Origin of the sequence: Cellulomonas sp. SG140 (genome assembly GCF_025770785.1) — a bacterium.
GTDB lineage: Bacteria > Actinomycetota > Actinomycetes > Actinomycetales > Cellulomonadaceae > Cellulomonas.
Genome location: NZ_JANZLA010000004.1, coordinates 57,413 through 113,596, shown reverse-complemented (window position 1 = coordinate 113,596; position 56,184 = coordinate 57,413). Strand labels below are relative to the sequence as shown.

At 72.4% G+C, this 56,184-nt stretch carries 54 protein-coding genes (2 of these 54 only partly in view); 21 read left to right on the top strand and 33 right to left on the bottom strand.

Translation table 11 applies throughout. The annotated features are described in order from the left end of the window. The 4 genes from N0B34_RS09250 to N0B34_RS09235 form a co-directional block, all read right to left on the bottom strand. On the bottom strand, window positions 1-119 hold the beginning of the coding sequence (locus N0B34_RS09250) for a hypothetical protein (protein ID WP_263731083.1). Its footprint begins 517 nt before the window's first position; 119 of the gene's 636 nt are visible here — the first part of the coding sequence; its start codon is at window positions 117-119; the stop codon falls past the left edge of the window. Beyond that, window positions 116-1,192 carry a lactate/malate family dehydrogenase gene (locus tag N0B34_RS09245; protein ID WP_263731082.1) on the bottom strand — a complete coding sequence of 359 codons (1,077 nt, stop codon included), beginning with the start codon at window positions 1,190-1,192 and terminating at the stop codon, window positions 116-118. Before N0B34_RS09245 ends, N0B34_RS09250 begins: the two co-directional genes overlap by 4 nt. Window positions 1,193-1,282: 90 nt before the next feature. Next, window positions 1,283-2,464, bottom strand: a complete 1,182-nt coding sequence (locus N0B34_RS09240; RefSeq protein ID WP_263731081.1) for a pyridoxal phosphate-dependent aminotransferase — start codon at window positions 2,462-2,464, stop codon at window positions 1,283-1,285. Next, window positions 2,461-2,985 carry a low molecular weight protein-tyrosine-phosphatase gene (locus N0B34_RS09235; RefSeq protein WP_263731299.1) on the bottom strand — a complete coding sequence of 175 codons (525 nt, stop codon included), beginning with the start codon at window positions 2,983-2,985 and terminating at the stop codon, window positions 2,461-2,463. Before N0B34_RS09235 ends, N0B34_RS09240 begins: the two co-directional genes overlap by 4 nt. A gap of 163 nt (window positions 2,986-3,148) precedes the next feature. Between N0B34_RS09235 and N0B34_RS09230 the strand changes: the two genes are divergently transcribed. Further along, window positions 3,149-4,021 carry an NAD(P)H-binding protein gene (locus N0B34_RS09230; RefSeq protein ID WP_263731080.1) on the top strand — a complete coding sequence of 291 codons (873 nt, stop codon included), beginning with the start codon at window positions 3,149-3,151 and terminating at the stop codon, window positions 4,019-4,021. A 73-nt stretch (window positions 4,022-4,094) separates the two neighbouring features. On the opposite strand, the gene map is transcribed toward N0B34_RS09230, so the two are convergent. From map to aceA, 4 genes are all read right to left on the bottom strand, one after another. Continuing rightward, a complete protein-coding gene (gene map / locus N0B34_RS09225) occupies window positions 4,095-4,859 on the bottom strand; it encodes a type I methionyl aminopeptidase (protein WP_263731079.1) in 765 nt (254 codons plus the stop codon). Window positions 4,860-4,970: 111 nt separating this feature from the next. Continuing rightward, window positions 4,971-6,242, bottom strand: a complete 1,272-nt coding sequence (locus N0B34_RS09220; protein ID WP_412175718.1) for a DUF222 domain-containing protein — start codon at window positions 6,240-6,242, stop codon at window positions 4,971-4,973. 1,013 nt (window positions 6,243-7,255) lie between these two features. Continuing rightward, window positions 7,256-8,902, bottom strand: a complete 1,647-nt coding sequence (gene aceB, locus N0B34_RS09215; protein ID WP_263731298.1) for a malate synthase A — start codon at window positions 8,900-8,902, stop codon at window positions 7,256-7,258. A 146-nt stretch (window positions 8,903-9,048) separates the two neighbouring features. Next, window positions 9,049-10,368 (bottom strand): isocitrate lyase, encoded by a 1,320-nt coding sequence (gene aceA / locus N0B34_RS09210; RefSeq protein ID WP_263731077.1) that lies wholly within the window; start codon window positions 10,366-10,368, stop codon window positions 9,049-9,051. Between the two features lie 154 nt (window positions 10,369-10,522). On the opposite strand from aceA, the gene N0B34_RS09205 reads away from it, so the two are divergent. Together N0B34_RS09205 and N0B34_RS09200 are read left to right on the top strand one after the other, a co-directional pair. Further along, window positions 10,523-12,055, top strand: a complete 1,533-nt coding sequence (locus N0B34_RS09205; protein ID WP_263731076.1) for a helix-turn-helix domain-containing protein — start codon at window positions 10,523-10,525, stop codon at window positions 12,053-12,055. Between the two features lie 300 nt (window positions 12,056-12,355). Beyond that, window positions 12,356-13,072 (top strand): YwiC-like family protein, encoded by a 717-nt coding sequence (locus tag N0B34_RS09200; protein ID WP_263731075.1) that lies wholly within the window; start codon window positions 12,356-12,358, stop codon window positions 13,070-13,072. A 15-nt stretch (window positions 13,073-13,087) separates the two neighbouring features. On the opposite strand, the gene N0B34_RS09195 is transcribed toward N0B34_RS09200, so the two are convergent. Then, on the bottom strand, window positions 13,088-14,071 hold the full coding sequence (locus N0B34_RS09195) for an RNA polymerase subunit sigma-70 (RefSeq protein WP_263731074.1): 984 nt from the start codon (window positions 14,069-14,071) through the stop codon (window positions 13,088-13,090). 149 nt (window positions 14,072-14,220) lie between these two features. Here N0B34_RS09195 and N0B34_RS09190 point away from each other — a divergent pair, with 149 nt between their 5' ends. After that, complete coding sequence (locus tag N0B34_RS09190) at window positions 14,221-14,784, top strand: dihydrofolate reductase family protein (protein ID WP_263731073.1); 564 nt, start codon at window positions 14,221-14,223, stop codon at window positions 14,782-14,784. A 62-nt stretch (window positions 14,785-14,846) separates the two neighbouring features. On the opposite strand, the gene N0B34_RS09185 is transcribed toward N0B34_RS09190, so the two are convergent. The 5 genes from N0B34_RS09185 to N0B34_RS09165 all read right to left on the bottom strand — a co-directional run bounded on the left by N0B34_RS09185 (window position 14,847) and on the right by N0B34_RS09165 (window position 21,506). Then, window positions 14,847-16,541, bottom strand: coding sequence for an alpha-glucosidase (locus N0B34_RS09185; protein WP_263731072.1), 1,695 nt, complete (start codon window positions 16,539-16,541; stop codon window positions 14,847-14,849). After that, window positions 16,538-18,229 carry a glycoside hydrolase family 66 protein gene (locus N0B34_RS09180; RefSeq protein ID WP_263731071.1) on the bottom strand — a complete coding sequence of 564 codons (1,692 nt, stop codon included), beginning with the start codon at window positions 18,227-18,229 and terminating at the stop codon, window positions 16,538-16,540. Before N0B34_RS09180 ends, N0B34_RS09185 begins: the two co-directional genes overlap by 4 nt. Window positions 18,230-18,328: 99 nt before the next feature. Continuing rightward, window positions 18,329-19,174 (bottom strand): carbohydrate ABC transporter permease, encoded by an 846-nt coding sequence (locus N0B34_RS09175; protein WP_263731070.1) that lies wholly within the window; start codon window positions 19,172-19,174, stop codon window positions 18,329-18,331. Beyond that, the gene (locus tag N0B34_RS09170) at window positions 19,171-20,139 is read right to left on the bottom strand and encodes a carbohydrate ABC transporter permease (RefSeq protein ID WP_263731069.1); all 969 of its coding nucleotides are present in this window, start codon (window positions 20,137-20,139) and stop codon (window positions 19,171-19,173) included. The genes N0B34_RS09175 and N0B34_RS09170 overlap by 4 nt, the downstream gene beginning before the upstream one ends. Window positions 20,140-20,195: 56 nt before the next feature. Beyond that, window positions 20,196-21,506, bottom strand: coding sequence for an extracellular solute-binding protein (locus tag N0B34_RS09165; protein WP_263731068.1), 1,311 nt, complete (start codon window positions 21,504-21,506; stop codon window positions 20,196-20,198). 259 nt (window positions 21,507-21,765) lie between these two features. Between N0B34_RS09165 and N0B34_RS09160 the strand changes: the two genes are divergently transcribed. Both N0B34_RS09160 and N0B34_RS09155 read left to right on the top strand, forming a co-directional pair. Further along, the gene (locus N0B34_RS09160; protein WP_263731067.1) at window positions 21,766-22,929 is read left to right on the top strand and encodes an ROK family transcriptional regulator; all 1,164 of its coding nucleotides are present in this window, start codon (window positions 21,766-21,768) and stop codon (window positions 22,927-22,929) included. A gap of 48 nt (window positions 22,930-22,977) precedes the next feature. After that, the gene (locus tag N0B34_RS09155) at window positions 22,978-24,573 is read left to right on the top strand and encodes an alpha-amylase family glycosyl hydrolase (protein WP_263731066.1); all 1,596 of its coding nucleotides are present in this window, start codon (window positions 22,978-22,980) and stop codon (window positions 24,571-24,573) included. Window positions 24,574-24,579: 6 nt separating this feature from the next. Here the strand turns inward: N0B34_RS09155 and N0B34_RS09150 are convergent, their stop codons facing one another. Further along, complete coding sequence (locus N0B34_RS09150) at window positions 24,580-25,347, bottom strand: SDR family oxidoreductase (RefSeq protein ID WP_263731065.1); 768 nt, start codon at window positions 25,345-25,347, stop codon at window positions 24,580-24,582. A gap of 101 nt (window positions 25,348-25,448) precedes the next feature. On the opposite strand from N0B34_RS09150, the gene N0B34_RS09145 reads away from it, so the two are divergent. The 9 genes from N0B34_RS09145 (at window position 25,449) to N0B34_RS09105 (ending at window position 33,469) form a co-directional block, all read left to right on the top strand. Beyond that, window positions 25,449-26,309: a helix-turn-helix transcriptional regulator gene (locus N0B34_RS09145; protein ID WP_263731064.1), complete on the top strand. Its 861-nt coding sequence runs from the start codon at window positions 25,449-25,451 to the stop codon at window positions 26,307-26,309. Between the two features lie 78 nt (window positions 26,310-26,387). Further along, the gene (gene fabI, locus N0B34_RS09140; protein WP_263731063.1) at window positions 26,388-27,155 is read left to right on the top strand and encodes an enoyl-ACP reductase FabI; all 768 of its coding nucleotides are present in this window, start codon (window positions 26,388-26,390) and stop codon (window positions 27,153-27,155) included. Window positions 27,156-27,347: 192 nt separating this feature from the next. Beyond that, on the top strand, window positions 27,348-28,871 hold the full coding sequence (locus N0B34_RS09135; RefSeq protein WP_318529977.1) for a nitronate monooxygenase: 1,524 nt from the start codon (window positions 27,348-27,350) through the stop codon (window positions 28,869-28,871). A 129-nt stretch (window positions 28,872-29,000) separates the two neighbouring features. Beyond that, window positions 29,001-29,633, top strand: a complete 633-nt coding sequence (locus N0B34_RS09130; RefSeq protein WP_263731062.1) for an alpha/beta hydrolase — start codon at window positions 29,001-29,003, stop codon at window positions 29,631-29,633. Window positions 29,634-29,686: 53 nt separating this feature from the next. Further along, window positions 29,687-31,117 (top strand): dihydrolipoyl dehydrogenase family protein, encoded by a 1,431-nt coding sequence (locus tag N0B34_RS09125; RefSeq protein WP_263731061.1) that lies wholly within the window; start codon window positions 29,687-29,689, stop codon window positions 31,115-31,117. A 157-nt stretch (window positions 31,118-31,274) separates the two neighbouring features. Then, a complete protein-coding gene (locus tag N0B34_RS09120; protein ID WP_263731060.1) occupies window positions 31,275-31,604 on the top strand; it encodes a PadR family transcriptional regulator in 330 nt (109 codons plus the stop codon). Next, entirely contained in the window at window positions 31,597-31,959 is a 363-nt protein-coding gene (locus tag N0B34_RS09115) for a DUF1048 domain-containing protein (protein ID WP_263731059.1), read from the top strand. The genes N0B34_RS09120 and N0B34_RS09115 overlap by 8 nt, the downstream gene beginning before the upstream one ends. After that, window positions 31,956-32,717 carry an ABC transporter ATP-binding protein gene (locus N0B34_RS09110; protein WP_263731058.1) on the top strand — a complete coding sequence of 254 codons (762 nt, stop codon included), beginning with the start codon at window positions 31,956-31,958 and terminating at the stop codon, window positions 32,715-32,717. Before N0B34_RS09115 ends, N0B34_RS09110 begins: the two co-directional genes overlap by 4 nt. Continuing rightward, on the top strand, window positions 32,717-33,469 hold the full coding sequence (locus tag N0B34_RS09105) for an ABC transporter permease (RefSeq protein WP_263731057.1): 753 nt from the start codon (window positions 32,717-32,719) through the stop codon (window positions 33,467-33,469). Before N0B34_RS09110 ends, N0B34_RS09105 begins: the two co-directional genes overlap by 1 nt. A gap of 10 nt (window positions 33,470-33,479) precedes the next feature. Here N0B34_RS09105 and N0B34_RS09100 read toward each other — a convergent pair whose 3' ends face one another. After that, window positions 33,480-34,040, bottom strand: a complete 561-nt coding sequence (locus N0B34_RS09100) for a TetR family transcriptional regulator (RefSeq protein ID WP_263731056.1) — start codon at window positions 34,038-34,040, stop codon at window positions 33,480-33,482. 99 nt (window positions 34,041-34,139) lie between these two features. Here N0B34_RS09100 and N0B34_RS09095 point away from each other — a divergent pair, with 99 nt between their 5' ends. From N0B34_RS09095 to N0B34_RS09085, 3 genes are read left to right on the top strand one after another with little or no spacing between them, the layout of a single operon-like run. Then, complete coding sequence (locus tag N0B34_RS09095; RefSeq protein WP_263731055.1) at window positions 34,140-34,859, top strand: SDR family oxidoreductase; 720 nt, start codon at window positions 34,140-34,142, stop codon at window positions 34,857-34,859. A gap of 59 nt (window positions 34,860-34,918) precedes the next feature. Continuing rightward, window positions 34,919-35,260, top strand: coding sequence for an ArsR/SmtB family transcription factor (locus N0B34_RS09090; protein WP_263731054.1), 342 nt, complete (start codon window positions 34,919-34,921; stop codon window positions 35,258-35,260). Next, on the top strand, window positions 35,242-35,631 hold the full coding sequence (locus N0B34_RS09085; RefSeq protein ID WP_263731053.1) for a VOC family protein: 390 nt from the start codon (window positions 35,242-35,244) through the stop codon (window positions 35,629-35,631). The genes N0B34_RS09090 and N0B34_RS09085 overlap by 19 nt, the downstream gene beginning before the upstream one ends. Here N0B34_RS09085 and N0B34_RS09080 read toward each other — a convergent pair. From N0B34_RS09080 to N0B34_RS09025, 12 genes are all read right to left on the bottom strand, one after another. Continuing rightward, window positions 35,615-37,498, bottom strand: a complete 1,884-nt coding sequence (locus tag N0B34_RS09080) for a DUF2075 domain-containing protein (RefSeq protein WP_263731052.1) — start codon at window positions 37,496-37,498, stop codon at window positions 35,615-35,617. The genes N0B34_RS09085 and N0B34_RS09080 overlap by 17 nt on opposite strands. Before the next feature lie 150 nt (window positions 37,499-37,648). Next, window positions 37,649-38,155, bottom strand: coding sequence for a GNAT family N-acetyltransferase (locus N0B34_RS09075; RefSeq protein ID WP_263731051.1), 507 nt, complete (start codon window positions 38,153-38,155; stop codon window positions 37,649-37,651). Beyond that, on the bottom strand, window positions 38,152-38,478 hold the full coding sequence (locus N0B34_RS09070; RefSeq protein ID WP_263731050.1) for a DUF1778 domain-containing protein: 327 nt from the start codon (window positions 38,476-38,478) through the stop codon (window positions 38,152-38,154). Before N0B34_RS09070 ends, N0B34_RS09075 begins: the two co-directional genes overlap by 4 nt. 102 nt (window positions 38,479-38,580) lie before the next feature. Then, window positions 38,581-39,126, bottom strand: coding sequence for a putative immunity protein (locus N0B34_RS09065; RefSeq protein ID WP_263731049.1), 546 nt, complete (start codon window positions 39,124-39,126; stop codon window positions 38,581-38,583). Window positions 39,127-39,262: 136 nt separating this feature from the next. Beyond that, window positions 39,263-40,225, bottom strand: a complete 963-nt coding sequence (locus N0B34_RS09060) for a dihydrodipicolinate synthase family protein (protein ID WP_263731048.1) — start codon at window positions 40,223-40,225, stop codon at window positions 39,263-39,265. A 46-nt stretch (window positions 40,226-40,271) separates the two neighbouring features. Next, window positions 40,272-40,997: an SDR family oxidoreductase gene (locus N0B34_RS09055; RefSeq protein ID WP_263731047.1), complete on the bottom strand. Its 726-nt coding sequence runs from the start codon at window positions 40,995-40,997 to the stop codon at window positions 40,272-40,274. A 36-nt stretch (window positions 40,998-41,033) separates the two neighbouring features. Further along, window positions 41,034-42,185 (bottom strand): mandelate racemase/muconate lactonizing enzyme family protein, encoded by a 1,152-nt coding sequence (locus N0B34_RS09050; RefSeq protein WP_263731046.1) that lies wholly within the window; start codon window positions 42,183-42,185, stop codon window positions 41,034-41,036. A 27-nt stretch (window positions 42,186-42,212) separates the two neighbouring features. Continuing rightward, on the bottom strand, window positions 42,213-43,139 hold the full coding sequence (locus tag N0B34_RS09045; RefSeq protein WP_263731296.1) for a carbohydrate ABC transporter permease: 927 nt from the start codon (window positions 43,137-43,139) through the stop codon (window positions 42,213-42,215). Further along, window positions 43,139-44,071, bottom strand: a complete 933-nt coding sequence (locus N0B34_RS09040; RefSeq protein ID WP_263731045.1) for a carbohydrate ABC transporter permease — start codon at window positions 44,069-44,071, stop codon at window positions 43,139-43,141. Before N0B34_RS09040 ends, N0B34_RS09045 begins: the two co-directional genes overlap by 1 nt. Window positions 44,072-44,078: 7 nt before the next feature. After that, a complete protein-coding gene (locus tag N0B34_RS09035) occupies window positions 44,079-45,356 on the bottom strand; it encodes an ABC transporter substrate-binding protein (protein WP_263731044.1) in 1,278 nt (425 codons plus the stop codon). A 33-nt stretch (window positions 45,357-45,389) separates the two neighbouring features. After that, complete coding sequence (locus N0B34_RS09030) at window positions 45,390-46,106, bottom strand: FadR/GntR family transcriptional regulator (RefSeq protein ID WP_263731043.1); 717 nt, start codon at window positions 46,104-46,106, stop codon at window positions 45,390-45,392. A 160-nt stretch (window positions 46,107-46,266) separates the two neighbouring features. Further along, window positions 46,267-46,839: a TetR/AcrR family transcriptional regulator gene (locus N0B34_RS09025; protein WP_263731042.1), complete on the bottom strand. Its 573-nt coding sequence runs from the start codon at window positions 46,837-46,839 to the stop codon at window positions 46,267-46,269. 102 nt (window positions 46,840-46,941) lie between these two features. On the opposite strand from N0B34_RS09025, the gene N0B34_RS09020 reads away from it, so the two are divergent. Then, on the top strand, window positions 46,942-47,820 hold the full coding sequence (locus N0B34_RS09020) for an SDR family oxidoreductase (protein WP_263731041.1): 879 nt from the start codon (window positions 46,942-46,944) through the stop codon (window positions 47,818-47,820). A gap of 34 nt (window positions 47,821-47,854) precedes the next feature. On the opposite strand, the gene N0B34_RS09015 is transcribed toward N0B34_RS09020, so the two are convergent. The 5 genes from N0B34_RS09015 to N0B34_RS08995 all read right to left on the bottom strand — a co-directional run bounded on the left by N0B34_RS09015 (window position 47,855) and on the right by N0B34_RS08995 (window position 54,475). After that, complete coding sequence (locus N0B34_RS09015; protein ID WP_263731040.1) at window positions 47,855-48,619, bottom strand: hypothetical protein; 765 nt, start codon at window positions 48,617-48,619, stop codon at window positions 47,855-47,857. 183 nt (window positions 48,620-48,802) lie between these two features. After that, a complete protein-coding gene (locus N0B34_RS09010; protein WP_263731039.1) occupies window positions 48,803-51,037 on the bottom strand; it encodes a glycoside hydrolase family 2 protein in 2,235 nt (744 codons plus the stop codon). 56 nt (window positions 51,038-51,093) lie between these two features. After that, a complete protein-coding gene (locus N0B34_RS09005) occupies window positions 51,094-52,008 on the bottom strand; it encodes a carbohydrate ABC transporter permease (RefSeq protein ID WP_263731038.1) in 915 nt (304 codons plus the stop codon). A gap of 1 nt (window position 52,009) precedes the next feature. Further along, window positions 52,010-52,936: a carbohydrate ABC transporter permease gene (locus N0B34_RS09000; RefSeq protein WP_263731037.1), complete on the bottom strand. Its 927-nt coding sequence runs from the start codon at window positions 52,934-52,936 to the stop codon at window positions 52,010-52,012. 111 nt (window positions 52,937-53,047) lie between these two features. Beyond that, window positions 53,048-54,475: an ABC transporter substrate-binding protein gene (locus N0B34_RS08995; RefSeq protein ID WP_263731036.1), complete on the bottom strand. Its 1,428-nt coding sequence runs from the start codon at window positions 54,473-54,475 to the stop codon at window positions 53,048-53,050. A gap of 189 nt (window positions 54,476-54,664) precedes the next feature. Between N0B34_RS08995 and N0B34_RS08990 the strand changes: the two genes are divergently transcribed. Beyond that, window positions 54,665-55,690, top strand: a complete 1,026-nt coding sequence (locus tag N0B34_RS08990; protein WP_263731035.1) for a LacI family DNA-binding transcriptional regulator — start codon at window positions 54,665-54,667, stop codon at window positions 55,688-55,690. Window positions 55,691-55,855: 165 nt separating this feature from the next. Continuing rightward, on the top strand, window positions 55,856-56,184 hold the 5' portion of the coding sequence (locus tag N0B34_RS08985) for an ABC transporter substrate-binding protein (protein ID WP_263731034.1). 226 nt of this gene lie beyond the right edge of the window; the window shows 329 of its 555 coding nt (coding positions 1-329); it begins with the start codon at window positions 55,856-55,858; its stop codon lies off the right edge, out of view.

Below are 56,184 nucleotides of genomic sequence, written 5' to 3'. Positions count from 1 at the left end.
GGCGGGTGCGGCGCGTGATGGTGCGCGCCGTGCGGGTGCTGCGGCCCGTGGCCGTGGGGCTGGGCGCTGCTCGTGCCGGCGTTGCTCGTGCCGGCGTTGCTCATGCCGGGGTTGCTCATGCCGGCACCGCCGTGTCCGACCAGGGCGCGAGCGTGGCGGCGATGCTGCGCGCGACGTCGGCCAGGCGGCGGTCCTCGTCGGGCGCGAGCTCGTCGAGCAGCACCCGGGACCAGCCCTCCTGGCCGAGCACCACCGGCACCCCCAGCACCCCGTGCACCGGCGCGCCGCCGACGCTGACCTCCCCGTCCAGCGCCACCTGGCCGGCGACCACGATGTCGCGGCCGTCGAGGATCGTGTCGAGCAGGTCGATGGTGGCGTTCGCCGTGCCGGTGGCCGTCTTGGCGCCGCTCTGGTGGGTCATCCACGGCCGGGCCACCACGCGCAGGTCCGGCGGCCACGTGTCGATCAGCCGGAACGCCTCCGCGGTGTCGAGTGCGGCGAGCTGGGCCTTCGCGGCGGCGATCTCGTCGCCGAACCCGTCGAGCGTCCGCGGTCCGCGGACCGCCGCGACGGCCCGCTCGCGCTCGGGCACGTCCCGGCCGCTGATCCGCACGGTCGACCACAGCGGCACCACGCCGTCGCCGTGCTCACCCGCGACGAAGCCGCCCACGCGGTGCCGGCGCACGCCGAGGGACACCGCCACCTCCCGGCGGAACCGGAGGGTGTCCAGCCACGCGCCCATGCCGATCACCCGGTGCCGGCCCAGGCGGTTGGCCATCACGGCGACGCCCAGCTCCACCGGGTTGGAGACGACCACCACCACCTCCGAGCCCGAGCCGTGGGCGGCGAGTGCGTCGGCGTAGGCGGCGAACACCGCGTGGTTGTCGGCGGCCAGCTCGGCACGGGTCAGCGGCATGCCGTCGCTGGCCGGCGGGGAGGTGCGGCCCGCGGCGACCACCACCACGTCCGCCACCACGTCGTTCGGGTCCAGGGCGACGTCGATGATCGGCGCGTGCTCGTCGTACGCGTCGATCAGGTCCGCACGCAGGCCGTGGGCCGCGCGCTCGGAGGCGCCACCCGCCCGACCCACCAGCTGCAGCCGGGAGGACGTGGGGAGCAGCGCGCGCTCGACGAGCTGGGTGCACACCTGCCGCCCGACGTCGCCTGTCGCACCGAGCACCGCCACGTCCATGCGGCGGAGCCTATGCCGGGGGCGTCACGTCCACGTTTCGAGATGCCTCCCCGGCCACGGGGCGAGGTGAGCCGGGTGCCGGCTGACGCGTCAGGCGGGGATCGGCAAGGTGGCCTGCCAGGCGACGATGCGGTGCACGGCCGCCTCGACCACCTCGGCGGCCGCCGCGAAGGACAGCCGCACCCAGCGATGCCCCTCCGCCGGGTCGAAGTCGGTGCCGGGCGTCAGCGCCACACCGGCCTCCTCGAGCAGCCGCGCGCAGTACGTGACCGAGTCGAGCCCGAACCGCGACACGTCGCCGTACAGGTAGAACGCGCCGTCGGCCGGGGCGACCGGGGACCAGCCGAGGTCCGGCAGCGCAGCCATCAGCAGGTCGCGGCTGCGCGCGTAGTCCGCCACGGAGGCGACCGCGGCGGCCATCCCCTCCGGCGACAGGGCGACGAGCGCGGCGTGCTGGGCGACCGCCGGTGGGCAGAGGGCGACGTTGCCGGCCAGCGCGCTGACGGGCTCGACGAGGTCGTCGGGGAGCACCAGCCAGCCGAGTCGCCACCCGGTCATCCCCCAGAACTTGGAGAACGAGCTGACGACGACGGCACCGGCTTCGCGGAACGCCGCGGCGGTGGCCGTCGGCGGTGCGGAGGCGTAGGTGAGGCCGTGGTAGATCTCGTCGGACACCAGCCGGACACCGTGGTCGGCGCACCAGCGCGCCAGCGCGGTCAGCTCGTCGGGCTCGACCATCGTGCCGGTGGGGTTGGCCGGGCTGGCCAGCACCAGCCCGTCGAGCCGCCCCTCGGACGCCAGCGCGTCCAGCTGCGCGACCGTCGGCTGGTACCGCTGCTCCGGCCCGCACGGCAGGTCCACCACCTCGATGCCGAGCGTCCGGAGGATCGTCGCGTAGGCCGGGTAACCGGGCCGGGCCAGTGCCACCCGGTCGCCGACGTCGAACGCCGCGAGGAACGCCAGCACGAACGCGCCCGACGAGCCGGTGGTCACCGCGACGTGGGCCGGGTCGACGCTCACGCCGTACCGGTCCGCGTACAGCCGCGCCAGCGCCGCCCGCAGCGCCGGGATGCCTGTGGCCTCCGTGTACCCCAGGTCGCCGGCGGCCAGCAGCTCGGCAGCGCGGTGGCGCACCACCTCGGCGGCACCCGTCCCCGGCTCACCGGCGCACAGCACCAGGACGTCCTCGCCGCGCGCGCGGCGCTCGTTGGCGGCCGCCAGGATCTCCATCACGGCGAACGGCGGCACCGCCGACCGGGCGGCGACCTTCATCGAGACGCCCCCTGCCGGCCGCGCGCCTCCAGGGCAGCCCGGACGTGCGCCACCACCCCGTCGGCGCCGGCCTCGATCTGCGCGAGGCACGCCTCGAAGTCGTCCGGACCGCCGTACCAGGGGTCGTCGATGTCCAGCAGGTGCTCCCGGCGCAGGTCGTCCACCGCGGGTGCCTCCGGGTCGAACCGCCGGTACATCACGACGCGGTCGGCCAGCACGGCGTCCTGTCCCGCCAGCCGACGCAGCGCGTGCGCGTGCGCGGAAGTCATCGGCAGCACCAGGTCGCGCGCCGTCAGGTCCTCCGTGCGCACCCGGCGAGCGCGGTGGCGGTCCCCGGTCGGGTAGCCGTGGGCCCGGAGCACCGCCCGGGCCCGGCGGTCCACCGGGTTGCCGTGCTCCTCGTCGCTGATGCCGGACGAGTCGACCAGCACCTCGTCCGCCAGGCCCGCCTCGGCCAGCCGCTGCCGCAGCACGATCTCGGCCATCGGCGACCGGCAGATGTTGCCGGTGCACACGGTCATCACGCGGTACGGGTTGTCGCGGCTCACTGCTCCATCCTGGCGCGTCCGGTGTGAAGCGCCGTCCGGGTGCGTCGTGCGTGGGCCAGTGGCGCGCCCCTCGGACCGCCGGGTGAACCGGTCCCGGGCCCTGTCGTCACCGCCAGACGGATCATACGTTCGTCGTATGGGCATCGTGGCGGTCACGGGTGCGACGGGGCAGGTGGGAGGCCGGGTCTCGGCCCGGCTGTCGGCGAAGGGCATGCGGCACCGGGTGCTCGCACGGCACCCCGGACGGCTGCTCGCCTCCGACCTGGTCGAGGTCGCGGCTTTCGAGGGGTACGACGACGAGGCCGGGCTGCGAGCGGCGTTCGCGGGCGTCGACGACGTCGTCCTCGTCTCCGCCCACGAGCATCCCGACCGCGTCGGCCTGCACCGCACCGTGGTCGAGGCCGCCGCAGCAGCGGGGGTGCAACGCGTCGTCTACGTGTCGTTCCTCGGGGCGGCGCCCGACGCGACGTTCACCTACGCGCGGGACCACTGGCACACCGAGCAGCTGCTCCGCGAGTCCGGTCTGGCGTGGGTGGCGTTGCGCGACTCGCTCTACCACGCAGGCTGGCCGCTGTTCGTGGGCGACGACGACACCCTGCGCGGGCCCGCCGCCGACGGGCGTGTCGCGTCCGTGTCGCACGACGACGTGGCCGACGTGGTGGTGGCGGCGATCCGGATCGGTGTCGGCTCCCGTGAGGGGTACGTCCGCGACGTGACCGGTCCCGAGTCGCTGACGCTGGACGAGATCTGCTCCCAGCTGTCGGCCGCCGTCGGCCGGACCATCAGCTACGTGCCGGAGACGGTCGACGAGGCCTACGCCTCACGGGCCCGCTACGGCGCCGCCGACTGGGAGGTCGACGGCTGGGTGTCGACCTACACGGCGATCGCCGCCGGCGAGCTGGACGTGGTGTCGACCACGGTCGAGGACCTCACCGGGCACCCGGCACAGTCGTTCGCCGACTGGCTCGCCGCCAACCCGGCCGCGCTCAGCCGCCTGCGGCGAGCCTGACTCAGTCCCCTGCGGCTGGGCCGGCTCGGTCGCGCTCGGCGGGTCCGGCTCCGTCGCGGACGACGGCCCCGGCTCAGTTGCGGGCGGTGAGCACGATCGTGCCGTTGGGCGTGAGGGCGACGGTGTGCTCGGCGTGCGCCGTGATCGAGTGGTCCGCCGACCGGATGGTCCAGCCGTCGGGGTCGATGACGTAGCCGTCGCCGCCCGCCATGAACCACGGCTCGATGGCGATGACCAGGCCTTCCTTCAGCTTCTGCCCCGTCCCACGACGGCCGAGGTTCGCCACGTGCGGGTCCTCGTGCATGGTCCGGCCGACGCCGTGACCGCCGAAGTCGGCGTTGATGCCGTACCCGCCGGCGCGGCCGACCGTGCCGATCGCCTCCGACACGTCACCCATCCGGGCACCGACCCGGGCGGCCGCGATGCCGGCGTCGAGGGCCGCCTCCGTGGTGGCGATCAGCCGCTGAGCCTCCGGCGTGGTGGTGCCGAGCTGGAACGTCAGCGCCGAGTCGGCCACCCAGCCCTGCAGCTCGCACGCGAAGTCGATGCTCACCACGGCACCGTCCTTCAGCACCTCGTCGGACGGGAGCCCGTGCAGCGCGGCGTCGTCCACGGAGATGCACAGCACGCCGGGGTATGGCATCGCGCCGAACGACGGGTGGTAGCCGAGGTACACCGATCGGGCTCCCGCCTTGGCGATCAGCTCGCGGGCGTGCGCATCGAGGTCGTTGGTGGTCATGCCGATCCGCGCGAACTCGCGCAGCGACGTCAGCACCTCCCCGACGAACCGGCCGACGGGCCGCATCTGCTCGATCTGTGCTGGCGTCTTCAGGCTCACAGCGACACCTTCGCACGGATCGCAACCCACCTCGGTGGCGCCGAGCTGGGCGCCGTCCCGCCGCAGGTCCGGGGACAGGTCAGGTTAAGGCGCGGGCACGGGCCCCGAAGCTCAGAAGGGCGGTGACCCGTCGTCGAACCGCGAGGGTCGTCGCGACGCGGCCGGGCGCGGGCATGCGGCTGTCACCAGTCGGCCGTCTGGGGTGCGGAACTCGTAGCGGGGCGGTGGCCGCACCCCGGCCGGTGCGCCCTCGGCATCTGGTGGAAGCCGACGCATGCGCAGGTCCGCACGGTGCACCTCGTGGTGGTGGAAGACGCAGAGCAGCACTCCGTTGTCCACCGACGTGCCGCCGCCGTCCCGGTCCCACCAGGCGATGTGGTGCACCTCGCCCCAGCGCGCAGGCTTGCCGCAACCGCCGAAGGCGCACACCTGGTCGCGGACGATGACGGCCCGCCGCACGGCGCCGGAGAAGAGCCGGACGGAGCGGCCGAGATCCACCGGGGTCGAATCGGCACCCAGGACCACCCGCGACACCTCGGCGTCGCACAGCAGCCGGGTCAGCTCCGAGAACGGCACCGGGACGCCGTCCTCGGTGCACGCAGGCGTGACGCCACCCAGCCGGGGCAGAGCAGTCGGCGTGACGCCAACGGCCACGCCAGCACCGTCCCCCACGCCGACGGCCACGCCAGCACCGTCCCCCACGCCGACGGCCACGCCAGCACCGTCCCCCGAGCCCACGATCGCTCCAGCACCGTCCCCCGCCTCCGGCGCCTCCGGACCAACGGCGTCGGCATCCGCACGCGTCGCACGCCGACCGAGCTCGGACCGCACCGCGGCGAACGTCGGAGCGTCGACGACCAGGCTGATGTGCGGGCGGACGGAGGCCACCGACCCCGACACCGGCAGGTCGAGCAGCGTGCTGGCCATGGCCGTCAGGGCATCTGCCCGTGCCTGCTCGGAGGTCCGCTCGTCGTCGGGCGCCTCGCCCATGCGGTCGAGCGCGCGTCGGACGATCTCGCCCGAGACCCGGTCGAGGCGGCCCTTCAGGTACGTGCCGTCCGGAGCGTCCGAGACGTGCAGGAAGCGTGCGGCGCGCTGGGCTTGGTGATCCCGCTCGAGCTGAGCGGGGTCGAGCGTCGCGAGCCAGGAGCTGAGGTCGCGTGAGAACCGTCGGACGTCCGTCGACTCGGCGAGGCGCACCACCGTCGCCTGACCCTCGGCCGAGGTCAACGCGTTCTCCACCGCCACCGACGACCGGTCGAGCACGCGCGCCACGACGTCGAGATGGGCCACCGGTAACGCGCCGGCGTCCACGGCCGCCGCCACTCGGGGCATCGCGGTCAGGGCCTCGGACTGGCGCACCTGCTCGTGGGCCGCACGCATACCGCACCCCGACCGCCTGTCGACGGCTGCCGCGACCGAACCGTCACCGACCGCAGCGACGGTGCCGGCGTCACGATCCGCAGCGAGCCACGCCGCCTTCGCCGCCGTGAGGGTGCCGGAAAGGCGGTCCAGCGCCGACCACACCGCCTGCCGGTCCGACGCGACCCAGCGGGCGCCGGTGCCGGCCAGTGCGCCGAGTGCGGAGAGCTCCTCGCGAACACGTGCGAGACGCGCGAGAGCGGTCGCCGGAGCGGCCGCTTGTCCGTCGGCGTCCGCGGACCGATCTCCGTGGGCTCCAGCTCGAGAACCCTGACGGCCCGCCAAGCGAGACGCCGCGCTCACCCCCGACCGCGCCGCAACGCCGCCGCGGCTCGGCGGAGGCGCCAGGGCGACCGTCTCGAACATGTGTTCGACTCTACTCAAGGCCACCGACATCGGGCGGCGTTCCTCCACAAGCGGGGCGCCGCCGCTGACCAGGTCGTTCGCTGCGCGGGTGGCCCGCGAGCCCCAGGCGCCTGGCTCCTCGGGCCGCCGCATCGGCATGCAACGCGAAGCCCGCTGCCGCCGGGCCCCTGGCGGGACGCCTCGACGCGCAGCCCACCGCGGCCCACCGCCGCCGCACGCGACCCGCCTCCGGGCAGGGAACAGCCCGTGGGCCGGTACCTCTTTCGAGGCCCTGCCGCGAGGGACGAGGTCGCGGCTCCCACGGGCTGCGGTGACTGCCGGTATTCGCTGCCGTCCCAGCCGGTCGACCCGACGGGGCAGCGGCGGACTCGACAGTCCGTCCGATGCGTCGGGCGGCTAGCGGACAGCCACCTCACTCGTCCGGAAAGACTTCATGTCTCGGACCACCTCCTTCCCGTGTCCGACGAAGGTACGTCGCGGTGCTGGGACCGCCAACAGATTTCGCCTCCGACGAACAGCCCGCCGACGAGCACCCCGCCCCGCGACCCCGGCCGGGCCGGGTCCACGCTGACCCGTCCCGGCCGGAGCCCACGTCCCGAGCCGCCCCCTCACTCCCGCTCGACGAGGAACTGCGTGTACGCCGGCACGGTGAGGAACGACGGGAACTCCTCGGCGAGCGCGACCTCCGCGAACAGGGCCACGGCGTCGTCGAACCGGTCGCCGTCCCACCGGTCCACCGATCCGAGCACGGACGACAGCACCCCGGCGACCAGCTCCCGCGTCACCGTCGACCCCTCCGCCGTCACCACCCCCCGGTGGATCCACTGCCACACCTGCGACCGGGAGATCTCGGCGGTGGCCGCGTCCTCCATCAGGTCGTCGATCGCCGCCGCGCCGACGCCCCGCAGCCACGACTCGAGGTACCGCAGCCCGACGGACACGTTCGCCCGCAGACCTGCATCCGTCACGGCACCGGGTTCCAAGCCCCCGGCCGACGGGATGTCGAGCAGGTGCGCCGCGGCCACGGCGACATCCCCCCGCATGACGTGCCGCTGGTCGTGCCGAGCCCCTGGCGTCCCGGCCGGACCGCCGAACGCCTGGTCGAACACCGCCATCGCCACCGGCACCAGGTCGGGGTGCGCCACCCAGGTGCCGTCGAACCCCTGCGCCGCCTCGCGCACCTTGTCGGCGCGCACCTGCGCCAGCGCCCGTTCGGTGACCTCCGGCCGACGGCGGTTGGGGATGAACGCGCTCATCCCGCCGATCGCCTGGGCGCCGCGCCGATGGCAGGTGGCCACCAGCAGGTCGGTGTACGCGGCCATGAACGGGACCGTCATGGTGACCCGCCCACGGTCCGGCAGCGTGAACCGCTTCCCCCGGTCCCGGAAGGTCTTGATGATCGAGAAGATGTAGTCCCACCGACCGGCGTTCAGCCCGGCGCAGTGGGCGCGCAGCTCGAACAGGATCTCCTCCATCTCGAACGCCGCGGTGATCGTCTCGATCAGCACCGTCGCGCGGATGGTTCCGACCCGCAGGCCCAGGTAGCTCTCGGTGAACCGGAACACCTCGTCCCACAGCCGCGCCTCGAGGTGGCTCTCCATCTTCGGCAGGTACAGGTACGGACCGCGGCCCGCGTCGATCAGCGCCTGCGCGTTGTGGAACAGGTAGAGCCCGGCGTCGACCAGGCTGGCCGACGCGGCGCACTCCTGCCCCGCCCGGTCGGTGAACCGCAGGTGCTGCTCGGTCAGGTGCCACCCGCGCGGCCGGAAGACGATGGTCGGCGTCTGCTCACCGACCCGGTACTCCTTGCCCTCCGGGCTGACGAAGTCGATGGAACCCCGGATCGCGTCGTACAGGTTCGCCTGGCCGCCGATCACGTTCGCCCAGGTGGGGCTCATGGCGTCCTCGTGGTCGGCCAGCCACACCTTCGCCCCGGAGTTCAGGGCGTTGACCGTCATCTTCCGGTCGGTGGGGCCGGTGATCTCCACCCGGCGGTCCTCCAGGCCGGGGCCGGGGCCCGCGACCCGCCACGAACGGTCCGACCGGATGTGGGCGGTGGACGGCAGGAACGACGGGTCGGCGCCGTCCCCGATCCGGTGCCGGCGGTGCCGACGGGCCTCGAGCAGGTCGTGCCGAGTGGCGGCGAAGTGCACGTGCAGGTCGGTGAGGAAGTCCAGCGCCTCGTCGGTGAGCACGCGGTCGCGGTCGGGTAGGTCCGGGCCGGTGACGGTCAGGGTCGCCGGGGCGGCGGGCAGGCCGGGCGACGGCGGGTTCTCGCTGGGCGAGCTGGGCGGACGGAACACGGTGGTGGTGGACACGGCGGTCTCCTACGAGGGGAAGGGAAGGGGGACGTCGGTTCGTCGGGGTACGACGAGGGCTGCGGGCAGCCGCGTGGACCGGGTCAGTGCGTGAACTGGGCGGTCTCGGTGGACCCGGCGAGCGCGAGGGTGGCGCTGGTCGGGTTGAGGGCGGATGCGACGAGGTCGAAGTAGCCGGTGCCGACCTCCCGCTGGTGGCGGGTGGCGGTGTACCCGTCGGCCTCGGCGGCGATCTCGGCCTGCTGCAGGCGGACGTAGGCGCTCATGCCGGTGCGGGCGTAGTCGTGCGCCAGCGTGAACATCGAGTGGTTCAGGGCGTGGAACCCGGCGAGGGTGATGAACTGGAACACGTACCCGTGGGCCGCCAGCTCCGTCTGGAACCGCGCGATCTGCTCGTCGTCCAGGTGCGCCCGCCAGTTGAACGACGGCGAGCAGTTGTAGGCCAGCAGCTTGCCGGGGAACTGCTCGTGCACGCGCTCGGCGAACTCGATCGCGAGGCCGACGTCGGGCGTCGACGTCTCCACCCACAGCAGGTCCGCGTGCGGCGCGTACGCGCAGGCGCGGGCGACGACGGGGTCGAGGCCGGACCGCACCCGGTAGAACCCCTCGGCGGTCCGCTCGCCGGTGAGGAACGGCTGGTCGCGCTCGTCGACGTCGGACGTGAGCAGGTCCGCGCCCAGGGCGTCGGTGCGGGCGACGACGATGGTCGGCACCCCCGCCACGTCGGCGGCGAGCCGCGCGGCGGACAGCGTCCGGACGTGCTGCGACGTCGGCACCAGCACCTTCCCGCCCAGGTGGCCGCACTTCTTCTCCGAGGAGAGCTGGTCCTCCCAGTGCACGCCCGCGGCGCCGGACGCGATCATCGCCAGCATCAGCTCGTAGGCGTTCAGCGGCCCGCCGAACCCCGCCTCGGCGTCGGCGACGATCGGCGCGAGCCAGTCGCGGGTCGGGCGGCCGTTCTCGGCGACGTCGATCTGGTCCGCGCGCAGCAGCGCGTTGTTGATGCGGCGCACGACGGCCGGCACGGAGCTGACCGGGTACAGGGACTGGTCCGGGTACGTCTGGCCCGCGTTGTTGGCGTCGGCCGCCACCTGCCAGCCGGAGAGGTAGATCGCCTCGAGCCCGGCCTTCACCTGCTGCACGGCCTGGTTGCCGGTGAGCGCGCCGAGCGCGGGGACGAGGGTCCGCTCGTGCAGCAGCTCCCACAGCCGCTCGGCACCGCGGCGGGCGAGCGTGTGCTCCTCGTGGACCGATCCGCGCAGGGCGACGACGTCCTCGGCCGTGTGGGTGCGGACGATGCCGGCCCACCGGGGGTCCAGCTCCCACTCGGTCGCCAGCTCGGCCGCCGTCTGGGAGTGGCCGCCGCTGCGCCGGCCGGTGTGCTCGCCGCTCTGCGTGCTCATCATCGCCTCCGTGAGTGTTCCGGGTTCTTCTCGGCCTCGTCGCCGTGAGACCCAGGTTGCGGCCGGGGAGCCCAGCGGGAACCCCTCAGGAGGGCAGAAGATCTACACTCCTTCTCCTCGACAGAACAACATCCCGGGTGCGACGGTGGACGGCATGACGTCGACGACGACGACACCGCCCCGCACCCCCTCCACCACGAAGGGCGCCACCGTCGCGCCCCCCGCCGCGCCCACCGCGACGCACCACGCCGGCGGCCTCGACACCCTGGTGCTCGGCCGCCGCATCCGGCACCTGCGCACGCTCCGCGGCATGACGCTGGACGACCTCGGCGCCGCCATCGGCCGGGCGGCATCCCAGGTGTCGATGCTGGAGAACGGCCACCGCGAGCCGAAGCTGTCGCTGCTGACCCAGGTGGCCGACGCGCTCGGCGTCCCGCTGACCGACCTGCTGCGCACCGACCCGCCGTCACGCCGGGCCGCCCTGGAGATCGAGCTCGAGCGCGCGCAGCGCGGGCCCCTGTTCACCTCCCTCGGCATGGGGCAGGTGAAGGTGGGCAAGTCGCTGCCGGGGGACGCCCTCGAGGCGCTGGTGTCCCTGGTCGGCACGGTGCAACGGCTGCTGACCGAGCACGCGGCGACCCCCGAGGAGGCACGGCGGGCCAATGCCGAGCTGCGCGCGCAGATGCGGTCCCAGGACAACTACTTCCCCGAGCTCGAGGAGCACGCCCGGACGCTGCTGCACGGCATCGACCACGCCGGCGGACCCCTCGGCCAGCGGGCGACGGCCGACATCGCCGCCCACCTCGGGTTCACGCTGCACTACGTCAGCGACCTGCCGCACTCCACCCGCAGCGTCACCGACCTGGCGAACCACCGCATCTACCTGCCCGCGGGCAACCCCGGCTCGTCGGACTCGCGCTCACCGCTGCTGCAGGCGCTCGCCTCGCACGTGCTGGGTCACGGCGAGCCGCGCGACTACGCCGACTTCCTGCGGCAGCGGGTGCAGGCGAACTACCTGGCCGCGGCGCTGCTGCTGCCGGAGGACAGCGCCGTGCCGTTCCTGCAGGAGGCCAAGGCCGAGCGGCAGCTGTCGGTGGAGGACCTGCGCGACCGGTTCGCCGTGCCGTACGAGACCGCGGCGCACCGGTTCACCAACCTGGCGACCCGGCACCTCGGCATCCCCGTGCACTTCATGAAGGTCCACGAAGGCGGCACGCTGCACAAGGCCTACGAGAACGACGGTGTGGTGTTCCCGTCCGACCCGTTGGGCGCCATCGAGGGGCAGCCGGTGTGCCGGCAGTGGACGGCGCGCGTCGTGTTCGGTCTGGCGGACCGGTTCAGCCCGTACTACCAGTACACGGACACGACGTCCGGCACGTTCTGGTGCACGTCGCGCGTGCAGCCCTCGTCGCAGGGCGCGTTCTCCGTGAGCGTCGGGACGCCGTTCGGGCACGTGCGCTGGTTCCGCGGCCGCGAGACGACGGAGCGCACCGCCTCCCGCTGCCCGGACCCGACGTGCTGCCGGCAGCCGCCGGAGCCGCTGGCCGACCGCTGGGCGGACCGCTCGTGGCCGTCCGCCCGGCCGCACGCGTCGCTGCTCGCCGCGCTGCCCGTGGGGGTGTTCCCCGGCGTGGACACCACCGAGGTGTACGAGTTCCTCGACCGCCACGCACCACAGACACCCTGACCTCGACCCGCCCGGTGGGGGGCGGGTGCGCGCCGGCGTGGGCACGTGCGGGCGCGTGCGGGTAGGTGCTGTCAGGTCCGGCTCGGCGGAGCAGGAGGTCCCAGGGTCCGGCTCGGCGCAGCGCGGGGCCCGAAGGTCCGGCTCGACCTCTCGTCGCGGGCTGGCACGCTGGCATCTGTGAGCTCGCCGACGTCGTCACCGCTGCCGTCGCACTCGCCGTCGCCGTCGCACTCGCCGATGCGATCGGCGTCGCGGGGGCCGGGCGCCAGCTCAGGTCGGCGGCGGCGCGGGCCCGGATGGGTGCCGCAGCAGCACGGGGCGTGGGCGATGCTCGTGGTGCCGCCCGTGGTGGGCGCGGTGATGTCCGGCGTGACGTGGCGGCACGCGCTGCTGCTGGTCGCTTGGCTGGTCGCCTATCTCGCGTACAACGCCGTGGGCTTGTGGTTGCGATCCGGACGCAAGGCTCGGTACCTCCCGCCGGTGCGCGCCTACGGCATCGCCGCGGTGCTGGTGGGCGGCGCCCTGCTCGTCGTGACACCGGGGCTGCTGGTGTGGGCGCCGGTGTACGCGGTGCTGCTCGGCGTGAGCCTGACGGCGTCCGTCCGCCGGGCCGACCGGTCGTGGTCCAACGACGCGGTGACGGTGGTGGCCGCGTGCCTGATGACCCTGGTCGCGGCCGGCCTCGGGTCGCGAGCGCCGGCGCAGGCCGCGCGGTCGGCGGTGGTGCTCGCGGCCGTCGTCCTGCTCGCGTACTTCTGGGGAACGGTCCTCTACGTCAAGACGATGATCCGCGAGCGCGGTCGGCGCGACGTGCTGGCCTGGTCGATCGGGTACCACGTGGCGATCGCGGCCGCCGGGTTCGTCGTGCACCCGCTCCTGGGTGGGGTCGGCGTGCTGCTCGCCGCGCGGGCAGCGGTCGTGCCCCGGCGCTGGCCACGGGCCACCCCCAAGGCCATCGGCATCGGCGAGATCGTCGCGACCACCGCGGTGGCCGTCGTGACCCTCGCCGTGCTCTGAGCTCGGGGCTGCCGGTCAGCGCGTCGGCAGCTCGGGGGCGAGCTCGAACGCCGCGAACACCTGCGCGTCCTGGAACACCGCGTTCCGCTCGATCCCCAGCGGCCCGACGGTGAGGACCTGCAGCGTGTGGAGCCGGTGCCCGCCGTCGGGGTCCGGGGCGTAGGCCGCCACGGCCGGCTGACCGTTCGCCCGCAGCGGCAGCATCCGCCACCCCGTGCCGCGCCTCGCGAACATGTGCGCGATGAAGCTGCCGTAGTCCTCGGCGCCGAGGAACCACAGCGGCACCGGCGGCATCTCGAGCACCACGTCGGCGGTGAGCAGCTGCACCAGCCCGTCGACGTCTGCCGCCTCGAAGGCCGCGACGTACCGCTCGACGAGGTCACGGACGGAGCCGTCGTCCGGGTCGCCGAGCTGGTCCTCCTCGGGGGCGGCCGTCGCGATCGTGGCCCGCGCCCGCTGCAACGCACTGTTCACCGAGGCGGTGGACGTGCCCAGCTGGGCCGCGACCTCGGCAGCACTGAACGCGAGGACGTCCCGCAGCACGAGCGCCGCACGCTGCCGCGGCGGCAGCAGCTGCAGTGCCGCGACCAGGGCGAGCCGCACGCTGCGGCGGGCCGCCGACCGTTCCGCCGGGTCCTGCGCCTCGGTGCGCACGTACCGGTCCGGCAGCGGCTGCAGCCACGGCACGTCGAGGTCCGGTCGGAGAACGGCGTCCGGATTGGCGCTCGGCGCACCGAGACCCGAGGGGAGCGGGCGGCGTGCGCGTCCGTCGAGCGCCGTGAGGCAGACGTTCGTCGCGATGGAGTACACCCAGGTCCGCACGGAGGCGCGCGCCGCGTCGTACCGCTCGGCGGCGCGCCAGGCGCGCAGCATCGTCTCCTGGACGGCGTCCTCCGCCTCGTGCACCGAGCCGAGCAGGCGGTAGCAGTGCACCACGAGCTCTCGTCGCAACGGCTCGACCGCCGCGACGAGGCCCTCGCCCGTCGTCACCTCCGCCACGCCCGACCCCCTTGTTCTCCGCCTCGCGAGCGCGGCCCGCCGCCCCGCACCAGAGCGTGCCCTCACCCACCGATGAGTCTGCGCCGGCCCGCCGGTATCACCCGGTGTCAGGACGAGAGCACGGCCCCCGGGGCCGGGAGGGAAGCGACATGCACCAGGTGATCATCATCGAGTTCAGCACGCTGGACGGCGTGGTGGAGGACCCGGACGGGTCCGGCGGCACCGCCGGCGGCGGCTGGGCGTTCCGGTTCGGACCAGAGGCCATCGCGGGTGACGTGTTCCGCCTCGGGCCGCTGCTCGAGACCGGCACGCTGCTGCTGGGCCGGCGGACGTGGGAGCTGTTCAGCCAGCTGTGGCCGACCCGGACGGACCCGTTCTCGCTCGCGATGAACAAGATCGAGAAGGTGGTGGTGTCCCGTGGGACGCCCGACCTCAGCGGTTGGGACCGGTCGACCCTGCTCGCCGGTGACCTGGTCGAGGAGGTGCCTCGCCTGCGCGACCGGTCGGACGTGCTGGTGCTCGGCAGCATCGACGTGGCGCGGACCTTGGTCGCGCACGACCTGGTGGACGAGTACCGGCTGCTCACCTTCCCGACGCTGGCCGGCACGGGCCGACGGCTGTTCGAGCCGGATCGGCGCCCGGCCCAGCTCACCCTCGGCTCGGTGGAGCAGCTCGGCGAGACCGTGCTCACCACGCACCGGCGCGAGCGCTGATCCGGGCGGTCCGGTGCCGGCGGCTGGGCGGTCGGCACCGGACCCGTGCCGCACCCGGACGGTCAGCGCCGGCGGAGCACCCGCGCTTCCCACGGGCGCAGCGGCGCGTCCACCGCAACGGTGTCGGGGTAGTTGCCGAGCAGCAGCTCGGCATCGGCCCAGCCGTCGAGGCCCGCCGGCAGCGGGAGGTCGGTGCCGGACCAGTTCGACAGCACCAGCAGCGGCGGGTAGCCGTCGAGGGTGCGCTCGAACACCCAGAGGTGCTCGTCGTCCGGCAGCAGCAGCCGGAACGCCCCGAGCGCCACCACCGGGTCCTTGTGCCGCAGCGCGATCAGCGCCCGGTAGTGCTCGAACACGGAGCCGTCGGCACCGATCTGCGCGGTGGCGTTGAGCCAGCGGTGGTTCGGGTTGACCGGCAGCCAGGGCGTGCCGGTGCTGAACCCGGCGTGCGGGCCGTCGTCCCACTGCATCGGCGTGCGGGCGTTGTCCCGGCCGCGGCTGAGCAGCCCCTCGAATGCCGTCGCAGCCGGTACCCCCGCCGCGAGCGCCTCGGCGTAGAAGTTGATCGACTCGATGTCGCGCAGCTGGTCGACGTGCTCCCACGGCGCGTTCGTCATCCCCAGCTCCTCGCCCTGGTAGACGAACGGCGTCCCGCGGTGCAGGTGCAGCACGGTGGCCAGCGCCGTCGCCGACTCGCGCCACCACCGCCCGTCGTCCCCGAACCGGGACACGGCACGCGGCTGGTCGTGGTTGGACCAGTACAGGCTGTTCCAGCCGACGTCGCCGAGCCCCTCCTGCCAGCCGGCCAGCGACTGCTTCAGCGCGGGCAGGGACAGCGGCACCGGGTCGAACTTGGTGCGCCCCTGGTCGAGGGACACGTGCTCGAACTGGAACACCATGCTGAGCTCACCACGGGACGGGTCGGTGAACAGGCGCGCCTGCTCCCAGGTCACGCCCGGCATCTCGCCGACGGTCAGCAGGTCGTCGCGGTCGGCGAGCACCTCGCGGTGCATCTCCGCGACGAACTCGTGGATGCGCGGCCCGGTGGCGTAGTGCGGGAAGCCGTCACCGTGGGCGGCGCCGGGCGCGACGACGCCGTCGGGCAGCGCCGGGTCCTTGGAGATCAGGTTGATGACGTCCATCCGGAAGCCGTCGACCCCCCGGTCCAGCCACCACCGCATCATCGCGTGAATCGCTGCCCTGACCTGCGGGTTCTCCCAGTTCAGGTCGGGCTGCTTGGCGGCGAACAGGTGCAGGTAGTACTCGCCCGTCGCCTCGTCCCACGTCCACGTGGGGCCGGAGAAGAACGAGCCCCAGTTGGTCGGCTCGGCACCGGGCGTGCCGCCGACGAACCCGGGCCGCGGCGGTCGCCACCAGTACCAGTCGCGCTTCGGGTTGGTGCGGGAGGACCGGGACTCGACGAACCACGCGTGCTCGTCGGAGGTGTGGTTCACGACGAGGTCCAGCACGATGCGGATGCCCCGCTCGTGGGCGCCGGCGATCAGCTCGTCGAGGTCCGCCAGCGTGCCGAACATGGGGTCGATCGCCTGGTAGTCGCTTATGTCGTACCCGTTGTCGGCGTGCGGCGACGCGTACACCGGGGACAGCCAGATCGCGTCGATCCCGAGGGTGGCGAGGTAGTCCAGGCGGGCGGTGATACCGCGCAGGTCGCCGACGCCGTCGCCGTCCGAGTCGGCGAAGCTGCGCGGGTACACCTGGTAGACGACGGCGGAGCGCCACCACGGCTCGGCGCTCACCGGGCACCGTCCAGGTCCACGACCACCAGCTGCCAGGTGCCCAGCGGGGGCAGCGTCGCGGCGGCGTGCTCGCCGTCCGGCACCACCGGGACCGGCGTGAGGTGGCCGGTGCCGTCGGGGTCGGCGACGAGCACGCTCGGCAGCGCGGATCCGGCACGGCGCACCCGCAGCACGCCCGCACCGGGGTCGCCCGGCGGCTGGTGCGGCGCGTCCCACTCGGTGTCACCCTGCCCGACGAGGTTCACCAGGTGGATCACCAGCCGCCCGTCGACGTCCACCACCCGCCGCCACACGGTCCCTGCGACTGCATCGCTGCTGGTCGGCGCATCGGGGTACGTCACATCGAGCGCCTCGTTGTAGGCGCCGACCCAGGCCCCGGTCACGTCGGCCGCCTGCGGTGCGAGCAGCAGCTCGTCGTGCTCGGCCAGGAAGTCGTACCAGCGGTGCAGCAGCGCGAGCGTCGACGCCTCGGCGGCGTGGTGGCGGACGTAGTACGGGTCGACCAGCACGTGGCCGGTCTCGCCGGCGAGCAGCTGCGTCGCGCCGTGCGAGAACAGGGTGGCCATGGTCAGGGCGGTCGCCTGGTCGGCCTCCGCGGCCGGCGCCGTGGAGTAGACGTGCTGGTAGGCGGCGATCACGACGGGCCGGCCGGCGCCCGCCGCACGGGCGCGGGTCACCACCTCGGCCAGGGACGACAGCGTGGTGTGCGGCGGCCAGACCTCGATGTACACCGCGTCCTGCGGGGCGTCGGCGGTGGCCCACGTCGGGAAGTCGTTGACGTTGTTGAACACCAGCCGCTGCTCCGGCAGCCCGGTGCGAACCGCCTCGAGGAACGATCGGAACGACCGGGCGAGGTCCACCGGCGTCCCGTCCACCAGCTGCGCGCGGCGCGGGAACCCGTACTGGTCCAGGTGGAACCCGGCGAGCCCCAGCTCCCGCACGGCGCCCTGCAGGTCCGCCACCAGGTGCTCCTGCCAGTCCCGGGCGGCGGGGTCCACCAGCCACAGGAAGTCGCCGAGCGTCCACGGCTCGCCGTCGGTGCGCAGCATCGCCCGGTGCGCCCAGGCCGCCCACTCGTCACGGCCCACCGCGTACACCGCGGCGTAGCCGAGCGCGTCGCTGCCGGCGTCCGCGAGCGCCGCGGCCAGGCGCCGGACGGTGGCCAGCGAGATCGTCTGGCCCAGCGCGTCTTGGTACTCCGGGCCCCCGCCGAGCAGGTCGGCGTGCCGGTAGGCCCAGTCGTAGAGCTGGACGGCGTCCAGGTGCAGCCGGCGGGCCAGGTCGACGACGCCGGCGACGTCCTTGTCCTGGCCGTACGAGGCGACGAACCCGTACCGCATCCGGGCCCGCGGTCGGTCGGTGACCAGGACGGCCGTGCGCAGTGCAGCGGCGTCCGACGCGACCGACGGTGCACCCGAGGCGTCCGGCGCGTCCGAGTCGACGGACGCCTCCGGCCGGTCCGGCGACGGCACGAGCCGGACGCCGTACCCGCCCGCCGGCAGCGTGCCGAGGTCGACGACGCCGGCCCCCGTGACCGGCGCGCTGCGCACCAGCTCGCCGAGGTGGTGCACCTGCAGCACGCCGCTGACGGCACCGCGCACCTCGACCAGCACGGGCTGGTCGGTGGCGTAACGCGCCTTGGTCGGCAGCAGGTCGCGGGCGGCGGGCGGGACGGATGACGTGGGCATGGTGCTCCTGCACCCCGGGGGTGCTCGGTAGTGGCGGGAAGGGTCGTGACGGACGGGGTCGGTGGGATGGCCCGCGGGGGACGTGGCGGGGCCGGCGGGTCAGCTCTTCAGGGCGCCGTTGGTCAGCCCGGCGACGAGCTGGCGCTGGAACGTCACGTACACGGCGATGACGGGGACGACGGCGATCACCGAGGCCGCGAACACCAGCCCCCACGAGGTGCCGTGCTGCCCCTGGAACAGCGCGATACCGATCGGCAGGGTCCGCTTGGACACGTCGTTGATCACGGTCAGCGCCCAGACGAACTCGTCCCAGCTGCCGAGGAACGTGAAGATCGCCACCGTGGCCAGCGCGGGCTTGGACAGCGGGATCGCCAGGTTCCAGTACCGCCGCCAGGCGCCGGCGCCGTCGATGACCATCGCCTCGTCGAGCTCCATCGGGATCTGCTCGAAGAAGGCGCGGAGCAGGAAGGTCGAGAAGGCGATCTGCGTGCCGACGTAGAACGGCACCAGGCCGGGCAGCGAGTCCAGCAGGCCCAGGTTCTTGGCCAGCAGGAACTGCGGGATGATCAGCAGCATCGTCGGGATGGTCAGCCCGACCACCACCGTGCCGAACAGCATCCCCTTGCCGGGGAACCGGAACCGGGCGAACCCGTAGGCCATCATCGAGGCGAGCAGCACGGTGCCGACCGTCGTCGCGACCGCCACCGACGCCGAGTTGAGGAAGTACCGGCCGAAGTTGTTGGCCCCCCACGCCTGGGCGTAGTTGTCCAGCGTCGGGCTCTTCGGGATCAGCCGCGGCGGGTACTCCAGCAGCAGGGTGTGCGCCTTGAGCGACGTGGACACCATGTAGCCGAACGGCAGGGCGAGCACGACGGCCGCACCGATCAGCAGCGCGTACCGCACACCGGCGACGGTGACCCGCCGCGAGCGCGGCCCGGCGATCACTTCGCACCCCCGTCGGCCGTGCGGCGCGCCCACCAGTACTGCAGGCCGGCGATCACCAGCACCAGGCCCGTCAGCAGGAACGAGATGGCCGACCCGTACCCGAAGTCGAGGTACCCGAACGCCTGCCGGTACATGTACGTCAGCGGCACCTGCGTCTGGTCCAGTGGGCCACCGTTGGTCATCAGCAGCACCGACGTGAACACGTTGAACCCGCCGATCACCAGCAGGATCACCACCGTCACCATGGTCGGCCGGATGAACGGCATCGACACGTGCTGGAACCGCCGCCAGGCACCGGCGCCGTCCAGCGCCGCCGCCTCGTGCAGCTCGCGCGGCACGCCGGTCAGCGCCGCCAGGAAGATCAGCATCGACCAGCCGACGCCCTTCCAGACGCCCAGCGCCCCGATGGCGACCATCGCCGTCCACCGCTGCCCGAGCCAGTTGACGGGGTGCCCCACCACGCCGAGCACGTCGACCAGGAACCAGTTGACGACGCCGTGGTCGGTGGCGAACAGGTACTGGAACAGCAGCGACACCACCACCCAGCTGGTGACCACCGGCAGGTAGAACAGCACCCGGAACAGGGTGCGACCAGGCAGGACGGTGTCGAGCAGCACCGCCAGCCCCAGGCCGATCAGGATCTGGGTCGGCACCGTGGTGAGCATGTAGACGCCGGCGTTGACGAACGAGCGGGCCAGCACCGGGTCGTGCAGCGCCCGGGTGTAGTTGGCCAGCCCGATCCAGGGGCTCTCGGCACCCGGCGTGATCTTGTAGTCGCGCAGGCTGATCAGCAGCGCCTGCACCGCCGGCCAGCCGATCACCAGCAGGTACAGCGCGAAGCCGGGGACGATGAAGACGAGCCCCGCCCAGCCCGCCCGCCGGCGGGGCGAACCGGGCTTGCGCCGGTCCGTCCCGCCGGGGGCGGTGCGGGGGACCGACCCGATCGCCGGGGTGGTGGTGGTCATGGTCGGTCCGTTCCGCTGGTCGGGGTGGTGCGGTCGATCAGGTCAGCCGGTGCGCGTCAGCCGGCGTACTTGGCCAGCAGCGGGTCGATCTGCGCCGCGGCCTGGTCGAGGGCGTCCTGCACGCTGACGTCGCCCTGCAGCGCCTTCTGGATCTGCGCCTTGAGGATGTCGTCGATCTTCGGCCAGGCCGGGGTCGGCGTCCGGGGCCGGGCGTTGGCCAGCTGCGTGACGAACGGGCCGTAGTAGGCGTTGATGCTGGTCAGCTGGTCGCCCAGGTTGGACAGCACCGGCATCTGGCCGACCTTGGCCATCGCCAGCTGCGCGTCCTGCGACAGCAGGTACCGCAGGAACTCCGCCGCCGCGTCCTTGTTCTTCGAGGACTTGGTCAGCACCACGGACTCGCCGCCGACCACGGAGATGCTGCCGCCGTCACCGGACGGCACCGGTGCCGCCTTGAGCTGGAACTGCGGGTACTGCGACGCGAAGATCGGGTACATCCACGGGCCGTCGAGGATCGTGGCGTACTTGCCGGTCGCCAGCCCGTCGGAGGTGGCGGTGCCGCCGGTGCCGCCCAGGATGATGTCCGGGATCGCCTTCTGCTTGTACAGGTCCACCAGCAGCTGCACCCCGGCGACGGACGCCGCCGAGTTCAGGTAGCCGGTCGCCTTGGTCACCTTGTCGTCGGTGACGGAACCGCCGGCGCTCCAGATCCACGGCAGCACGTTCCACCCGGAGGTGCTGTTGTCCGCGAACGTGGACACACCGGCCGCGGTCAGCTTGGGGGCGTCGGCGCGCAGGTCGGCGAACGTCGCCGGCGGCGTGGTGATGCCGGCCTTGGCCAGGGCGTCCGAGTTGTAGAGCAGGACCCGCGTGTTCGTGTCCAGCGGCAGGCCGTAGTAGTGGCCCTTCCAGGCGTTGGTCGCCAGCGCACCCTTGTAGACCTGGCCTGCGTAGGTGCTGAAGTCGGGCAGCTGCTGGTCGAGCGGCACCAGGACGCCGAGGTCGGCCAGCTCGGGGACCCACATGATGTCGGAGCGGACCAGGTCGGGCAGCGTGTCGCCGGCGACGGCCGTCACCAGCTTCTGGTGCAGCTGGTCGTAGGGGACGGCCACGTCGGTCACCTTCACGCCGGGGTGCAGCTGCTCGAACTTGGGGATGATCACCGTCTCGAGCGTCTTCACCTCCTGCGAGTCCGCCGAGTAGGCGTGCCAGAAGGTCACGGTGCCGGAGATGGTGGCGCCCGCGGACGCGATGGGCGTCTGCGCGGCGCCCGCACCACCGCCCGAGCTGCAGGCGGTGAGGGTCAGAGCGAGGGCCGTGGCCGCCCCGAGGGCGGTCAGGGCGGTCCTTCGGGCGGTGCTGAACATCGTCGGCCTCCGGTGTTGGGACGTCATCGTCTCGCCACGCCTGCGGCGAACCCTGCCCCCGCCGGAGCTGTCCGGCAACGGTCATCCGTGGCGTGTTTTCTTCGTGCCAACACAAAGTGGCAGACGGCCAGACATCCGTCAAGCCAGGTGAAGTCACGTTCCGATCACGGGACGGTGGCCGAGGATCGTTCCGTTGCGGCATAATCTGGCGTCGTCGCCACGTCGCCACGTCGTCCGACGTCGAACCAGGGGAGCGCCGATGCCCGCCACACCGTCGCGGTGGACGCAGCTGTCCGTGTCCGAGCGTCGGGTCGCCCTCGAGGTGCTGGTGCACGGCCCGCTCGCCCGCACGGAGCTGGCCCAGCGGCTCGAGCTGTCGACGCCGAGCCTGACCCGGCTGACCAAGCCGCTGATCGACACCGGCGTGCTGCACGAGGTGGACGACCCCACCGACCCCGCCGCCCGCAACGGCGGCCGCCCGCTGCAGCCGCTGGACGTCGACCCTGGCCTGGACCACTTCGTCGGCATCAAGCTGACCGGCACCCGGGCGTTCGCGGCGCTGACCGACCTGCGGGCGGACATCGTGCACGCCGCCGACGTCCCCGTCGAGGACCACCGGCCCGAGGCGGTGGTCGAGCTGCTCGCCCGGCTGGTCGCGCAGGTCGGCGAGGGCCGGCCGGACGCGTGCGTGTGCGCCGTCGGCGTGGGGCTCGGTGGCATCGTGCGCGAGGACGTGCGGGTGGGGCGCGCGCCGTTCCTCGGCTGGCGGGACGTCGACCTCGGCGTGCTGCTGCGGGAGCGGCTGGGCCTGCCGGTGGTGCTGGCCAACGACCTCGACGCCCTGATGGAGGCCGAGCACTGGTTCGGTGCCGGCCGGGACGTCAGCGACTTCGTCGCGCTGACCATCGGCGCCGCGGTCGGCTGCGGCCTGGTGATCCACGACCGGCTGGTGCACGGCCGCGACTCCGGCCTCGGCCTGCTCGGTCACTTCCCGCTCGACCCGCTCGGCCCGGCCTGTCCCGACGGCCACCGCGGCTGCGCCAACGCGCTGCTGTCCATGGACGCGATCCAGACGCAGGCCGCGCTGGCGTCCGGCCGGGCACTGACGTACGACGAGGTGCTCGACCTGGCCGTCGCGGCGGACCCGATCGCCGACCAGATCGTCGGCAACGCGGCCCGGGCCTTCGGCGTGCTGATCGCGGACGTGGTGAACATCGCCCAGCCGCAGCGCGTGGTGCTGACCGGCGAGGGGATCCGGCTCGCCGAGGTGGGCTGGGACCGGCTGGTGGCGAGCATCCGCGAGCACCGCAACCCGGAGGCGAGCGACGTCGACCTGCTCCTGGTCAAGGACGACCCGACCTTGTGGGCCCGCGGCGCGGCCGCCGTCGCCATCCAGCGCACGGTGCTGGCCACCCTGCCCTGACGCTCCGCCGGACGCGCGGGGCCCGTGGTCCGGGGGTTCGATGGCGGGGTGGTCAGCACCGAGTCGTGGCGCAACGCCACCGTGTACCAGATCTACCCGTTGAGCTTCATGGACTCCGACGGGGACGGCGTCGGGGACCTGCGCGGCATCGTGCAGCGCCTCGACCACCTCGCCGGCAGGCCGGACAGCCTGGGCGTCGACGCCATCTGGCTGTCCCCGATCTACCGGTCGCCGATGGTCGACTTCGGCTACGACGTCGCCGACCACTGCGACGTCGACCCGCGGTTCGGCACGCTCGCGGACGCCGAGCACCTGGTCGAGGAGGCGCACCGGCGCGGCCTGCGCGTGCTGCTGGACTACGTGCCCAACCACACGTCCGACCAGCACCCCTGGTTCGAGCAGTCGCGCAGCGCCCGCGACGACCCCTACCGGGACTTCTACGTCTGGCGGGACCCGGCGCCGGACGGTGGCCCGCCCACCAACTGGCTGTCCGCGTTCGCACGTGTCGGCCCCGCCTGGACCCTCGACCCGACCACCGGTCAGTACTACCTGCACTCGTACACGGCCGAGCAGCCGGACCTCGACTGGCGCAACCCGGCCGTGCGCGAGGCGATGCACGCGGTGCTGCGGTTCTGGCTGGACCGGGGGGTCGACGGCTTCCGGATCGACGCACCGCACCGGCTCGGCAAGGACGCCCTGCTGCGGGACAACCCGGCGGACGTCGCGCACCTGCGGATCGCCACGCAGCTGGACGACCGGCAGCACCGGAGCATGGGCGACCCCTTCGTGCACGAGGTGCTGCGCGGCATCCGGGCGGTGGCCGACGAGTACCCCGGGACCGTGCTGGTCGGCGAGGTCGGCGTGCACCACCCCGGGCGGCGGCTGGCGTACCACGGCAGCGGTGACGAGCTGCCGCTGGTCTTCGACTTCGGGTTCTGGAGCAACCCGTGGAGCGCCGACGCGTTCCGGGCGGGCGGCGAGCAGATGGCGGACGTGCTGGCGGTGGGCGGCTGGCCGACGCATGCGCTGTCGAACCACGACATCCCCCGGCACGCAACCCGCTACGCGCTGCGTCAGCCGGACCCGCGCACACGCGTCGCCGCGGTGATGCTCGCCACGCTGCCGGGCGCCACGTTCCTGTACTACGGCGAGGAGATCGGCATGACGGACGTCCCCGTCCCGGCCGAGCTCGCCACCGACCCCAACGGCCGCGACCCGCTGCGCACGCCGATGCAGTGGGACCTGTCCCAACCCGGTGCGGGCTTCACGACGGGCGTGCCGTGGCGGCCGGTGCCGCCGGTCGGCGTCGACGTGGCGACCCAGACCGGCGACCCCGCCTCGCTGCTGAGCCTGTACCGAGACCTGCTGCGGCTGCGTCGGACGCATCCGTGCCTGGTCGGCGGCGACTACGCGGCGCTCGACGCCGGCCCGGACGTGTACGCCTACCGCCGGTCGGCCGAGGGCGCGACGCTCGTCGTCCTGCTCAACTTCGCCGACGCCGGACGGCACGTGACCCTCTCCGGACCGACCGCCGGCCGGGTGCTGATCGCCAGCCACGGGCCGACACCCGGCACAGCGGTCGACCTCGCCGCGCTGGACCTCGAGGCGAACCAGGCGCTGGTGGTCGAGCTCGACCAGTCCTAGCCGGCCCTAGGCGGCGGCGTGCGGGTCGAGGCGGTTCAGGGTCGCCACGACCTGCTCGTAGTCGCCCCGCGCCTCCCCGTACCGGAGGAACTTCACGTTCTCCACCTGGAGCTCGTGCGCGTCGGGGTCCGCCTCGATGAGGTCCATCACCTCGTCGACGAAGTCGTCCAGCGGCATGGCGAACTCGCTGCTCGCCTGGCCGGGCATCAGCTCGGTGCGCACCGACGGCGGCTCCAGCTCCGTGACGTGGACGGACGTGTCCGCCAGCTGCAGCCGCAGGCTCTCGCTGAGCATGTGGATCGCGGCCTTGGTCGCGTTGTAGCTGGGGGTGACGCGCAGCGGGGCGAACGCCAGACCGGAGGAGACGGTCATGATCGTGGCGTCCGGGCGCGAGGCGAGGTGCTCGACGAAGGCGGCGATCAGCCGGATCGGGCCCAGCAGGTTGGTGGTGACGATCGCCTCGGCGCTGGCCAGGAACCCGGACGGGGTGTGCCAGTCCTCGACCCGCATGATCCCTGCCATGGTGATGAGCACGTTGAGGTCCGGGTGGCGCTCGAGCACCTGCGCCGCGGCTGCGGTGATGCTCTCCGGGTCGGCGGTGTCGATCGCCACGGTGTCGAGGCCGGGGTGCTCGGCGGCGATCGACGCCAGCAGCTCCGTGCGTCGGCCGCCGACGATGACGGTGTTGCCGCGGGCCTGGAGACGGAGCGCCAGCGCCAGACCGATGCCGCTGGTGGCGCCGGGGATGAAGACGGTGTTTCCGGTGATCTGCATGCCGTCGAGTCTTCGTCGGGCGCGCTGGGTGCTCCAGGCCGCCGTCGTCCAGGGACCGCCGATCCCTGGCTCAGCACCGGGTCGTGCCGCACCATGACGCGGTGGACCGTCCTGCCCTCGCCGACTTCCTGCGCCGTCACCGCGAGCAGCTGCAGCCGCAGGACGTCGGCCTGCCGGCCGGCCCGCGCCGCCGCGCCCCGGGCCTGCGTCGCGAGGAGGTCGCCCAGCTGGCGACCATGTCCACCGACTACTACACCCGCCTCGAGCAGCACCGCGGACCGCAGCCCAGCACGCAGATGCTGGCCGCGCTGGCGCGGGCGCTGCGGCTGACCGACGCCGAGCGCGACTACCTGTACCGCGTCGCCGGGCACGCCGCCCCGGACCGGGACGCCGCCAGCGAGCACGTCTCGCCCGGCATGCTGCGGGTGCTGGACCGCCTGACCGACTCGCCGGCCCTGGTGCTGACGTCCCTCAACGAGACACTGGTGCAGAACCCCCTGGCTCGGGCCCTGTTCGGCGACCAGACGGCCTTCACCGGGTTGGAGCGCAGCGGCATCTACCGCTGGTTCGCGCACCCGGACGACCGTGGCCTCTACCCGCCCGAGGCGCACGAGCGGCAGAGCCGGTCGATGGTGGCGGGCCTGCGGACGGCCCACGGCGTCGCGTCGACCCGGGCCAAGGCCGACCGGCTGGTGCGCGAGCTGACCCGGATCAGCCCGGAGTTCACCGCGCTGTGGGCACGGCACGAGGTCGGTCGGCGGTTCGAGGACCACAAGGTGCTGCTGCACCCGGAGGTCGGCCCGATCGAGGTGGACTGCCAGGTGCTGTTCACGGAGGACGGGTCGCAGACCCTGCTGGTGCTCACCGCGGCGCCGCGCAGCGAGGCGGAGGGCCGGTTGCGGCTGCTGTCCGTGCTGGGCACGCAGGCGTTCACGGCGGGCCCGCCGGTGGGTACGGCGTAGACGCGACTGGGGCCGGTACCGCGCTCCTGTCAGGATGACCCCCGGGAAGCCCGACTCGAACCGAACGGATGTCACCTGATGGGTCTGCTGGACGGCAAGAAGATCCTGGTCACCGGCGTGCTGACGCAGGGCTCGATCGCGTTCCACGTGGCACGCCTGGCACAGGAGCAGGGTGCCGACGTGGTGCTCACCTCGTTCGGCCGGCAGTACAAGCTCACCGAGGTGATGGCCCGGCGACTGCCCGTCGCGGCACCGGTGGTGCAGTTCGACGTGACGTCCGACGAGGACCTGGCGGCGCTCGAGGTCCGGCTGCGCGAGCACACCGACCACCTGGACGGCGTGGTGCACTCGATCGGGTTCGCCCCGCAGTCGGTGCTGGGCGGCAACTTCCTCACCGGCCAGTGGGACGACGTGGCCACGGCCCTGCACGTCTCGGCGTACTCGCTCAAGGCGCTCGCGGTGGCGAGCCTGCCGCTGCTCGGCACCGGCGGGTCGATCGTCGGGCTGACGTTCGACGCGCAGTTCGCGTGGCCGGTCTACGACTGGATGGGGGTGGCCAAGGCCGCCTTCGAGTCCACCTCCCGCTACCTGGCCCGCGACCTGGGCCCCCGCGGCATCCGCTGCAACCTGGTCTCCGCCGGACCGGTGCGGACGACGGCCGCCAAGTCGATCCAGGGCTTCGAGACGATCGAGGGTCGCTGGTCCGACCGCGCCCCTCTGGGCTGGGACATGACCGACCCGGTGCCGACGGCCCAGGCGGTCGCCGCGCTGCTGTCCGACTGGTTCCCGGCCACCACCGGCGAGATCGTGCACGTCGACGGTGGCGTGCACGCGATGGGCCAGTGACCGGCCCGTCGCGGGCGTGACGGCCTCGCGAGCATGAGCCGCCCGCGGGTCACCCCGTCGCGAGAGTGACGAGGCCGACACCGTTCGGAACGTGAGACCGGCGGTCTCAGGACGTAGGTCACGCGCCATCGTCCCGACCCTCAACCTACGGTGACGTAACTTACGCCACCGTAACCTGCGGAGAGGGTCCTCGTGACCGCCCAAGCCGATGTGCCCGCCTCCGCCCCGACGCTGCGCGGTGCCCCTCCCAACCCCGTGCCCCACGCCGTGCCGGATCCCGTGCCGCGTTCCCTGCCACGTCCCCTGCCGACGGTGATCCAGGGCGGGATGGGCGTCGCGGTGTCCTCGTGGCAGGTCGCGTCGTCCGTCGCCCGCGCCGGTCAGCTCGGCGTCGTCTCGGGCACGGCCCTGGACCTGGTGCTGGCCCGCCGGCTGCAGGACGGCGACCCGGACGGCTCGGCACGCCGGGCGCTGGCCGCCTTCCCCGTCCGCGCGGTGGCCGACCGTGTGCTGGCCCGCTACTTCCTGGCCGGCGGTCGTCGCCCGGGCACCCCGTACTCGCCGGTGCCGCGGCTCGCCGTGCGGCAGAGTCGGCCCGCGCAGGAGCTGGGCATCCTCGGCAGCTTCGTCGAGGTGTGGTTGGCCAAGGAGGGTCACGACGGGCTGGTCGGCATCAACCTGCTGGAGAAGATCCAGATGGCCACGCCGACGGCGGTGTACGGCGCGATGCTCGCCGGCGTCGACCACGTGCTGATGGGCGCCGGCATCCCGCGGGACATCCCGCACCTGCTCGACGAGCTGGCCGCGCACCGGCCCGTCGACCTCCCGGTGGAGGTGTCGGGGGCCGCCGGCGGGAGCCACGCCGTGCACCTGGACCCGCAGGCGCTGCTCGGTGGGCAGCTGCCGCCCGTTCGTCGTCCGGCGTTCCTCGCCATCGTCTCGGCGCACGCCCTCGCGTCGTACCTGGCCAAGGACCCGCACATCCGGCCCGACGGGTTCGTGGTCGAGGGGCCGCTCGCCGGCGGCCACAACGCGCCGCCGCGCGGTCAGCTGGTGCTCGACGACGACGGCCAGCCGGTCTTCGGCCCGCGGGACGAGGCGGACGTGGCGAAGGTCGCCGCCGTCGGGCTGCCGTTCTGGCTCGCCGGCTCGCAGGGGACGCCGGAGGCCCTGGCCGCCGCGCTGGCCGCCGGTGCCGCCGGGGTGCAGGTCGGCACCGTCTTCGCCCTGTGCGAGGAGACCGGGCTGACCACGGCCCTGCGCGACGACCTGCTGACCCGCCTGCGCGCCGGCACCCTCACCGTCCGCACCGACCCGCTCGCCTCGCCCACCGGCTTCCCGTTCAAGGTGGCGCGGCTGCCCGGCACCCTCTCGGACCCGCCGGTGGTCGCCGCCCGCGAGCGCCTGTGCGACCTCGGCTACCTGCGCACGCCGTTCCTGCGGGACAACGGCGCCGTGGGCTACCGCTGCAAGGCCGAGCCGGTGCACGTGTACGTCCGCAAGGGCGGTGTCGCGGAGGACACCGTCGGGCGCACCTGCCTGTGCAACTCGCTGACCGCGGACATCGGCCTGGGCCAGACCCGGGCCGACGGCTACCGGGAGCCGGCGCTGGTCACCCTCGGGTCCGACCTCGACGGCGCGGCCCGTCTGGCCGCCGACCACCCCGGCACGTGGACCGCCCGGCAGGCCCTCGACTGGATCCTCGGCGCGGCCTGAGCCGGACGCGTCCGACGCTCACCACCCCACGCACCGCTCCCGGCCGACCATCCCGCAGGCCCCGCCGACCATCCCTGCGCACGGCGTACGCTTCCGATAGTTGTCCCGACAATCTTGGAGCCGACCGCCATGCCGTTCCCCGTGCAGCTCGAGCGCTCCGCCGTCCTGACGGGCGGCGCACCGGCACCCGCCCCGCTGCTGCTCCTGCTGCACGGCTTCGGCTCCGACGAGCGCGACCTCCCCGGGCTCACCGCCCACCTGCCTGCCGCCCTCGGCTGGGCGTCCCTGCCCGGGCCGTTCGCCGCGTCGCCGTACCCCGGCGCACCGGGCCGCGCCTGGTTCCCGATCACCACCCCCGGCAGCCCCGATCCCGAACCTGTGCACGCCGCCACGGCCGCGATCCTCGAGTGGCTGGACCAGACGGTGCCGGCGGACCGCCCGGTGGTGCCGCTCGGCTTCTCGCAGGGCGGCCTGATGGTGACGCAGCTGCTGCGGGCCCGTCCCGAGCGGTTCGCCGCCGGCGTGGTGCTCTCCGGATTCGTCCTGGCCTACGAGCAGCCGCACGACGACGAGCTCGGGGAGGTGCCGGTGTTCTACGGCCGCGGTGACGCAGACGGAGTTATCGCAGCCGACGCCGTCGCCCGCACGCAGGCCTGGCTGCCGGCGCACACCAAGGCCACCGTGCGCGTGTACGCCGGCCTGCCGCACTCGGTCAGCGCCGCCGAGCTGGCCGACGTCGCCACCTTCCTCGAAGCCCTGTAGACCTGTCACCGCACGCCCGGTCGCGGGTGGTGGACGTCGGCGGAGGGATGGTCATGGACGCGTCGATCGAGGACGTCGACCTGCTGGTGGTCGGTGGCGGCAAGGCCGGCAAGTCGTTGGCGATGGACCGGGCCAAGGCCGGTTGGTCCGTGGTGATGGTCGAGCGGGACAAGATCGGCGGCACCTGCATCAACGTCGCCTGCATCCCCACCAAGTCGCTGGTCGGCTCGGCCCGCACGCTGCTGTCGGCGCGGCACGCGGCGGCGATGGGCATCGTGGTCGATGGCACCCCGCGCGTGGACCTGCCCCTGCTGCGGGCGCACAAGGAGGCCGTGGTGGGCGGCATGGTGGACGCCCACGTGCACCTGTTCCACGACTCCGGGATGGACTTCGTGCTCGGCACGGCGCGGTTCGTCGGCGAGCGCACGGTGGAGATCCGCACCCGACAGGGTGACGTGCGGCGGGTGCGCGGCCGCGACGTGGTGGTCAACACCGGCACCACGCCGGCGCTGCCGGACGTCCCGGGGCTCGCGGGGGCCGGCCCGTGGACGTCGGAGACGATCCTCCAGCTCACCTCGATCCCCCACCGGCTGGTCGTCCTGGGCGGCGGGTACATCGGGTGCGAGTTCGCCTCGATGTTCGCCGTCTTCGGCAGCAAGGTGACGCTGCTGCAGGGTCCGGACCGGCTGCTGCCGCGCGAGGACCCGGACGTGTCCGACGAGGTCGCGGCGGTGCTGCGAGCGCAGGGCGTGGACGTGCGGCTGGGCGCGAGGGCCGTCGCGGTGCGCCGCGAGTCGGTCGACGCGGGCCTGTGGCACGACGAGGCGTGGCACGCGGGTCAGGGTCACGACGAGGTGGTCGTCACCCTGTCCGACGGTTCGCAGGTCCGCGGCGCGCAGCTGCTCGTCGCCACCGGACGCGCACCCGTCACCGCGGACCTCGGCCTGGACGCCGCCGGCGTGCGGCTGACCGAGCGGGGGTTCGTCGAGGTGGACGACCACCTGCGGACCAGCGGGGACCACGTCTGGGCGGCCGGCGACGTGGCCGGCACGCCGCAGTTCACGCATGCCTCCTGGAACGACTTCCGCATCCTGCGCACCCTGCTCACCGGCGGCGAGGCCACCACCGCCGGCCGGCTGATCCCGTACTCGGTGTTCATCACCCCCGAGCTGGGCCGCGTCGGCCTCACCGAAACCGAGGCTCGCGCCCAGGGGTACGAGGTACGGGTGGCGCGGATCCCCGTCGCCGCGATCCCGCGCGCCAAGACCCTGCACGAGACGGTCGGCACCTGGAAGGCCGTGGTCGACGCGCACACCGACCAGATCCTCGGCGTCTCCCTGCTGGGCGGGAACGCCGGCGAGGTCATCGCCGCGGTGCAGGTGGCGATGCTGGCGCACCTGCCGTACCAGCAGCTGCGGGACGCAGTGCTGACCCACCCCACCATGACGGAGGGGCTCAACCTGCTGCTCGACGCGCTGGGCTGAGGGCGCGCCCCCGCACCTGGGCACCCCCCTCCGACGCGCCCCCGCATCCTCCAGTGGCGGGGCGGCCGCCTGTTGACACCTGAGGTACTCGGTGTCACTGTGTACCGGTACCTAGTGCTACTGGATACCAGCGACACCGAGTAGAGGGGGTGAGGCGATGAAGGGCCTGACGGAGCTGCTCAAGGGAGCGCTCGAAGGGTGCGTGCTCGAGCTGATCGGGCGCGAGGAGACGTACGGCTACGAGATCACACGAAAGCTCAATGGTTTGGGTTTCGACGACGTGGTCGAGGGGACCGTCTACACGATCCTGCTGCGGCTGGAGAAGAACGGCCTGGTCGTCGTCACCAAGAAGCCGTCCGAGGTGGGACCGCCGCGCAAGTTCTACGCGCTCAACGATTCCGGTCGTGCCGAGCTGGCGGACTTCTGGGCACGGTGGGATTTCGTCACGTCGAAGATCGACCAGCTGAAGGGGCACAGCAATGTTTGAGTGGATCACCGTCGCGTACTGGCGCGACGTCTCGCGCCAGAAGCGCGAGTACAAGGCGATGCAGGCGCGGGTCAAGGCGCTGCCGGCGGACTACGCATTCGTCTACGAGAAGATCAAGCACTACATGTGGAAGTACGCCGCGGGTTCCGGCCTGGACATCCTCGCCATCCTCAACGACCTGACGGACCTGTTCGAGTCCGGCGCCGCCGAGGGGAAGACCGTTCTCGAGGTGACCGGCGACGACGTCGCCGCCTTCGCCGACGAGCTGCTGCGCCACGCCACCACCTACACCGGCAAGTGGCACGAGACCCTGAACCGGGACATCCACCACAAGCTCGACGGCGGTCAGCGATGAGCGCCGCGGCGATCGACATCCGGGGGCTGCGCAAGTCCTTCGGGACGACGACCGTGCTCGACGGCGTCGACCTGACTGTGCAGCAGGGGCACATCGTGGCGCTGCTCGGCTCCAACGGCGCCGGCAAGACGACGACGGTGAACATCTGCGCCACGCTGCTGAAGCCGGACGCCGGCGAGGTGCGGGTCGCGGGTCACGACGTGGTGCAGGCCGGTGACCAGGTACGTCGCAGCATCTCGCTGACCGGCCAGTTCGCCGCCGTCGACGGGATGCTGACCGGCCGGGAGAACCTGGTGCTGATCGCCCGTCTGCGGGACCAGAAGGACCCGGCCGGCATCGCGCGGCGGCTGCTGGAGCGGTTCGGGCTCACCGACGCCGCCGACCGGCGGGCGGACACCTACTCCGGCGGCATGACCCGCCGGCTGGACATCGCGATGAGCCTGGTCGGCAACCCGTCCGTCATCTTCCTCGACGAGCCGACCACCGGCCTGGACCCCGAGGGACGGCTCGAGGTGTGGGCGACCGTGAAGGAGCTGGCCGCCGCCGGCGCCACCGTGCTGCTCACCACGCAGTACCTCGACGAGGCCGAGCAGCTGGCCGACCGGATCGCCATCCTGCACGGCGGCCGGATCATCGCCGACGGCACCCTCGCGGAGCTCAAGGCCCTGTTCCCACCCGCCCAGGTGGAGTACGTCGAGAAGCAGCCGAGCCTGGAGGAGATCTTCCTGGCCATCATCGGAAAGAAGGAGGCGGCCTGATGAGCGCGCTTTCCCACACCACGGCATTGACCGGTCGTTCGATGAAGCACATCCTGCGCAGCCCGGACACGATCATCACGGTGGCGATCACGCCGATCGCCATGATGCTGCTGTTCGTCTACGTGCTCGGCGGCGCCATCTCCGCGGGCGGCGGGCACTACGTGAACTACCTGCTGCCAGGAATCCTGCTGATCGCGGTCGCCAGCGGCGTCTCGTACACCGCATTCCGCATCTTCACCGACACCCAGAAGGGCATCTTCGCGCGGTTCCACTCGATGCCGATCGGCCGCTCGGCGGCATTGTGGGCGCACGTGGTGACGTCCGTGGTGTCGAACTTCATCTCGTTGGCGCTGATCGTCGGCGTCGCCCTGCTGATGGGGTTCCGGTCGAGCGCCGGGGTCACGGCGTGGCTCGGCGTGGTCGGCATCCTGGCGCTGTTCACGCTGGCGCTGACGTGGCTCGCGGTGATCCCCGGGCTCACAGCCAAGTCCATCGACGGCGCGAGCGCGTTCGCCTACCCGCTGATCTTCCTGCCGTTCATCAGCTCGGCCTTCGTGCCGACCGCCACGATGCCGGGACCGGTCCGCTGGTTCGCGCAGAACCAGCCGGTGACGTCCATCGTCGAGTCGCTGCGGCACCTGATGGACGGCCAGCCGGTGGGCGGCGCGATCTGGACGGCGCTCGCCTGGTGCACCGGCATGGCCGTGGTCGCCTACGTCCTGGCGATGCGGCTGTACCGCAAGACGGCGTAGCGCCGGCCGATCAGGCCCAGAGGTCCCGCAGCCGGGCGGCGGTCGCCTCGACGTGGCTGGCGAGCGAGCGGGTGCCGGCGTCGTGGATCCAGGCCTCGAACGCCGTGCGAAACACCGCCGCACCGCTGCGGGCCAGCAACGTGGCGTCGGTCTCCCCGACTCCTCGGCGGCGGAGGGCTGCCGCCATCGCGTCGGCCACGGCCTCGTGCTTGCTGGACTCGCGCTCGCGCAGCTCGGGGCTCGAGGCGATGACTGCCTGCCGAGCGGGCGACGGGCGGATCGCATCCTCCAGCTGGGTGGCGACGTCGACGAGGGCGGCGACCAGCAGCTCGCGAGGACCGGCCCCCGGCTCGGCCTCCGCGATCGCCTGGGAAGCGACCGGCGCCAGGCGTTCCGAGCCGCCGAAGACGACGTCGCGCTTGTCGGCGAAGTGCCGGAAGAACGTGCGGCGGGTCAGTCCGGCGTGATCGGCGATCTGCTCCGCCGACACGTTCTCGTACCCGTGCTCGGCGAACAGCTCCAGCGCGGCAGCACGCAGGCGGGCCGGCGCATCGGGTTCCCATCTCGGCACGGGTCCAGCCTACCAGTGATGTCCCTGAGAGTCGTCGTTGTGATTACGATGTCACTGCGAGACATCATCGGCTCGCCCCGCACCCCGAAGGAGCACCCCATGTCCCTGACCGACCACCGCGTCCTCGTCATCGGCGGCAGCTCCGGGATGGGACTGGCGACCGCCCGTGCCGCAGCCCAGGCCGGAGCCGCCGTCACCATCACGTCGACCGCGGCGGGCCACCTCGACGTGGCGCTCGCTGCACTGCCGGACGGCTGCGCCGGGGAGGTGCTCGACCTTCGGGACGAGGACGCGCTCGCCCACCTGTTCGACCACGTCGGCGAGCTGCACCACCTGGTGATCACCGCCGGCGACGCCGTCCGGCCCAGCCCGCTGGCCGGCACACCGCTCCACGAGCTGCGCCCACTCCTCGACGTGCGGTTCTGGGGCGCCGTCGCGGCGGTCCAGCACGCGCTGCCGCACCTGGCGGCGGGTGCATCCATCACGTTGACGTCCGGCACGATCGCCGAGCGGCCGGCTCCCGGCTCGGGCGTCATGGCCGCCGGCGCTGCCGCCATCGAGGGGCTCACCCGCGGACTGGCCGTCGAGCTGGCGCCCGTCCGGGTCAACGCCGTCCGGCCTGGCGTCGTCCGGACCCCGATGTGGGACGCGGTGCCCGAGCAGCAGCGGACCGCCGTGTTCGAGGCGCTGGCGTCGCGAACCCTGGTCGGGGCGGTCGGCACCGCGGAGCAGATCGCGGCGGCGCACGTCTACCTGATGGAGAACGACTTCGTCACCGGCACCGTCCTGACCCTCGACGGTGGCGCACTCCTCGCCTGACCAGGCACGTCTCTTGGTCCTGCTAGACATGCAAGTATCCGCTTGCCTATCGTCGTGCCGTGGGTGACGTGTTCAAGGCGCTGGCGGACCCGACACGGCGGACCATCCTCGACGAGCTCGCGGAGCACGACGGGCAGTCGTTGTTCGAGATCTGCTCGCGCCTGACGATGCGCCACCAGAACACGTCCACCCGCCAGGCCGTCTCGCAGCACCTCGCCGTGCTGGAGGAGGCCGGCCTGGTCCGGTCCCACCGCGAGGGGCGGACCAAGATCCACCACCTCGACACGTCACCGCTGCGCTCGATCGTCGAGCGCTGGCCCCTGCCGGCCCACCCACCGGCACCCGAGCCGCCACCCGAGACCCGACCCGAAGAGGAGCAGCCATGCCCCGCATCACCCTGACCAGCGTTCTGGTCGACGACCAGGCCAAGGCGCTGGCGTTCTACACCGACGTCCTCGGCTTCGTCGTGAAGAACGACGTCCCGCTGGGCGAGCACCGGTGGCTCACTGTGGTGGGCGCGGGCGAGCCGGACGGCGTCGAGCTGCTGCTGGAGCCCGACGAGCACCCGGCGGCGCGCGTGTTCAAGGACGCGCTGGTGGCCGACGGCATCCCGTTCACGTCGTTCGCGGTGGACGACGTGCACGCGACCTACGCCGAGCTCGCCGCCCGTGGCGTCCGGTTCACCCAGCCGCCCGCCTCGATGGGCCCGGTGGTCACCGCCGTGCTGGACGACACCTGCGGCAACCTGATCCAGCTCACCAGCCCGGCGTGATCAGCGACCGCAGCTTCGCCTGCGTCTCCTCGTCGGTGGAGAAGAGCACGGTGCCGACCATCCCGCGGGTGAGCAGCACCTTGTAGACGTTGCGGACCAGCCGGTCGAAGGTGGCGTCGTCGACGGTCTTCCTCGACCGGAAGTCGGGATCGCGGTTGTGCTCACGACGGGCCACCCAGCGGTCGCCGCGCCAGACGAGGTCTGGGCCGAGAATCACGCCGTTCCACGAGTACTCGAAGCCCTGCGCCGTGTAGACGCACCCGACCTGCTCGAAACCGCCCTCGGCAGTCGCCCACAGGGCCGACGGCGGCGCGTCGCCGACCGCGCGCTCGCCCCGCACGTTCCACGGGCGGGCCCAGTCGCCGATCACGACGTCGTCCACCAGCGTCCCGTCCGGCCGCGGATCGCTCCACGGCCAGCAGTAGCCGGCCGTCATCCGGGCGTTCATGCCGGATGCCAGCCTCTTCCGGAGGCGCGACTCGAGGTCGGCAGGGGACTCGGCTACCTCGACGACGAACCGGTCGTCACCCGGCCACGGCTCCGGGCCGCCACCGTCCAGACCGAGGAGCCGGAGCACCCACTCGACCCAGGCGTCGCTTCCGCCTGACCGGAACTGACCCTTCAGATCCACCTCGAGCACCCGCAGCCCACGGCGCTCCGCATGCTCCCTGATCTCGTGCACGGATCCCATCTCGCCCGGTCGCACCACCTGGTGCTGGTCGAGCAGGAACACCGGGACCCGCGCCGCGTCGAACAGCTCGTCGACCTGCGGGCGGGCCTCGGCACGGACCTCCCTGCGCGTGTACCGATTGACCGAGGTGGCCCTCAGGCGGTGCGCCTCGTCCAGGATCAGCACGTCCAGGCCGTTGCGCTCCGCCGTCATGAAGCTGTTGAAGTAGGCGAACAGGTTCTTGGTGCGCGGTGAGCCCCGCCCGGCGACCGCACGCAGCGTCTGCGTGAACGACCGCGACCCCGTGCCGTGCATCACAGTCCGCCCCTCGCGGGCGAGCTCGCCGAGGAGGGACAGAGCGATGACGCTCTTGCCGCTGCCCGGCCCGCCGGCCACCACGACGACGGTCTTGGTGTCCGCCCGGCTCGCGGTCCTGACGGTGTTCATCACCAGCTCGTACGCGACGCGCTGCTCGTCGAGCAGCTCGAACTGCTCACGCTGGCGGATCTCGTCGGCCGCCACCGACAGCAGCTGCCGCGACGGTGCGACGTGCGAGGACAGGAGCCGGTCGGCAGCCCGCACGCCCGACACGGGCGCCAGGCGTGACCGCAGGAAGTCGTGGAAGTCGCCGCGTCGCTGCCCGGTGAACAGTCGCGAGGCGGCGCCGACGCCCGGGGACCGCAGGTCCGTGATCGCCTCCTCGGAGGCGTTGTGCAGGTACGCCGCTCCGACGATCGCGTCCGGCGCGGCCGAGAGCACGGCGGTGAAGTCCCGCAGGTAGTCCACGTACCCGTCGACCTGCAACGACGGGTGCAGAACGGGTCGGTAGCGGGCACCCTCGACGTCGAGCAGCGTCTCGCTGCCCTCCCACCGCCGCGCGCGGCTCCACTGCTTGAGCTCGACGACGACGTAGCTCGGCTCGCCGGTGCGTGGATGGACGCCGGCCAGCACCACGTCCGCGCGCTTGCTGGTCATCGGCATCCGGTGCTCGAGCAGCACCTCCACGGCACCGAGGTCGGCCTGCCGAAGGTCGTCGGCCAGCGCGCTCAACGACGCACGCCACGATCGGCGCTCGCTCTCGCCCGGCCTGCCGACGCCCTGGTACATGAGGAAGTCAGCCAGCGCCCGTTCGATGACGCTGAAGTCCGACCCGGCGTGTGCGATGAGCTCCGCGGCGCTGCGGCGCAACGCATCCACGACGGGGTCCCCCAGGCAGCACGAATGAACGTGCGGGGGGACATGTCCGGCCGCTCACGCGGGGAAGTCCGTCGATCCGCTGACGGAGGAACAGTAGCCAGCGGCCCGTTCGCGAATCCGCTCCACCAGCGGTGTGTTGCTCGAGGCTGGTCAGCCAAGACGGCGGGAGATCTCCTTCATGGGCAGCAGAAGGTGCATCGGCTCGACCGGCGAGGCGACGAAGTCGCCGTTACGCAGGTAGAACTCACGGGCGGCGTCGTCCCGGCAGTGGATCAGCAGTGCGGCGGCGCCGATGATCTGGCTTCCTCGGTACGCGGCTTCGATGGCATGCCTGAGCAGCGCCGCACCGACCCCCTGGCCCTGCGCCGACACGTCGACCGCAAGACGAGCGAGCAGCACGCACGGGGTCTGACGCGGGCGCCCCCGCCGTAGGTCCTCGGGGAGACCATCGGTGGCGTAACCCGCCATCGCGATGGCGTAGTAGCCGAGTACGACGCCCTCGCGCACCGTGACGTACGTGACGGCGTTGCTCGCCTGCTGGTTGTGCCAGGCGTTGCGGCGCAGCCAGTCGTCGAGGTCCCGAGCCCCGCTGTCGAAGCGCGACCTGTCGTCGTCGTGGGTGAGCTTGCGTGGTCGTTCGAGGACCCCGCCGGTCATCGCGTCGCGGGGGTGAACTGCTCACCGAACGGCGACGGTCGAGACCAGAGCTCGTCGAGCTTCGCCGTGGACGCCAGAGGCTCGTCGAGCGCGTCGAGGAACGCCTCGTACTGCTCAGGGGTCGCGACGAACCAACGACGGTCCGCCAGCACGCGCTCCGCCTGATCGACGGCCGACTCCAGGATGAAGTCGGTCATGGTGCGCTCGGTGGCCGACGCGGCATCGCGCAGCAGCGCTTCCTGCCGTTCTGTGGCCCGGACCTCGATCCGCTGGCTCTTGGCCGCACGAGCCGCCCTGCCGCGCGCGGGCACGGTCTTCGTCATCCTTACCCCCTTTCTGTACGGATAGCGTACGTACGTCCGTGCTTCCAGCGCCAGAGCGGACACGAGGCTGACCGGCGCCTTCTCCTCCCCGTCATGGCCGGTTCAGGCTTGCGGCCGGGTCCTGAGCGCCTCCTGGAGCCGGGCGATGATCCTGCCGAGCTCGCCGGTGGACAGCAGCCCTGGCCCGAGCGGCCCCGAGGTGTTCTGCCCGACGGGCGGCAGTGTCAGCAGAGCCGCCCTCACCTCGTCGGATGCGTGAGCGACCTGCCACTCGATCTCCGCCGTCACCGCATCCGGCCGATCGGGGTGCGCCAGGCCGACGGCCAGGGCGGCGTACCCGGCGGCGCCCAGGGCGTGGGCCCCCATGTGGGCGACACCCGACGCCTGCGCCGCGGCTCGTGCGGCCGCCACGGCGGCAGCGCCGTGCACGTCCCGCGCGGCACGACCGGCGACGAACCGGCGTGCGATCTCCCCGGCCGCGCCGAGCTCGCCACGACCGAACGCCCGGGCGCGCGCGATGGCGTCCCGCGGGCGGCCGTCGTCCGGCGCCTCGGCCTCGACCAGGTCGAGCACGCGCTCCGCACAGTCGGCCGCCCACAGGGCGACGGTCTGACGGTCTGGCTCGCTGAGCGACTGCGGTGACGGCACGTCGCCACCCTGCCATTCCGGTCCCGATGTGTGGCCTGAGCCGCGAACGACGGGGCCGCCCGGGGCCGCAGGGGCCAGCCACGCCAGGGACGGCCGGGGCCCGGCGACGACGCCGGCCCGGCCGTCCCGCGTGCGCCTACCGGGCGCCGGCCAGCTCCGCCACCGGCCCCAGGCTCTGCCGCTCCAGGACGGCCACCACCGCGGCCTTCTCCTCGGCGTTCAGGTTCTGCAGCGGCGCCTGGAGCAGGTCGTTCTCGATGATGCCGCGGTGCACCTGCGCCGCCTTGAAGGAGCCGAGCGTCGCGCTGAACGGGCTGATCCGCCTCGCGGCGATCTTGGCGATCAGCCGCAGCTTGTGCAGCCGCTCCTGCTCGGCACGCGCGGTGTCCCAGTCGCCGGCCACGGCGGTGTCGTACACGCGGACGAACCCGTGGGGGTCGATGTTGGCGACGCCGACGATCATCCCGTGCGCCCCCTGGAAGATCGCGGCGTCGCCGGTGATGTCCGAGCCGGTGATCACCGCGAAGCCGGGCAGGTCCCGCGTCTCCTCGATGATGTAGCGGAACCCGTCCTCCTCGTCGCTCGTGTCCTTGACCCCGGCGATCACGCCGTCGTGGGCCAGCTGCACCGTGAGCTCCGCGGGGAGCTTCACGCCGACGAAGCCCGGGATGTCGTAGGCGTAGAGGGGCAGGTCGACGTGGGCGGCGTGGATCGCCCGGAAGTGGGCGTCGATCTCGGTCCAGCCGACCGAGCCGTAGAACGGCGGGGTGCTGACCAGGCCGTCGATCGGGTAGCGGACGGAGATCGCGGCGTTGTGCAGCGCCCGCCGGGTGCCGATGTCGGTGACGCCCGCGAGGACGGGGATGCGCCCGGCCACCACGCGGGTCACGGTGTCGAGGACCGTCTCGCGCTGGTCGTCCGTGAGGTACGGCCCCTCGCCGCCGGTGCCGAGGGCGAAGATCGCGTGCACCCCGGCGGACACCTCGAACTCGACGAGGCGTTCGAGGGAGGTGACGTCCACCTCGCCGTTGGCGGTCAGCGGCGTGGTGATGGGCGGGATGACGCCGTGCAAGGGCACGTTCGGGTCGATCGTGGTCATGTTCCTGCAATTCTCTCGCGGGTCGGAAAAGAACAGAGAAAGGCGCTCAGCCCCACTGCGCCTCGGTCATCGGCCGCAGCGCCGCCTCGAGGATGCGGAAATGGCGCGGTCGGGTCAGGACGAAGTAGATGAGCTCCGCGATGTCGTCGGGCCGCATCATTCCCTGCAGCTGCTCGCTGCCGTCCGTGCGGCCGCGGTTGTCGTCGATCGCGAAATGCGTCCACACCCCGCCCGGGGCGATATTGGTGGCGCGCACGCCCTTCTCGCGCAGCTCGTTGTCCAGCGCCCGCGTCAGGCCGATCTGCGCGAACTTGCTCGCGGAGTAGACGGCCTCGCCGGGCAGCCCGCGCCGGCCGGCCTCGCTCGCCACCGTCACCAGGTCGCCGCCGCCGGCGGCCACGATGTGCGGCACGGCCGCGTGGTAGAGGTTGACGGTCCCCTGCACGTTGGTGCGGATCATCTCGTCCTCGTGCGCCGTCGGGACGTCGAGGAACTGGCCGTACGACCCCACCCCCGCGTTGGCGACCGCGATGTCGATCCGCCCGAACTGTGCGGCCGTGTCGGCGACGAACGCCTCCACCGCTGCGCGGTCACCGACGTCACCGGCTCGCACCAGCGCCCCGTCCAGCCCCAGGTCCTTGCCGGACCGGGACAGCAGCCCCAGCTTCACGCCGTGCGCGTGCAGCAGCCGCGCCAGGGACTCCCCGATGCCGGAGCTGGCGCCGGTGATCACGGCCACCTTGCCGCTCAGGTCCACCGTCTCGTACGTCATGTCAGTGCAGTCCTTCCGTGTCTCGGCAAGTCGGGGTCAGAGAGCCAGCGCGTGCGCGCGGAGGTAGTCGCGGTCGAGCGTGAGCCCGTGACCAGGGGCTGTGGGCGGGTGGTAGCGGCCGTGCTCGACGCGGCCGGCCGAGGCGACGATGCCCAGGTCGGTCCACGTGCCGCCGTCGGTCATCTCGGCGCTGGCGATGTTGGGCACCGCGGCGAGGATGCTGGCGCTCAGCTCCATGACGAAGTGCGGGGTCATCGGCAGGTTGCGGGTGCGGGCCGCCGCCGCGATGTCCAGGTACCCGGTGATGCCGCCGACGCGGCCGAGGTCGGCCTGCACGAAGTCGACGGCCTGGGCGTCGAAGTACTGCACGAACTGTGCGGCGGTGTACACGTTCTCGCCCAGGGCGATCGGCGTGGTCACGTGCTCGGCGAGCCGGCGGTGGGACGGGATGTCGTCCGACGGCAGGGGCTCCTCGATCCACAGCAGGTCGAACTGCTCGAAGCGCGTGAACGCGCGCACGGCAGCCGGGTAGTCCCACCCCTGGTTCGCGTCCACGGCCAGCGGGAACATGCCGACCGCCTCGCGGATCTTCGCCAGCCGCTCGACGTCCTCCTCGAGGTCCGGCTTGCCCACCTTCACCTTGGCGGCGACGTACCCGTCGGCCTGCCAGCGGCGCACCTGCTCGACGACCTCCTCGACCGACTTGTTGAGGTTGATGCCGCTGCCGTACAGCGGCACGACGTCCCGCACCCGGCCGATCAGGTCCACCACGTTCACGCCGAGCGACTTGCCCAGCAGGTCCCAGAAGGCGATGTCGAACGCGGAGATCGCGTGCGTGGTGACGCCCGCGCCGCCGACGTCGTGCACGTACTTGTACATCTGGTGCCACAGGCCCCGCGGGGACACCGACTGGCCGACGACGGTCGGCGCGATCTCCCGCGCCAGCGCCCCGATGGTCGCCGCGCCCATGCCGGACGTGTGGCTGAACCCCGTCCCGACCAGGCCGTTGTCCCCCCGGACGTCCACCACCGTGACCTCGATGTCGGTCACCCGATGGATCTGGTCGCCCCACGGCCCCTCGGGCAGGGGTACGCGGGCCAGGGTGATCTCCACCTCGTCGATCCGCGGCACCGCCACCGGCGCCCTCCGGTCCGCCGACACGTCGGCGGCAAATGCGATATCAGACATTCGTCTTCCCTATCTGTGAAGTCGAGCTCAACCCTTGACGGCGCCCGCCGCCAGCCCCCCGATCAGCTGCTTCTGCACCAGCATGAATCCGACGAGAACGGGGACCGCCGCGATCACCCCGCCGGCCGTCAGCAGGTCCCACCGGATCTGGTAGTCGCCGATGAACAGCTGCAACCCGACGGGAATGGTCTGGGCCGCGGTGCTGGACGTGAACGTCAACGCGTACAGGAACTCGTTCCAGGCGAAGATGAAGATGTACGTCCCGGCGGCCGTCAGCCCGGGGCGCAGCAACGGCACGAGGATGTGCCGCACCATCTGCATCGGGCTGCAGCCGTCGACCGTCGCGGCCTCGTCGAGCTCGCGCGGCAGCCCGTCGAGGAACCCCTTGAGCAGGTAGGTGGCGAACGGCGTCGCGAACGTGACGTAGATCAGCACCAGGCCGGCGCGCGAGTTCAGCAGGTGCCCCGAGCGAAGCATCGTCGACAGCGGGATCACCAGCAGCACCGCGGGGAACAGCTGCGCGACGAGCAGTGCCGTCAGCACCGTCGTCCGGCCGCGGAACCGGAACCGCGACAGCGAGATCGCCGCGGCACTGGCCACCACCAGGGCGAACAGCACCGTGCCCAGCGCCGTGATCGCGCTGTTCACCATGTAGTGCACGAACGGCGTGGTGGCGAACAGCTCGGCGTACCCCTGCACCGAGAAGTGCGTCGGCAACCGGCTCATCCCGTACGCGATCAGCTGGTCCTGCGGCGTCACGGAGGTCACGGCCATCACCACGTAGGGGCCGAGCGTGCACACCATCCACAGCGCGATCACCACGTACAGCGCCGGCTTGCCGAACGTCCGCTTCAGCCCGACCCCCAGCGGGACGGACCGGCGCTCGACGACGGCCCGCGACCGCCGCTCACCCCGTGCACGGCCACCCACCCCGGCTCGTTCGAGGACCACCATCACGCCTCCCTCCGTTGCGTCAGCCGGATGTAGACGGCCACCAGCACGGCCAGCACGGCCGCCTGCACCACCGCGTAGCTGGCGCCCGAGCCGAGCGCGCCCTGCTTGTAGGCGGTCAGGTACGACGCCAGCGGGATGGTGGTCGAGGCGATGCCCGGGCCACCGCCGGTCAGCACGTAGGCGAGGTCGATGTAGTTCGCCGTCCAGATCAGCCGCAGCACCAGGGTGATCAGCACCGTCGGCAGGATGCTCGGCACGGTGATGAACCAGAACACCCGCAGGAACCCGCACCCGTCGGTCCGTGCCGACTCCTTGAGCTCCTCCGGCACCGCCTGCAGCGCGGCCAGCACCATCACCGCGAAGAAGGGGATGCCCTGCCAGGCGTCCACCACGATCAGCGTGCCCAGCGCGGTGTGCGGGCTGCCGAACCACGCCACCGGCGAGTGCATCAGCCCGGTGCGGGTCAGCACCGCGTTGACCAGGCCGTGGTTCGGGTCCAGCAGCCACATCCAGATCAGCGCGACCAGGACGCTGGGCGTCGCCCAGGGGATCATCGCGAGCCCCCGGACGACGCCGCGCAGCCGGAACCGCTGGTTGAGCAGCAGAGCCCCGATCACCCCGAACACCAGCTGCAGGCCGACCCCGCCGACCGTCCACGCCACCGAGTTCCGCAGGAAGGTGCCGAAGCTCGGGTCGGTGAACAGGGTGCGGAAGTTGTCCAGGCCGACGAACCCGAGGGTGCCGCCGAGCAGGCTCGTCTCGGTGAACGAGAGCCAGATCGCCCGCAGGAACGGGTAGGCGACGAAGACGACGAGCAGCAGGAGCGTCGGCGAGAGGAACAGCGGCACGGTCAGGTCGAGCCGCCGCTTCCTCCTCGTCGGCCCCGTCGGCCCGCTCGGCCGGATCGGCCGTCGCGTGGTCAGGGTGGTCATCGGTCCGCTACTTCGACAGGTCCGCGGACAGCTTCTGCAGCATCTGCGCGCTGCTGGACTGGCCGCCGAACGCCTGCTGGATGGTCGGCGACCACGTCGCGTTGACCACGTTGGTGGTGCCGTTCAGCTGCGGCCAGCTCTGCGCCGTCTGCGCCGCCTTGAGCGCCACCTGGTAACCCTCGTCCTTGGTGAACGCGTCGTTCGCCGCGACGGCCGTCGTCACCGGCAGCTGTCCCTGCGGCGAGGTGCTCATCTTGAGCATCTGCGCGTCGCCGAGCAGCCACGTCTCCCACTGCCAGGCGAGCTCCTGCTTCTTCGACGACGTGAAGATGACGTTGCCGCTCATCGTCTGCAGGGTCGACGGCTTGGACGGGTCGTTGCCGGGCACCGGGATCACGCCGACGTCCTGGCCGAACTGCTTGCGCACCGCGGCGAGCGAGCCGACGTGGTGGATCATCATCGCCGTCGTGCCGGACAGGAAGTTGCTCTGCACCTGGGCGTAGGCCGCGGTGGCCGATCCGGGGGGCGCGAACTTCACCAGGTCCAGGTAGGACTGGTTCACCTGCTCGCCCGTCGGGCTGTCCAGCGTCACCTTGCCGCTGGAGTCGACGAACTGGGCGCCGCCGGCGTACATCCACGCCGCCCACTGGTCCTGCCCACCGGCCCCGCCGCGCACGTCGAACGCGTAGTGGCCGTTGCCCGTCAGCTTCGGCGCGTCGGCGATCACGTCGGCCTGGGTCTTCGGCGCATCGAGGCCGGCCGCGCTGAACAGCTTCTTGTTGTAGTACATGTACAAGGCTGTGTTCTGGTGCGGCATCATGTAGATCTCGCTCTTGCCGGGCACCTTGCCGGCGTCCCAGCTCGAGCCGATGACGCTCGACTTGCCGCTCCAGGCGTCGATCTTCTTGCTCAGCGGCGCCAGCACCCCGGCCTTGACGAACTGGCCGATCCACTCGTCCTTCATGCGCGCCGCATCAGGGCCGTTGCCGCTGCTCAGCGCCGTCTGCAGCTTGTCCAGGTACTGCGCGGCGGGCACCACCTGGAGCTGCACCTTGCCGTGGCCGCTCTCGGCGTTGAACTGGTCGGCCAACTGCTGCCAGGTCTGGTCGGTGGCGTTGTCCACCCACAGCCAGTAGTTCAGGGTCTGGCCGGACGTGTCCGTGCTCTGGCTGGCGGCAGCGGCGGAACCGGTGGACGAGCTGCCGCTGCAGCCCGCGAGCGCGATGGCCGCCGCGGTCAGCGCCGCACAGACGGCTCCGGCGCGACGCCAGGAAGAGTGCCTCATTGCAGTCCTCTCTCTCTTGCGGTTCGGGGGACCTCACAGGCCGGCTTGCGTCGCCTCTCGGGAGGCGGCCGGACCGAGCGCCCGTTCCTTCGCCCGCAGGGCGGTGAACCGGGCGCGGACGTCGAAGAAGTGCACGTTGAGCTCGTGCGTCGCCAGCGAGGTGTCGCCGGCCTCGAGGGTCTCGACGATGCGCAGGTGGCGCAGCGCCGTGCTCTGCAGGTCGCCGCCCACCTGGAACTGCTCGGACAGCTCGTCGAACAGCCGCCAGAACGCGGCGATCAGGCCCTGCAGCGTCTTGTTGCCCAGCTGCTCGTAGAGCGCCTGGTGGAACTGGGCGTCCTCCTGCACGAACGGCTGCCCGCGACCCGCCTTGGCGACCATGCGCTCGGCGATCCGGCGCAGCTCGCGCAGGGTGTTGGCGGACATCTTGGCGACGGCGATCGGGAAGAACGCCGCCTCCAGCACCCGCCGCACGTCGAGCATCTCGAGCATCAGCTCGGTGGACGGCTCCATGTAGCGGGTCAGCGACTCGACCACCGTCTGCATGTCGAAGGTGCCGAGCGTGCGCCGTGCCCCCTGCCGTGAGGCGACGAACCCGAGGGCCTCCAGCGCGGCCAGCGCCTCCCGCAGCGCTGGCCGGCTGACCTGGAGGTCGTGCACCAGGTCCTGCTCGCGCGGCAGGGGGTCGCCGGGCACCAGCTCGAGCAGGCGGAAGTGGCGGATCAGTCGGAACTCGAGATCGGAAGCCACGGCGCTCACCACCACTTGTCTGACAGGTTCGGGCCTCATCGCCCTTACGGCGAGGCCGACTGTAGGAACGGCAGCGCGAGAGCCTCAAGAGCGGGCACCAAACAGGCCCTACATGTCAGACAGGTCGTCGCCGACGAGCGCCCCACAGGCGCACGAAGCGTCAGCCGAGCGCGCCGACCGCCCCGCGCAGCCTCGCCAGCGCCTCGCGGACCAGCTCGACCAGCCCGGGTCCGCCGTCGGACGCCGTCCACGTCGCGAACCCGTCCCGGAACGCGAGCATCCCGATCTCCGCGGCGAGCGACGCCACCGAGTCCGGCACTCCCCGGTCCTGCAGCGCCGCCGCGACGTCCGCCACCAGGCTGACGTGCTTGAGCTGGTCGCGCGCCTGCAGCTCAGCACTGCTGGCGATCACCGCGCGCACGCGCGGTGCCAGCTCACGGTTGAACGACGTCATCGAGCCGGAGACGTTGTCCAGCCCTGCGGCGACGGCGTCGAGCGGGCTCGCCCCCTCGGGTGCCCCGGCGATCCCCTCGACCAGCAGGCGGGACATCACGGCCTGGCCGGCGGCCAGCACGTCGCGCTTGTCGGGGAAGTAGCGGAAGAACGTGCTGCGGGTCAGACCGGCGCGCTCGGCGATCTCCGCGACCGTGACCTCGTCGTACCCGCGCTCGGCGAACAGGTCGAGGGCGGCGGCCACCAGCCGTGCACGTCCGTCGGGTTCCCATCGCGCCATGCTCGAAGCATAGTGATGCGACAGGAGTCTCATCGCAGGGGTTACAGTGATGGGACACAAGTCGCATCACTCCGATGGCGGCTTCGAGACCTGGAGGTCCTCATGCGCGTCTTCGTCACGGGTGCCACCGGCGGGATCGGCTCTGCCGTCGTCGCCGAGCTGCTGTCCACCGGCCACGAGGTGCTGGGCCTGGCCCGGTCCGAGGCGTCGGCCGAGCGCCTCACGGCCGCCGGCGGGTCGGTGCTGCGGGGCGACATCTCCGACCCGGACGTCCTGCGGGCCGGGGCGCAGCAGGCCGACGGCGTGATGCACCTCGCGTTCGGCCACGACTTCACCGACTTCGCCGGCGCCATCGCGCAGGAAGGCGCCGCGACCCGCACGCTGGGCGAGGCGCTCGTCGGCACGGGGAAGCCCCTGGTCATCGCCTCGGGCACCCCTGCCGTCCCGGGTCAGGTCACCACCGAGCAGACGGTGGCCAACGAGGGCACCGCCGGCGGTCGCGGCGTCAACGCCCAGCACGTGATCGATCTCGCCGAGCAGGGCGTGCGCAGCGCCGTCGTCCGGCTGCCCCGCTCCGTGCACCAGGCCGGTGTCGCGTTCGGCTTCGCCGGATTCCTGATCAACGCCGCACGCCGCACCGGCGTCTCGGGGTTCGTCGGCGACGGCTCGCAGCGCTGGCCCGCCGTGCACCGGCTGGACGCCGCGCACCTGTTCTGCCTGGCGCTGGAGAAGGCGGAGCCGGGGACGGTGCTGCACGCGGTGGGCGACGAGGGCGACACCATGCGGTCCCTGGCCGACGAGATCGGCCGCCAGCTCGGGCTGCCCGTCGAGCAGGTGCCGGCCGAGAGCTTCGGCTTTCTCGGCACGATCTTCGGCATCGACCAGCCGTCGAGCGCAGCCCTCACCCGCGAGCGCTTCGGCTGGGCGCCGACGCACCCGAGCCTGCTGGAGGACCTGGCGACGGGCGACTACCCGGCCTGATGACCATCGACCTAGGAGGGAAGCGCAGCACCTCTCAGGGCGCACCCCGGCGCCGGTACCGCCGGAGCAGGAGGACGAACACCCCGACCAGCACGCCGAAGAGCATCACGACCGCCGTGACGATCACGCCCTCACTCGCCACGCCGGCGAGCGGGCCTAGCGAGCCGCTCGGTCCGGAGAACCGCATGGTCCGAAGGATGGCGAACCCCGCCGAGGCTTCGAGCTGCCCGTACGCCGCATCGACCGAGACACCGACGACCCTGGTGCTGCTTCCGTCCCGCACGTTGACCAAGAGCAGCTCGCTCTTGGAACCGTCGTCATGGGTCAGGGTGCCGCGGATCGCAGTCGCGTACGGGAAGCCCGTCCACGTCGCCGAGGAGAGCGAGAGGCCGGACCAGCCCCGCTGGGCGGCGATCTTCGCCTCGGTGCTCCGGGAGACCCTGTCCACGGCGGCGTCGTCGGCCCGGAGCATCTGCGTGACCGTCACCGTGGCAACCGCCTGGGTCCGGGAGGGATCATGCACCACGAGCTGCTTGACCCCGATGGCCGGCGACGTCGTCGTGCTGGTGAAGCCCTTCGGCAGGTCGACGGTCACACCGGCCACCGTCACCGGCGTGCTGCCGCCGGGCGCGGGGAGGCTGGTGATGCTGACGGCCGCTCCTGCAGGCTGAGGGCCGACGCCGGGTCCGCTGTCCGAGTGGCTGCTCGGGAGGTTGCCGATGAAGGCGGCCAGGCCCCCGACGAGCACGAGGACGACCGCCGCGATCCGGGTCACGCGCACGATGTCGGTTCCCTCCACTCCTGGCACGCCCGGTGGTGAACCAGCGGCATCAAGCGCGCGGAATCTAGCAGTGGGCGCGTCGTGGTCGGCGGGATTCGCACATCCGCTCTCGGCGCCCCGCGGCGCAGGTCTCGCAGCGTCACCCAACAGGCCCAACGCATCGGCTCACATGGAGAGACGCTCGCCTCCCACCGACCTAGATCAGCCGGTGGTACGGGCGCCCCGGCGGTTCGGGCGTTCGATGGGGCCGGCGTCGACGAAGGTGCGCGCCAGCACGGCGCCGGCGTCGTCCGCGAGCCAGACGTGGAGCCGCGCCGACGCGACGGGCCCCGGCGCGGGCACCCGGATCGTCGTCGGACTGCTGAGCACGAACGGCTCGGCGCCGACCGGACCCGACTCGGCCGCGGCGGTGCCGGGTTCGGCACCGAACGGGGCACCGGCCGACACCCACGCCGCGCGCACCCGCCCCCGCACCTCAGCCGGCCCGTGGTGGGACACCCGCGCGACGAGGTCCCACGGCTGGGTCGGCACCGGCACGTCCGCACCGGCGGCAGCCGGGACGACGTCCAGCACCAGCACCGTCGTCGCGTTCACGTCCGCCGGGTCCAGCCCGCCACGGTCCTTCTCGCGGCGGTCGGCGTCCACCAGGCCCGCCATCTCGTGCTCCACGTCCGCCAGCTCGGTGTAGACGTACCCCGCGAAGCGGTCGTGCCGGCGCAGCTCCTGGGTCTGCCACCGCAGGTGCCAGGCACGTTCCAGGTTGGTGAACCCGGAGCCGTACTCGCTGTTCAGCACGGGGATGCCCGCGCGCGGGTGGTCCGAGGAGCCGTACAGGGACTTGTCCACGGTGAAGTCCGGGCCGAGCATCACGGGGAAGTCCTCGCGGCTGCCGTCCGCGAGCGCCGCCACGTTGGCCGCCCACGCCGCCGGGTCCGCGTCGTAGTAGTGCCAGTCGACCAGGTCGGTGCGCACGTGCGACCAGCCGGAGTTCTCCACGATCGGCCGGCTGGCGTCCAGCAGCCGCATCACGTCGTACGCGTGGGCGGCCGCTTCGGCGCGCTCCGGGCTGCCGGGGATGTCCCAGTCCAGGCCCCACTCCTCGTTGTACAGGCCCCAGACGACGATCGACGGGTGGCTGCCGTCCCGCTCCACCAGGTCCGGCAGCTGCGCCTCGAACGCGGCCGCCGCCTCGACCGAGTACCGGCTCGGCGCCGGTGGCTCCGACCAGACGAGCATCCCCAGCCGGTCGGCGTGGTGCAGCCAGCGCGGCTCCTCGAGCTTGATGTGCTTGCGCACCAGGTTGTAGCCGTGCCGGCGCGCCAGCTCCAGGTCGAGGACCAGCGCGTCGTCGTCGGGCGCCGTCAGGCCCGTGCGGGGCCAGTAGCCCTGGTCGAGCACGCCGCGCACGTACAGGCGCTCACCGTTGAGCGTGAGGTGGTCGCCCTCGACGGCGATGCGGCGAAGGCCGGTGGTGGCGACGACGCGGTCGGCGGCTGCGCCTGCGCCGGTGCCCGTGGTGAGCTCGACGCGGTACAGGTGCGGGTCGTCCGGCGACCACAGGTGCGGGTCGGTCAGCTCGAGGCGGCCGGCGAAGCGGCCGGTGGCGTCGGGCTCGAGCACCAGGGCCGTGGCGCCGGCCGAGCCAGCCGCGCCCGACGAGCCGTCGGCTCCCGTCGTCCCCGAAGCCTCGTCGAGCACCCGCACCCGCACGGGTGTGGTCGGCTCGTCGCCCACCACGGTCCCCGACACCTCGATGCCGGTCAGTGAGTCGCCGCGCAGCGCGAACTCGGCGACGTACGAGCGGCCGCGCGCCTCCAGCCACACGCTCTGCCAGATGCCGGAGGTCGGCGTGAACGAGACGCCGTCGTAGTCGTCGCGCGGGATCGACCGCTGCTTGCCGTGCGGGATCGACCGCTTGTCGGCCGGTGCCTCGACCTCCACCGTCAGCACCACCGAGGTCCCGGGTGCCGCGACCGTCGTCACGTCCAGCTCGAACGACGTGTACCCGCCGACGTGCACGCCCACCTCGACGTCGTCCACCAGCACCCGCGCCTGGTGGTGCACCGCGCCGAAGCACAGCAGCACGCGCGACCCGTCCCACTCGGCCGGCACGGCGATTGACCTGCGGTAGGTGCCGCGCTCCAACCAGGTGCGCTGCACGCCGGACGCCTCGGTCTCCCAGGCGAACGGCACGGTGATCGTCGTCGTCCCGTACTCCGACTCGAAGTCCCAGGGACCGTTCAGCGTCAGCCAGGCAGCGGACCGGTCGCGGTCGGGGCGGGGGTACTCCGGCTTGGGGACGACGACGCCGGCGGGCGCGGCCGTCGAGGCGCTCGGGGTGGTGGAGGACGTCACCGGCGCGTTCGGCGCACTCGGCTCCGTCGTCTCGGCGGGGACCGCGACCACGTCGGTCGCGCTCGGCGTCGCAGGGCTCATGGGGGCTGGACCTCTCACGGTCGGCAGTGGGACGAGGGGAAGGAGCAGGAGACCGGTCAGCCCTTGACGCTTCCGGCGATGATCCCGTTGATGAAGTGCCGCTGGAGCACGACGAACACCAGCAGCAGGGGGACCAGGGCCACCGAGCTGGCGGCCAGCAGCTCACCGGTGACCGTCGCGTAGTCCGCACCGATCCGGTTGCCGCTGATGTTCTGGGCGAGGGTGGACAGCACCACCTGCAGGGTCGCCATCCGCTGCGAGCTGGCGATCACCACGGGCCAGACGAAGTCGTTGTAGATGTTCATCACGGTGAGCACCGCCAGGCCGGCCAGGCTGGGCCGGATCACCGGCACGAGGATCCGGGCGAAGATGCCGAACTCCCCGCAGCCGTCGACACGGGCCGCGTCCATCAGCTCGTCGGGCACCGCCGCGATCACCTGGCGCATCCAGAAGATGGCGAACGCGTCGACCGCCCCCGGGAGGATCAGCGCCTGGTACGTGTTGACCCAGCCGAGCTCCTTCATCTCCAGCAGCAACGGGATGATCAGCACGATCGTCGGCAGCATCAGCGTCACCAGCACCGTGCCGAACAGCGCGTCCCGCAGCGGGAACCGGTACTTGGCGAACCCGTAGGCGGCCAGCGGCGCGAAGAACATGGTCATCGAGCCCTTCACCGCCAGCACGATCAGCGTGTTGAGGAACCCGCGTCCGATCGGCACGTCGGTGAACATCGCGGTGAAGTTCTGCGTCGTCAGCTGCGACGGGTCCAGGCCCAGCGGGCTGCTGACGATCTGGCCGGCGGGCTTGAACGCCGAGACGACGGCCCACACCACCGGGGCGAGGAAGGCGAGGGTCAGCAGGCCGAGGAAGGCGTGCGACCCGACGGACCCGAGGGCGCGGTGCCGCGGACGACGGGGCGTGGTGCCGGGCACAGCGGCCGCGGGCCGGGCCGGTGCGGTCAGCGTGGTCATGTCAGTCCTCCGACCGGAGCAGGCGCACGAAGATCAGGGACAGGGCCATCACCACGACGACCAGCAGGAACGAGTTCGCCGCCCCGGTGCCCAGGTCGGACCGCGTGATCGCGTTGTACAGGTGCAGCCCGGCCGTCGTCGTCGAGCTGTACGGGCCGCCCTTGGTGACGACGTAGGGCTCGGCGAACATCTGGAACACGGCCAGCGTCTGCATCACCAGGGCGAACATCAGCGTCCGGCGCATCAGAGGCACGGTGATCGACCACAGCTGCCGGGCGCGGTGCGCGCCGTCCAGCGCCGCCGCCTCGTACACCGACCCGTCGATGGACTGCAGCCCGGACAGCAGGATGATCACGATGAACCCGGTGGTCTTCCACAGGAACAGCAGCGCCAGCGTCGGCTTGGCCCACGCGCTGGTCACCAGCCACCCGACCGCCGGCAGGCCCAGCAGCTTGAGCACGCCGTTGACGGCGCCGTAGTCCTTGTCGAACACCACCACCCAGATCTGCGCGATGGCGACGAGCGGCGTGACGAACGGGACCAGGAACGCCACCCGGTAGAACCCGCGCATCCGGGTCCGGGCGTTGTCCAGCAGCACGGCGGCCAGCAGGCCGACCACCAGCTGCACCGGCACGATCAGCAGCCACAGCACCGCCGAGTTGCCCAGCGACTGCCAGAACGACGGGCTGGTCAGCAGGTACGTGTAGTTGCCCCAGCCGACCCACTGCGGGGCGCGGGCGCCGTGCCAGTTGGTGAAGCTCAGCCGGAGCGTGAACAGCATCGGGTAGACGCTGAACGCGACGAACAGGGCGAGGAACGGCAGGACGAAGACGTAGGGCGCCAGCCGGCGCCGCAGCGGGGAGCGGTGCGATCCGCGCCGCGGCTCGGGACGGCTCGGGACGTCGGTGACGACGGAGCCGAGGGTCATCGGAGGGTCCTCTCAGACGGGCGCTGTCGGGCGCTGTCCGGCGCTGTCCTGGGTGCCGGGCCGGCGGTCGGCCAGAGGGCTGCCGACCGCCGGCTCGGCGTCACCGGCGGGCTACTGCCGGTCGACCAGGTTCTTCTGGATGTCCGCCGTCGACTGGTCGATCACCTGCTGGGGCGTCATCGACCCGTCGAGCATCTTCTGCACGTCGTTGCCCAGGTAGTCGACGGCACCGGCCCACCACTTGGGGATCGGCGTGCCGCCGGGGATCTGGTTGCCCGCCTCGATGGCCGTCTTCCACAGGTCCTGGTTGCCCAGCGCCGGGGAGGGCTTGAACAGCGGCTTCGCCGGGTCGGCGGCCGGCTTGTAGGCCGGGATCGACGTGTCGAGGCCGTTGGGGTACACGCTGTTCGGCCCGTAGACGGCGGTGTAGCCGGCGGGGTCGAACATGAGGAACTGGTAGAAGAGCCACGCCAGCTGGGAGTTCTTCCCCGCCTTCGGCAGGACGAAGGACGAGCCGCCCATCGCCCCGGACCGCGCACCGCCGGCGCTCCACGCGGGAAGCGGCATGGCCCGCCAGTCACCCTTGGTGGTCTTCAGCTGCTGCTCGGGGGCGAAGTCGAACCAGATGGACCAGGGGTAGAACACCTCCTTGGCCGAGTCGAGGGCGCCGACGTCGCTCTGGCTCAGGTACTCCGCCCGGGTGCCGAGCCCCTGCTTCTGCACGGAGTCCAGCCACCCGAGGATCTGCTTGTACGCCGGGGAGTCCAGGCGCAGCTTCCCGTCGGCGTCGGCGAGGCTGGTGCCCTGCTGGCTGGCGTACATCTCCAGCTGCAGCTGTCCCAGGAAGCCGGTCTGCTCGAGGTGGATCGGCTTGGCGTCCGGCACCGCGGCCTTGTACTGCTTGGCGGCGGCGACCAGGTCGTCGTACGTCTGGATCTTGGTGGCGTCGACGCCGGCCTTCTGCAGGGCGGTGTCGTTGTAGAACAGCAGGCCCGGGTCCAGGTCGAACGGGACGCCGTAGATGCCGCCCTTGACGGTGCTGACGTCCACCTTCTGCTTCGCGATGTCCTTGACGTACGGCTTCAGTACGCCGCTCAGGTCCCAGAGGTAGTCCGAGTAGCCCGCCACGAGCGCGTCGTCGAGGAACACGCCGTCCGGCACGTCGCTGCCGGTGATCAGGGTGTTCTGCAGCTTGGCGTTGATGTCGACGGCCTGGTGGTTGACCTTGATGTTCGGGTACTTCTTGTTGAACGCCGCGATCGCCGCGTCGAACACGTTGTAGAGGTCGCCGGAGCGGTCCCAGATGGTGATCGAGCCGGACGGGCTCGCGTCGCTCGGCGCCTGGAGCTGGTCCGGGTTGGCCGCGGACGCGGTGCCGGTGGCGCCGGCGCCGCCCGCGGTGACGGCGGGGCCGCACGCGGCGAGCGCGACGGCGGCCGCTGCGGCGGTCAGGACGGCGGGAAAGGTGCGGCGGAGGCCGCGAGCCCGGCCCGCGAGGTCGTGCGGCTGACGAGGTCGCCGCGGCAGTGCCTGGTGCATGAACACTCCCTTGTGGACATGGGGACGGCCGATCGTCGCGCCGTTTGCCAACGTGCGCAAACGTAGCTCGCCTTTGCACACGTTGGCAAGTAGGCTGGGCCCGCGATTCCCACGCTGCTGCGCGGCGGTTGCCGCCAGGGTGTACGGGACGCGTCCGACCAGGTGCGTGAGCACGAGCAGGGGAGTTCGATGGCCGCCACCCTCCGTGACGTCGCCCGCACGGCGAACGTCTCGATGCGCACGGTGTCCAACGTGGTCAGCGGGTACGAGCACGTCAGCGAGGCGATGCGGCAGCGCGTGCTCGCCGCGATGGAGGAGCTCGACTACCGCGCCAACCCGGTGGCGCGCACGCTGCGCACCGGCCGCACGGGCGTGCTGGCCCTCGTCGTACCCGAGATCGACGTGCCGTACTTCTCCCAGCTCGCGCGCGAGGTGATCAACGCGGCGGCCGCCGTCGGCTACCGCGTGATGATCGACCAGACCGGTGACGACCACGAGCGTGAGCGCCGGCTGCTGACCGGCGCCGACCGGACCATGCTGTTCGACGGCATCCTGTTCAGCCCTCTCGTCACCGCCACCGAGCTGCTGGAGATGCGCGCCGGGCGGTCCATCCCGCTGGTGCTGCTCGGCGAGCACGACTTCGACGGCCGGTACGACCACGTGGCCATCGACAACGAGCGTGCGGCCTACGACGCCACGGCGCACCTCGTCTCGCTCGGCCGGCGCCGCATCGCGGCGATCGGTGCCCAGCCGCAGGAGGACTACGCCACCCCCCGCAAGCGGACCGCCGGCTACCAGGACGCCCTGCGCGACGCGGGCCTCGCGCCGGACCCGGACCTCCTGCGGCCCGCCCCGCGGTACAGCCGGGCCGACGGCTACACCGCGGCGCAGGCCCTGCTCGCCGCACCCGACCGGCCGGACGCGATCTTCTGCTACTCGGACCTGATGGCGATGGGTGCCATGCGGGCGGTGTTCGACGCCGGACTCTCGGTGCCGGACGACGTGGCGATCATCGGCATCGACGACATCGAGGAGGGCCGGTACTCGCGGCCCACGCTGAGCACCGTGTCGCTGGACATCCCGTTCATCGCGCGCGCGGCTGTCGACCGCCTCGCGGCCCGCATCGACGAGCCGGACTCGCCGGCGCAAGAGGCGCTGGCACCGCATGTCCTGCTGCCCCGGGAGAGCACCGGCGAGGGCCCCGCCGGGACCTGAGACCCGCGAGGAATTTCTCCCGGGCGTGGCGCGCCGCTGACCTGGGTGGTCGCCCCTCGGCGCCGGACGACGGCGCCGCCGCCCGGTTGCACACGTCTCAGGCGCACCTACCGTCGAAAAGGTCCCTGAAGGCTATGTGGCTCAGGTCACACCGGAGGTTCTCTCATGAAGCACCGTCTCCTTGCCCCCGCCGCCGCGGGTGCTGCCCTGCTCGGCTCGTTCGCGTTCGCCGCCCCGGCGTTGGCGGCTCCCGCACCGACCGCCGTGACGGCCGCGTCCTCCACGTCGACGACCCAGGCGTTGGCGACGGCGCCCATCACGCAGGCCATCCCCGGCCTCGGCACGTTCACCGGGACGTTCACGCCGACGGGCTTCACCACCCAGAACGGCCAGCTGGTGGTCAGCGGTCTGCTGAACGGCACGCTGACCGACGCGGCCGGAGTCGTCACGCAGACCGTCAGCAACCTGGCGCTCACCAACGTGCCGGTCACGGG

Excerpts from the sequence above, each read along its gene's own strand:
- N0B34_RS09130 (WP_263731062.1), top strand. The coding sequence starts at position 29,001 with ATGCCGTTCCCCGTGCAGCTCGAGCGCTCCGCCGTCCTGACGGGCGGC.
- N0B34_RS09060 (WP_263731048.1), bottom strand. The coding sequence starts at position 40,225 with ATGACCACGATCGACCCGAACGTGCCCTTGCACGGCGTCATCCCGCCC.
- N0B34_RS09045 (WP_263731296.1), bottom strand. The coding sequence starts at position 43,139 with ATGGTGGTCCTCGAACGAGCCGGGGTGGGTGGCCGTGCACGGGGTGAG.
- N0B34_RS09205 (WP_263731076.1), top strand. The coding sequence starts at position 10,523 with ATGACGTCGACGACGACGACACCGCCCCGCACCCCCTCCACCACGAAG.
- N0B34_RS09050 (WP_263731046.1), bottom strand. The coding sequence starts at position 42,185 with ATGTCTGATATCGCATTTGCCGCCGACGTGTCGGCGGACCGGAGGGCG.
- N0B34_RS09035 (WP_263731044.1), bottom strand. The coding sequence starts at position 45,356 with ATGAGGCACTCTTCCTGGCGTCGCGCCGGAGCCGTCTGTGCGGCGCTG.
- N0B34_RS09055 (WP_263731047.1), bottom strand. The coding sequence starts at position 40,997 with ATGACGTACGAGACGGTGGACCTGAGCGGCAAGGTGGCCGTGATCACC.
- N0B34_RS09095 (WP_263731055.1), top strand. The coding sequence starts at position 34,140 with ATGTCCCTGACCGACCACCGCGTCCTCGTCATCGGCGGCAGCTCCGGG.
- aceA (WP_263731077.1), bottom strand. The coding sequence starts at position 10,368 with ATGAGCACGCAGAGCGGCGAGCACACCGGCCGGCGCAGCGGCGGCCAC.
- N0B34_RS09170 (WP_263731069.1), bottom strand. The coding sequence starts at position 20,139 with ATGACCACCACCACCCCGGCGATCGGGTCGGTCCCCCGCACCGCCCCC.
- N0B34_RS09025 (WP_263731042.1), bottom strand. The coding sequence starts at position 46,839 with ATGGCGCGATGGGAACCCGACGGACGTGCACGGCTGGTGGCCGCCGCC.
- N0B34_RS08995 (WP_263731036.1), bottom strand. The coding sequence starts at position 54,475 with ATGCACCAGGCACTGCCGCGGCGACCTCGTCAGCCGCACGACCTCGCG.
- fabI (WP_263731063.1), top strand. The coding sequence starts at position 26,388 with ATGGGTCTGCTGGACGGCAAGAAGATCCTGGTCACCGGCGTGCTGACG.
- N0B34_RS09085 (WP_263731053.1), top strand. The coding sequence starts at position 35,242 with ATGCCCCGCATCACCCTGACCAGCGTTCTGGTCGACGACCAGGCCAAG.
- N0B34_RS08990 (WP_263731035.1), top strand. The coding sequence starts at position 54,665 with ATGGCCGCCACCCTCCGTGACGTCGCCCGCACGGCGAACGTCTCGATG.
- N0B34_RS09020 (WP_263731041.1), top strand. The coding sequence starts at position 46,942 with ATGCGCGTCTTCGTCACGGGTGCCACCGGCGGGATCGGCTCTGCCGTC.
- N0B34_RS09240 (WP_263731081.1), bottom strand. The coding sequence starts at position 2,464 with ATGAAGGTCGCCGCCCGGTCGGCGGTGCCGCCGTTCGCCGTGATGGAG.
- N0B34_RS09230 (WP_263731080.1), top strand. The coding sequence starts at position 3,149 with ATGGGCATCGTGGCGGTCACGGGTGCGACGGGGCAGGTGGGAGGCCGG.
- N0B34_RS09245 (WP_263731082.1), bottom strand. The coding sequence starts at position 1,192 with ATGGACGTGGCGGTGCTCGGTGCGACAGGCGACGTCGGGCGGCAGGTG.
- N0B34_RS09125 (WP_263731061.1), top strand. The coding sequence starts at position 29,687 with ATGGACGCGTCGATCGAGGACGTCGACCTGCTGGTGGTCGGTGGCGGC.
- N0B34_RS09115 (WP_263731059.1), top strand. The coding sequence starts at position 31,597 with ATGTTTGAGTGGATCACCGTCGCGTACTGGCGCGACGTCTCGCGCCAG.
- N0B34_RS09190 (WP_263731073.1), top strand. The coding sequence starts at position 14,221 with ATGCACCAGGTGATCATCATCGAGTTCAGCACGCTGGACGGCGTGGTG.
- N0B34_RS09180 (WP_263731071.1), bottom strand. The coding sequence starts at position 18,229 with ATGCCCACGTCATCCGTCCCGCCCGCCGCCCGCGACCTGCTGCCGACC.
- N0B34_RS09040 (WP_263731045.1), bottom strand. The coding sequence starts at position 44,071 with ATGACCACCCTGACCACGCGACGGCCGATCCGGCCGAGCGGGCCGACG.
- N0B34_RS09120 (WP_263731060.1), top strand. The coding sequence starts at position 31,275 with ATGAAGGGCCTGACGGAGCTGCTCAAGGGAGCGCTCGAAGGGTGCGTG.
- N0B34_RS09150 (WP_263731065.1), bottom strand. The coding sequence starts at position 25,347 with ATGCAGATCACCGGAAACACCGTCTTCATCCCCGGCGCCACCAGCGGC.
- N0B34_RS09235 (WP_263731299.1), bottom strand. The coding sequence starts at position 2,985 with ATGACCGTGTGCACCGGCAACATCTGCCGGTCGCCGATGGCCGAGATC.
- N0B34_RS09105 (WP_263731057.1), top strand. The coding sequence starts at position 32,717 with ATGAGCGCGCTTTCCCACACCACGGCATTGACCGGTCGTTCGATGAAG.
- N0B34_RS09005 (WP_263731038.1), bottom strand. The coding sequence starts at position 52,008 with ATGACCACGCTGACCGCACCGGCCCGGCCCGCGGCCGCTGTGCCCGGC.
- N0B34_RS09070 (WP_263731050.1), bottom strand. The coding sequence starts at position 38,478 with ATGACGAAGACCGTGCCCGCGCGCGGCAGGGCGGCTCGTGCGGCCAAG.
- N0B34_RS09220 (WP_412175718.1), bottom strand. The coding sequence starts at position 6,242 with ATGCGTGCGGCCCACGAGCAGGTGCGCCAGTCCGAGGCCCTGACCGCG.
- N0B34_RS09075 (WP_263731051.1), bottom strand. The coding sequence starts at position 38,155 with ATGACCGGCGGGGTCCTCGAACGACCACGCAAGCTCACCCACGACGAC.
- N0B34_RS09010 (WP_263731039.1), bottom strand. The coding sequence starts at position 51,037 with ATGAGCCCTGCGACGCCGAGCGCGACCGACGTGGTCGCGGTCCCCGCC.
- N0B34_RS09000 (WP_263731037.1), bottom strand. The coding sequence starts at position 52,936 with ATGACCCTCGGCTCCGTCGTCACCGACGTCCCGAGCCGTCCCGAGCCG.
- N0B34_RS09110 (WP_263731058.1), top strand. The coding sequence starts at position 31,956 with ATGAGCGCCGCGGCGATCGACATCCGGGGGCTGCGCAAGTCCTTCGGG.
- N0B34_RS09165 (WP_263731068.1), bottom strand. The coding sequence starts at position 21,506 with ATGTTCAGCACCGCCCGAAGGACCGCCCTGACCGCCCTCGGGGCGGCC.
- N0B34_RS09160 (WP_263731067.1), top strand. The coding sequence starts at position 21,766 with ATGCCCGCCACACCGTCGCGGTGGACGCAGCTGTCCGTGTCCGAGCGT.